This window comes from Hydrogenophaga atypica, from assembly GCF_042665215.1.
Lineage (GTDB): Bacteria > Pseudomonadota > Gammaproteobacteria > Burkholderiales > Burkholderiaceae_C > Hydrogenophaga > Hydrogenophaga defluvii_A.
The window spans coordinates 1-54560 of the sequence record NZ_JBHTCA010000006.1 but is presented as its reverse complement, the minus strand read 5'-3'; the positions used below and the strand labels follow the sequence as shown (position 1 = coordinate 54560).

At 66.1% G+C, this 54560-nt stretch carries 54 protein-coding genes and 2 tRNA genes (1 of these 56 running past the window's edge); 30 read left to right on the top strand and 26 right to left on the bottom strand.

Features of this window, described 5'->3' with window-relative positions; genetic code table 11:
* Together ACFQPB_RS10775 and ACFQPB_RS10770 are read right to left on the bottom strand one after the other, a co-directional pair.
* Positions 1 to 33 carry the 5' end (the start) of a DesA family fatty acid desaturase gene (locus ACFQPB_RS10775; protein WP_382222918.1) on the bottom strand. The gene continues 1179 nt to the left of window position 1, outside the view, so the window shows 33 of its 1212 coding nt (coding positions 1-33); its start codon is at positions 31 to 33; its stop codon lies off the left edge, out of view.
* Positions 34 to 198: 165 nt separating this feature from the next.
* Complete coding sequence (locus ACFQPB_RS10770; RefSeq protein ID WP_382222915.1) at positions 199 to 1458, bottom strand: RsmB/NOP family class I SAM-dependent RNA methyltransferase; 1260 nt, start codon at positions 1456 to 1458, stop codon at positions 199 to 201.
* Between the two features lie 81 nt (positions 1459 to 1539).
* On the opposite strand from ACFQPB_RS10770, the gene ACFQPB_RS10765 reads away from it, so the two are divergent.
* The 4 genes from ACFQPB_RS10765 to ACFQPB_RS10750 all read left to right on the top strand — a co-directional run bounded on the left by ACFQPB_RS10765 (position 1540) and on the right by ACFQPB_RS10750 (position 5400).
* On the top strand, positions 1540 to 2097 hold the full coding sequence (locus ACFQPB_RS10765; RefSeq protein ID WP_382222912.1) for a DUF2239 family protein: 558 nt from the start codon (positions 1540 to 1542) through the stop codon (positions 2095 to 2097).
* Between the two features lie 19 nt (positions 2098 to 2116).
* Positions 2117 to 3481 (top strand): MATE family efflux transporter, encoded by a 1365-nt coding sequence (locus tag ACFQPB_RS10760; protein ID WP_382222909.1) that lies wholly within the window; start codon positions 2117 to 2119, stop codon positions 3479 to 3481.
* A gap of 63 nt (positions 3482 to 3544) precedes the next feature.
* Positions 3545 to 5170 (top strand): peptide chain release factor 3, encoded by a 1626-nt coding sequence (locus tag ACFQPB_RS10755; protein WP_382222906.1) that lies wholly within the window; start codon positions 3545 to 3547, stop codon positions 5168 to 5170.
* An 8-nt stretch (positions 5171 to 5178) separates the two neighbouring features.
* The gene (locus tag ACFQPB_RS10750) at positions 5179 to 5400 is read left to right on the top strand and encodes a DUF3820 family protein (protein WP_382222903.1); all 222 of its coding nucleotides are present in this window, start codon (positions 5179 to 5181) and stop codon (positions 5398 to 5400) included.
* Between the two features lie 4 nt (positions 5401 to 5404).
* Here the strand turns inward: ACFQPB_RS10750 and purN are convergent, their stop codons facing one another.
* A complete protein-coding gene (gene purN / locus ACFQPB_RS10745) occupies positions 5405 to 5995 on the bottom strand; it encodes a phosphoribosylglycinamide formyltransferase (RefSeq protein WP_382222900.1) in 591 nt (196 codons plus the stop codon).
* Between the two features lie 16 nt (positions 5996 to 6011).
* On the opposite strand from purN, the gene ACFQPB_RS10740 reads away from it, so the two are divergent.
* From ACFQPB_RS10740 to ACFQPB_RS10730, 3 genes are all read left to right on the top strand, one after another.
* The gene (locus tag ACFQPB_RS10740; RefSeq protein WP_382222897.1) at positions 6012 to 6680 is read left to right on the top strand and encodes a YceH family protein; all 669 of its coding nucleotides are present in this window, start codon (positions 6012 to 6014) and stop codon (positions 6678 to 6680) included.
* Positions 6681 to 6750: 70 nt separating this feature from the next.
* Entirely contained in the window at positions 6751 to 7932 is a 1182-nt protein-coding gene (locus ACFQPB_RS10735; RefSeq protein WP_382222894.1) for an acyl-CoA dehydrogenase family protein, read from the top strand.
* A 14-nt stretch (positions 7933 to 7946) separates the two neighbouring features.
* Positions 7947 to 9062, top strand: a complete 1116-nt coding sequence (locus ACFQPB_RS10730; protein ID WP_382222891.1) for an acyl-CoA dehydrogenase family protein — start codon at positions 7947 to 7949, stop codon at positions 9060 to 9062.
* 63 nt (positions 9063 to 9125) lie between these two features.
* Here ACFQPB_RS10730 and hemL read toward each other — a convergent pair whose 3' ends face one another.
* Positions 9126 to 10418, bottom strand: a complete 1293-nt coding sequence (gene hemL / locus ACFQPB_RS10725) for a glutamate-1-semialdehyde 2,1-aminomutase (protein ID WP_382222888.1) — start codon at positions 10416 to 10418, stop codon at positions 9126 to 9128.
* Between the two features lie 16 nt (positions 10419 to 10434).
* On the bottom strand, positions 10435 to 11355 hold the full coding sequence (gene thiD, locus ACFQPB_RS10720; RefSeq protein ID WP_382203439.1) for a bifunctional hydroxymethylpyrimidine kinase/phosphomethylpyrimidine kinase: 921 nt from the start codon (positions 11353 to 11355) through the stop codon (positions 10435 to 10437).
* A gap of 117 nt (positions 11356 to 11472) precedes the next feature.
* Here thiD and ACFQPB_RS10715 point away from each other — a divergent pair, with 117 nt between their 5' ends.
* From ACFQPB_RS10715 to ACFQPB_RS10685, 7 genes are read left to right on the top strand one after another with little or no spacing between them, the layout of a single operon-like run.
* Entirely contained in the window at positions 11473 to 11646 is a 174-nt protein-coding gene (locus tag ACFQPB_RS10715; protein WP_382203441.1) for a rubredoxin, read from the top strand.
* 57 nt (positions 11647 to 11703) lie between these two features.
* On the top strand, positions 11704 to 12114 hold the full coding sequence (locus ACFQPB_RS10710; RefSeq protein ID WP_382222885.1) for a response regulator: 411 nt from the start codon (positions 11704 to 11706) through the stop codon (positions 12112 to 12114).
* A complete protein-coding gene (locus ACFQPB_RS10705; protein WP_382203445.1) occupies positions 12114 to 12497 on the top strand; it encodes a response regulator in 384 nt (127 codons plus the stop codon). The genes ACFQPB_RS10710 and ACFQPB_RS10705 overlap by 1 nt, the downstream gene beginning before the upstream one ends.
* A gap of 18 nt (positions 12498 to 12515) precedes the next feature.
* Complete coding sequence (locus tag ACFQPB_RS10700) at positions 12516 to 13022, top strand: chemotaxis protein CheW (protein ID WP_382222882.1); 507 nt, start codon at positions 12516 to 12518, stop codon at positions 13020 to 13022.
* 14 nt (positions 13023 to 13036) lie between these two features.
* Complete coding sequence (locus ACFQPB_RS10695; protein ID WP_417453389.1) at positions 13037 to 15256, top strand: methyl-accepting chemotaxis protein; 2220 nt, start codon at positions 13037 to 13039, stop codon at positions 15254 to 15256.
* Complete coding sequence (locus tag ACFQPB_RS10690) at positions 15256 to 20496, top strand: hybrid sensor histidine kinase/response regulator (protein WP_382222877.1); 5241 nt, start codon at positions 15256 to 15258, stop codon at positions 20494 to 20496. The genes ACFQPB_RS10695 and ACFQPB_RS10690 overlap by 1 nt, the downstream gene beginning before the upstream one ends.
* A 1-nt stretch (position 20497) precedes the next feature.
* Positions 20498 to 20647 (top strand): hypothetical protein, encoded by a 150-nt coding sequence (locus tag ACFQPB_RS10685; protein WP_382222874.1) that lies wholly within the window; start codon positions 20498 to 20500, stop codon positions 20645 to 20647.
* Positions 20648 to 20657: 10 nt separating this feature from the next.
* Here the strand turns inward: ACFQPB_RS10685 and ACFQPB_RS10680 are convergent, their stop codons facing one another.
* Genes ACFQPB_RS10680 through ACFQPB_RS10665 form a run of 4 tightly spaced genes read right to left on the bottom strand, consistent with a single transcriptional unit; the run spans position 20658 to position 24064 of the window.
* Positions 20658 to 21590 (bottom strand): class I SAM-dependent methyltransferase, encoded by a 933-nt coding sequence (locus ACFQPB_RS10680; protein WP_382222871.1) that lies wholly within the window; start codon positions 21588 to 21590, stop codon positions 20658 to 20660.
* Positions 21590 to 21901, bottom strand: coding sequence for a YkgJ family cysteine cluster protein (locus ACFQPB_RS10675; RefSeq protein WP_382222868.1), 312 nt, complete (start codon positions 21899 to 21901; stop codon positions 21590 to 21592). Before ACFQPB_RS10675 ends, ACFQPB_RS10680 begins: the two co-directional genes overlap by 1 nt.
* A gap of 4 nt (positions 21902 to 21905) precedes the next feature.
* The gene (argF, locus tag ACFQPB_RS10670; RefSeq protein ID WP_382222865.1) at positions 21906 to 22862 is read right to left on the bottom strand and encodes an ornithine carbamoyltransferase; all 957 of its coding nucleotides are present in this window, start codon (positions 22860 to 22862) and stop codon (positions 21906 to 21908) included.
* Positions 22859 to 24064, bottom strand: a complete 1206-nt coding sequence (locus tag ACFQPB_RS10665; RefSeq protein WP_382222862.1) for an aspartate aminotransferase family protein — start codon at positions 24062 to 24064, stop codon at positions 22859 to 22861. The genes argF and ACFQPB_RS10665 overlap by 4 nt, the downstream gene beginning before the upstream one ends.
* Before the next feature lie 256 nt (positions 24065 to 24320).
* Between ACFQPB_RS10665 and ACFQPB_RS10660 the strand changes: the two genes are divergently transcribed.
* Entirely contained in the window at positions 24321 to 24638 is a 318-nt protein-coding gene (locus tag ACFQPB_RS10660) for a DUF3579 domain-containing protein (protein ID WP_382222859.1), read from the top strand.
* Between the two features lie 136 nt (positions 24639 to 24774).
* Here the strand turns inward: ACFQPB_RS10660 and rpsT are convergent, their stop codons facing one another.
* Positions 24775 to 25077 carry a 30S ribosomal protein S20 gene (gene rpsT / locus ACFQPB_RS10655; RefSeq protein ID WP_382203468.1) on the bottom strand — a complete coding sequence of 101 codons (303 nt, stop codon included), beginning with the start codon at positions 25075 to 25077 and terminating at the stop codon, positions 24775 to 24777.
* A gap of 94 nt (positions 25078 to 25171) precedes the next feature.
* Between rpsT and ypfJ the strand changes: the two genes are divergently transcribed.
* On the top strand, positions 25172 to 26062 hold the full coding sequence (ypfJ, locus tag ACFQPB_RS10650) for a KPN_02809 family neutral zinc metallopeptidase (protein ID WP_382222857.1): 891 nt from the start codon (positions 25172 to 25174) through the stop codon (positions 26060 to 26062).
* A 57-nt stretch (positions 26063 to 26119) separates the two neighbouring features.
* Positions 26120 to 27550 (top strand): DEAD/DEAH box helicase, encoded by a 1431-nt coding sequence (locus ACFQPB_RS10645; RefSeq protein WP_382203472.1) that lies wholly within the window; start codon positions 26120 to 26122, stop codon positions 27548 to 27550.
* Between the two features lie 22 nt (positions 27551 to 27572).
* On the opposite strand, the gene ACFQPB_RS10640 is transcribed toward ACFQPB_RS10645, so the two are convergent.
* Positions 27573 to 28415, bottom strand: a complete 843-nt coding sequence (locus tag ACFQPB_RS10640; protein ID WP_382222854.1) for a symmetrical bis(5'-nucleosyl)-tetraphosphatase — start codon at positions 28413 to 28415, stop codon at positions 27573 to 27575.
* 9 nt (positions 28416 to 28424) lie between these two features.
* Between ACFQPB_RS10640 and ACFQPB_RS10635 the strand changes: the two genes are divergently transcribed.
* Positions 28425 to 29750 (top strand): hemolysin family protein, encoded by a 1326-nt coding sequence (locus tag ACFQPB_RS10635; RefSeq protein ID WP_382222851.1) that lies wholly within the window; start codon positions 28425 to 28427, stop codon positions 29748 to 29750.
* 4 nt (positions 29751 to 29754) lie between these two features.
* Here ACFQPB_RS10635 and ACFQPB_RS10630 read toward each other — a convergent pair whose 3' ends face one another.
* The 5 genes from ACFQPB_RS10630 to ftsY all read right to left on the bottom strand — a co-directional run bounded on the left by ACFQPB_RS10630 (position 29755) and on the right by ftsY (position 34289).
* Complete coding sequence (locus ACFQPB_RS10630) at positions 29755 to 30357, bottom strand: c-type cytochrome (RefSeq protein ID WP_382203478.1); 603 nt, start codon at positions 30355 to 30357, stop codon at positions 29755 to 29757.
* Between the two features lie 61 nt (positions 30358 to 30418).
* Positions 30419 to 31699 (bottom strand): FCSD flavin-binding domain-containing protein, encoded by a 1281-nt coding sequence (locus ACFQPB_RS10625; protein ID WP_382223328.1) that lies wholly within the window; start codon positions 31697 to 31699, stop codon positions 30419 to 30421.
* A gap of 13 nt (positions 31700 to 31712) precedes the next feature.
* On the bottom strand, positions 31713 to 32015 hold the full coding sequence (locus ACFQPB_RS10620; protein WP_382203480.1) for a c-type cytochrome: 303 nt from the start codon (positions 32013 to 32015) through the stop codon (positions 31713 to 31715).
* Between the two features lie 200 nt (positions 32016 to 32215).
* Positions 32216 to 33076: an aldose 1-epimerase gene (locus ACFQPB_RS10615; protein ID WP_382222848.1), complete on the bottom strand. Its 861-nt coding sequence runs from the start codon at positions 33074 to 33076 to the stop codon at positions 32216 to 32218.
* A gap of 7 nt (positions 33077 to 33083) precedes the next feature.
* On the bottom strand, positions 33084 to 34289 hold the full coding sequence (gene ftsY / locus ACFQPB_RS10610; RefSeq protein ID WP_382222845.1) for a signal recognition particle-docking protein FtsY: 1206 nt from the start codon (positions 34287 to 34289) through the stop codon (positions 33084 to 33086).
* Positions 34290 to 34318: 29 nt separating this feature from the next.
* On the opposite strand from ftsY, the gene ACFQPB_RS10605 reads away from it, so the two are divergent.
* From ACFQPB_RS10605 to ACFQPB_RS10585, 5 genes are read left to right on the top strand one after another with little or no spacing between them, the layout of a single operon-like run.
* Positions 34319 to 35668 carry a M16 family metallopeptidase gene (locus tag ACFQPB_RS10605; RefSeq protein ID WP_382222842.1) on the top strand — a complete coding sequence of 450 codons (1350 nt, stop codon included), beginning with the start codon at positions 34319 to 34321 and terminating at the stop codon, positions 35666 to 35668.
* A complete protein-coding gene (locus tag ACFQPB_RS10600; RefSeq protein WP_382222840.1) occupies positions 35665 to 36996 on the top strand; it encodes a M16 family metallopeptidase in 1332 nt (443 codons plus the stop codon). The genes ACFQPB_RS10605 and ACFQPB_RS10600 overlap by 4 nt, the downstream gene beginning before the upstream one ends.
* Positions 36993 to 37616 carry a 16S rRNA (guanine(966)-N(2))-methyltransferase RsmD gene (gene rsmD / locus ACFQPB_RS10595; RefSeq protein WP_382222837.1) on the top strand — a complete coding sequence of 208 codons (624 nt, stop codon included), beginning with the start codon at positions 36993 to 36995 and terminating at the stop codon, positions 37614 to 37616. Before ACFQPB_RS10600 ends, rsmD begins: the two co-directional genes overlap by 4 nt.
* An 8-nt stretch (positions 37617 to 37624) precedes the next feature.
* Positions 37625 to 38140 carry a pantetheine-phosphate adenylyltransferase gene (coaD, locus tag ACFQPB_RS10590; RefSeq protein ID WP_382222833.1) on the top strand — a complete coding sequence of 172 codons (516 nt, stop codon included), beginning with the start codon at positions 37625 to 37627 and terminating at the stop codon, positions 38138 to 38140.
* Positions 38141 to 38153: 13 nt separating this feature from the next.
* Positions 38154 to 38447: a YfhL family 4Fe-4S dicluster ferredoxin gene (locus tag ACFQPB_RS10585; protein WP_382222830.1), complete on the top strand. Its 294-nt coding sequence runs from the start codon at positions 38154 to 38156 to the stop codon at positions 38445 to 38447.
* Here ACFQPB_RS10585 and pth read toward each other — a convergent pair.
* The 7 genes from pth to ACFQPB_RS10550 form a co-directional block, all read right to left on the bottom strand.
* Positions 38402 to 39055, bottom strand: a complete 654-nt coding sequence (gene pth, locus ACFQPB_RS10580; protein ID WP_382222827.1) for an aminoacyl-tRNA hydrolase — start codon at positions 39053 to 39055, stop codon at positions 38402 to 38404. The genes ACFQPB_RS10585 and pth overlap by 46 nt on opposite strands.
* Before the next feature lie 88 nt (positions 39056 to 39143).
* Positions 39144 to 39767 (bottom strand): 50S ribosomal protein L25/general stress protein Ctc, encoded by a 624-nt coding sequence (locus tag ACFQPB_RS10575; RefSeq protein ID WP_382222824.1) that lies wholly within the window; start codon positions 39765 to 39767, stop codon positions 39144 to 39146.
* 94 nt (positions 39768 to 39861) lie between these two features.
* Positions 39862 to 40836: a ribose-phosphate pyrophosphokinase gene (locus tag ACFQPB_RS10570; protein ID WP_382203500.1), complete on the bottom strand. Its 975-nt coding sequence runs from the start codon at positions 40834 to 40836 to the stop codon at positions 39862 to 39864.
* A gap of 137 nt (positions 40837 to 40973) precedes the next feature.
* Positions 40974 to 41050: transfer RNA gene (locus ACFQPB_RS10565), tRNA-Gln, on the bottom strand.
* A 78-nt stretch (positions 41051 to 41128) separates the two neighbouring features.
* On the bottom strand, positions 41129 to 42019 hold the full coding sequence (ispE, locus tag ACFQPB_RS10560) for a 4-(cytidine 5'-diphospho)-2-C-methyl-D-erythritol kinase (protein WP_382222821.1): 891 nt from the start codon (positions 42017 to 42019) through the stop codon (positions 41129 to 41131).
* The gene (locus ACFQPB_RS10555) at positions 42016 to 42507 is read right to left on the bottom strand and encodes an outer membrane lipoprotein LolB (protein WP_382222818.1); all 492 of its coding nucleotides are present in this window, start codon (positions 42505 to 42507) and stop codon (positions 42016 to 42018) included. Before ACFQPB_RS10555 ends, ispE begins: the two co-directional genes overlap by 4 nt.
* Positions 42504 to 44258: a tetratricopeptide repeat protein gene (locus ACFQPB_RS10550; RefSeq protein ID WP_382222815.1), complete on the bottom strand. Its 1755-nt coding sequence runs from the start codon at positions 44256 to 44258 to the stop codon at positions 42504 to 42506. The genes ACFQPB_RS10555 and ACFQPB_RS10550 overlap by 4 nt, the downstream gene beginning before the upstream one ends.
* An 82-nt stretch (positions 44259 to 44340) precedes the next feature.
* Here ACFQPB_RS10550 and mutM point away from each other — a divergent pair, with 82 nt between their 5' ends.
* The 3 genes from mutM (at position 44341) to mutY (ending at position 48273) form a co-directional block, all read left to right on the top strand.
* Positions 44341 to 45156, top strand: coding sequence for a bifunctional DNA-formamidopyrimidine glycosylase/DNA-(apurinic or apyrimidinic site) lyase (gene mutM / locus ACFQPB_RS10545; protein ID WP_382222812.1), 816 nt, complete (start codon positions 44341 to 44343; stop codon positions 45154 to 45156).
* A 61-nt stretch (positions 45157 to 45217) separates the two neighbouring features.
* Positions 45218 to 47191, top strand: coding sequence for a dynamin family protein (locus ACFQPB_RS10540; RefSeq protein WP_382222809.1), 1974 nt, complete (start codon positions 45218 to 45220; stop codon positions 47189 to 47191).
* Positions 47191 to 48273 (top strand): A/G-specific adenine glycosylase, encoded by a 1083-nt coding sequence (mutY, locus tag ACFQPB_RS10535; RefSeq protein WP_382222806.1) that lies wholly within the window; start codon positions 47191 to 47193, stop codon positions 48271 to 48273. Before ACFQPB_RS10540 ends, mutY begins: the two co-directional genes overlap by 1 nt.
* Here the strand turns inward: mutY and rapZ are convergent, their stop codons facing one another.
* From rapZ to ACFQPB_RS10520, 3 genes are read right to left on the bottom strand one after another with little or no spacing between them, the layout of a single operon-like run.
* On the bottom strand, positions 48274 to 49125 hold the full coding sequence (gene rapZ / locus ACFQPB_RS10530) for an RNase adapter RapZ (RefSeq protein ID WP_382203563.1): 852 nt from the start codon (positions 49123 to 49125) through the stop codon (positions 48274 to 48276).
* Positions 49126 to 49147: 22 nt separating this feature from the next.
* Positions 49148 to 50803, bottom strand: coding sequence for a DNA repair protein RecN (gene recN, locus ACFQPB_RS10525; protein WP_382222803.1), 1656 nt, complete (start codon positions 50801 to 50803; stop codon positions 49148 to 49150).
* 2 nt (positions 50804 to 50805) lie between these two features.
* Positions 50806 to 51726 carry an NAD kinase gene (locus ACFQPB_RS10520; protein WP_382203516.1) on the bottom strand — a complete coding sequence of 307 codons (921 nt, stop codon included), beginning with the start codon at positions 51724 to 51726 and terminating at the stop codon, positions 50806 to 50808.
* Between the two features lie 35 nt (positions 51727 to 51761).
* On the opposite strand from ACFQPB_RS10520, the gene hrcA reads away from it, so the two are divergent.
* The 4 genes from hrcA to ACFQPB_RS10500 form a co-directional block, all read left to right on the top strand.
* A complete protein-coding gene (gene hrcA, locus ACFQPB_RS10515; RefSeq protein ID WP_382203518.1) occupies positions 51762 to 52781 on the top strand; it encodes a heat-inducible transcriptional repressor HrcA in 1020 nt (339 codons plus the stop codon).
* 37 nt (positions 52782 to 52818) lie between these two features.
* Positions 52819 to 52895: transfer RNA gene (locus ACFQPB_RS10510), tRNA-Ile, on the top strand.
* Positions 52896 to 53165: 270 nt separating this feature from the next.
* Positions 53166 to 54239: a tyrosine-type recombinase/integrase gene (locus ACFQPB_RS10505; RefSeq protein WP_382222800.1), complete on the top strand. Its 1074-nt coding sequence runs from the start codon at positions 53166 to 53168 to the stop codon at positions 54237 to 54239.
* Between the two features lie 116 nt (positions 54240 to 54355).
* Positions 54356 to 54560, top strand: a 205-nt coding sequence (locus tag ACFQPB_RS10500; protein ID WP_382222797.1) for a transposase, incomplete at its 3' end; no start/stop codon positions are given.

Here is a 54560-nt window from a genome sequence, read left to right as displayed (position 1 = left end):
CAGCATGTCCAGGCCGGTATCGAAAACGGTCATCGTGTTCCTTTGAGAACGGGGGTCAGGGGGCCCGGTTCGCAGAATCCGGACAGCCCCCGATTTTAGGTTGTGCAGCGCTTTTCACCAAGTGCTGCGCTGCAGCATGGTGCAATTGCACCCAATGTTTGTCAGAAATGCGTCCATATTGACGCCAATCAAGGCCGATCAGGCCTTTTTCTCCCACACAGCGGCAAAAAAGCCGTCGCTGCCGTGCCGGTGGGGCCACAGGCGGAGTTGGCCGTTGTGGCACAGGTTGTCGGCGTCCGTCACCTGGGCGCGGGCCAGGCATTCGGCCGCGTCCACCGGCATGAACTCGGGGTGGGCCTGCCCAAACGCCGCAGCCACGGCCTCGTTTTCGTCGGGCAACAGGCTGCAGGTGGCGTACACCAGCCGGCCGCCGGGCTTGAGCAGGCGCGCCGCGCTGGCCAGGATGGCGCTTTGCAACAGCACCAGTTCGGCCACCGTGGCGGGGGTTTGGCGCCACTTCAGGTCGGGGTGGCGGCGCAGCGTGCCCAGGCCGGAGCAGGGCGCGTCCACCAGCACGCGGTCGATTTTGCCGGCCAGGCGTTTGATGCGCTCGTCGCGCTCGTGGGCAATGGCCACGGGGTGCACGTTGCTCAGGCCGCTGCGCGCCAGGCGGGGTTTGATGGCGTCGAGTCGGTGGGCCGAGGTGTCAAAGGCGTAGAGGCGGCCGCTGTTGCGCATGGCCGCGCCGATGGCCAGGGTTTTGCCGCCGGCACCGGCACAGAAGTCCACCACCATTTCGCCGCGCTTGGGCTCCAGCAGCAGGGTCAGCAGTTGCGAGCCTTCGTCCTGCACCTCCACATCGCCCTGGGTGAACAGCGGCAGTTTGGACAGCGAGGGTTTGCCCTCCACCCGGATACCGAGCGGCGAGTGGGGTGTGGCCTGGGCTTTGATGCCCGCTTTCGCCAGTGCTTCCAGCACCGACGGGCGTTTGGCTTTGAGGGCATTTACCCGCAAATCGAGAGGCGCCACCTCGTTCAGGCTGCGCACCAGGGCATCAAATTCGCCGCCCAGTTGCGCTTGCAGCGCTGTGGCCAGCCATTCCGGCAGGTTGTGGCGGTGCGGCGCCATCAGGTCGGCGTCTTTCACCGCCAAGCAGTGGTCCAGCCAGGTTTTCTCCTGCTCGGTGAGGGCGCTTTTCAGAAAGTCGCGGTCGCCAGGGAAGCCCAGAATGGCCAGGCGCCGCCACTTGGAGCCACTGCCTGATCGGGCAAGCCATTCGAGCCGCAAGCGCTCGCGCAACACGGCGAACACCGTGTCGGACAGGGTGGCGCGCTCGCGTGGCCCCAACGATTTGTTCTCGCGGAAATGACGGGCCACCACCGCGTCGGCGGGGTGGTCGAACTTGAAGATTTTTTCGATCAGGCTGGCGCTCTCGTCCAGCAAAGCTTTTGGGTGCATGGGCGCTATTGTCCCATTGGAGGACAGGCATCGGACTTGATTTGACCCGGGTAAAAAATAAAACCCGGGTATAATTTCAGCATGACCCCACCCAAGCCGCTATCCGACCCGCCCACCTGTACCGCCTTCCTAGGGGATAGACGCGTGGCCGCCGGCACCTATGCCGAAGTGACCCGCCTGCTCGATGCCTTGCCGGCATCGAACGAAGGGCTGCTGGTGTTTGACGACAGCACCGGCGCCGTGTTGGACCGGCCTTTGCCCGTGGTGCCCGAAGCCGCACCAACGGTGGGCCGACCCCGCCTGGGCGTGGTGGCGCGCGAGGTCACCTTGTTGCCCCGGCATTGGGCGTGGCTGGCCCAGCAACGCGGGGGTGCATCTGCGGCCTTGCGGCGGCTGGTGGACGAGGCGCGGCGCCAACATGCCGACGCGGACGCGCAGCGCCTGGCGCGCGAGCGGGCCTACCGTTGTATGAGCACGCTGGCCGCAGATCTGCCGGGTTTTGAGGAAGCCTCGCGGGCGCTGTTCGCAGGTGATGCGGGCGCGTTTGAACAACACACCGCTCACTGGCCGCAGGACGTTCGGCAACACATTGGCCGCCTCGCCAGTGGCGGATTCGACGCCGCCCAGCCCGCCACTTGATTCTTTTTCACTCAGTTGTATGACGACCACTGTTCCCACCGCACCACCGCCCCTGTGGCGCACCTACCTGATGCTGCTGGTGCCCATGATCCTGGCCAACATCCTGCAGGGCCTCTCCGGCACGCTCAACGGCATTTTTATAGGCCAGATGCTGGGCACCCACGCACTGGCCTCGGTGGCTGGCATGTTCCCCATCGTTTTCTTTTTTGTGTCACTGATCATTGGCCTGGGGGCCGGTGCCTCGGTGCTGGTGGGGCAGGCCTGGGGTGCCCGCGAGCCGGCCAAGGTGCGGGCCATCGCGGGCGCTGCGCTCACGTTGGGGGCACTGGTGGGCGTGACGGCGGCGGTGTTGGGCGCCTTGTTTGCCCGCCCGGCCATGGAGGCCCTGGGCACGCCGGCGGACGTGCTGGAAGATGCCCTGGCCTATGCCCGCGTGATGATGCTGAGCATGCCGGTGCTCTTGGTGTTCATCTTGTCCACCCAACTGCTGCGCGGGGTGAGCGACACCGTCTCGCCCCTGTTGGCGTTGTTGTTGTCCACCGTGCTGGGCCTGATCCTCACGCCGGCGCTCATTCAGGGCTGGCTGGGGCTGCCGCGCCTGGGCACGGTGAGCGCGGCGGTGGCCAGTTTCCTGTCCACGCTGGCGGCCCTGGGTTTCCTGGCCGTGCGGCTGCGCCGCATCGGGCATGTGATGGCGCCCAACCGCAAGTTGTTGGCCGCCCTCCGGTTTGACCGTGTCATCTTGGGCAAGGTGTTGCGTATCGGCCTGCCCACCGGGGTGCAGATGGTGGTGATCTCTTTGTCGGAGCTGGTCATTCTCTCGTTGGTGAACCAGCACGGATCGCAGGCCACGGCGGCCTACGGTGCGGTGACGCAGGTGGTCAACTATGTGCAGTTCCCGGCGCTCTCTATCGCCATCACCGCGTCGATCCTGGCCTCACAGGCCATTGGTGCGGGTGCGACCGAGCGGCTGGGGCTCATTCTGCGGACTGGTCTGTGGATGAACACCGCGCTCACCGGCAGTTTTGTGCTGCTGGGCTATGCGCTGTCGCACGCGCTGCTGGGCCTGTTCCTGACGCAGCACGAGGTGCTGGCGCAGGCCGAGCACCTGCTGCACATCATGCTCTGGAGCCTGCTGGTGTTCGGTTTCCAGGCGGTGGTGGGCGCCATCATGCGCGCCAGTGGTGTGGTGCTGGTGCCCACGCTGATCAGCATCGCCTGCATCCTGGTGGTGCAGGTGGGCGTGGCCTGGGGCCTCAATGCGCGCCTGGGCCTGGAAGGCATCTGGATCGCGTTTCCGGTGGCTTACCTGGCCATGCTGGCGCTGCAGACGGCGTACTTCCGGGGCGTCTGGCGCCACCGCAAGATCCACCGCCTGATCTGAAGCCCCGCCGGCATCCGATAATCACAGGTTCGCCGCAGCACGCGGCGCCGCACAAGCACAGCCATGGACAGCAGCAGAATTCCCAGCGAAACCCGGCGCCGCCGCACTTTCGCCATCATCTCCCACCCCGACGCCGGTAAAACCACGCTGACCGAGAAGCTGCTGCTGTTCTCGGGCGCGATCAACATCGCGGGCTCGGTCAAGGCGCGCAAGGCCGCACGCCACGCCACGTCCGACTGGATGGAGATTGAAAAGCAGCGTGGCATTTCGGTGGCTTCGTCGGTGATGCAGATGGAGTACCGCGACTGCGTCATCAACCTGCTGGACACCCCGGGCCACCAAGACTTCTCTGAAGACACCTACCGCGTGCTCACCGCCGTGGACGCGGCACTCATGGTCATCGACGCCGGCAACGGCGTGGAACCCCAGACGCGGCGCCTGCTGCAGGTTTGCCGCGCCCGCAACACCCCCATCCTTACCTTTGTGAACAAGATGGACCGTGAGGTGCAGCAGCCGTTGGACCTGATGGATGAGATCGAGCGCGAGCTGGGCATGACCGTGGTGCCTTTCACCTGGCCGGTGGGCATGGGCAAGACCTTCCGTGGCGTGTACGACCGCCGCACCGACCAGATGCGCGTGTTTGCCGCAGGCGAAGACAAACGTGGTGGCGACGAGGAAGTGCTGGCCGGACTGGACAACCCCGAAAGCCTCAAGCGTTTTGGCAGCGAATTCGAGCAGGCCCGCGATGAGCTGGAGCTGGTGGCCGGTGCCTCCCCCGCTTTTGAAGAGGCCGAATTCCTGGCCGGCAAACAAACGCCCATGCTGTTCGGCTCGGCCGTCAACAACTTTGGGGTGCGCGAGGTGCTGGACGCCCTGGTCGATCTGGCGCCCCCACCGTCGGAGCGCCCCGCCATCCAGCGGGTGGTGCACCCGGACGAGCCCAAGTTCAGTGGCGTGGTGTTCAAGATCCAGGCCAACATGGACCCGGCGCATCGCGACCGCATCGCCTTTGTGCGCGTGGCCTCTGGCCACTTCGAGCGCGGCATGCGCCTGAAGGTGGTGCGCAGCGGCAAAGAGTTGCGGCCCAACACCGTGGTGTCCTTCTTGTCACAGCGCCGCGAACTGCTCGACGAGGCCTTTGCCGGCGACATCATCGGTATTCCCAACCACGGGGTGCTGCAACTGGGCGACACGCTGACCGAAGGCGAAGCGCTGCAGTTCACCGGCCTGCCGTTTTTCGCGCCCGAAATCATCCGCAGCGTGGAAGTGGCCGACCCGTTGCGCACCAAACAGCTCAAGGCCGGCCTCACCCAGTTGGGCGAAGAGGGCGCGATTCAGGTGTTCCGCCCGGTGGCGGGTTCGGTGTTGCTGCTGGGCGCCGTGGGTCAACTGCAGTTTGAGGTGGTGGCGCACCGGCTGGAGCACGAGTACGGTGTCAAGGCCCGCATCATGGGCAGCCCCTACCAGGTGGCGCGCTGGGTGACCTGTGCGCCCGAGGACGGCGGCGAGGTCGAACTCAAACGTTTCATCGACGCCAACAGCCACCGCGTGGCGCTGGACGCGGTGGATGCCCCCACGCTGCTGGTGGACCACGCGGCCACCCTGCGCGCGGTGGAGGCCAACTGGCCCAAGATCAAGTTCCACGCCATGCGCGAGCACGCTGGCCTGGTGTTCCACAAAGGCGTCTGAGGTTTGGCATGAGACCCGAGGATCTGGAGCGCCTGCTCACCGTCCAGATGCCCTATGGCAAGTACAAGGGGCGGGTCATCGCCGATCTGCCGGGCAACTACCTCAACTGGTTTGCCCGCGAAGGTTTTCCGCCCGGTGACATTGGCCGCTTGCTGGCGCTGATGCACGAGGTCGACCACAACGGGCTGGGTGATCTCCTGTTGCCGCTGCGCCAGCGGCACAGCCGTTGAAGCGTCAGTCCGCGATCAACCGCTCCACAGCGCGTGGGTAGATCAGGTGCTCCTGGGTAAGCACGCGAGCGGCCAGCGTCGCGGCCGTGTCGTTGGGCAACACCGGCACCACCGCCTGGTCCAGGATGTCGCCGTGGTCCAGCTCAGCGGTCACGCGGTGCACGGTGGCGCCGGCAAAACGACAACCCATGTCGATGGCGCGCTGGTGCGTGTTCAGCCCGGTGAAGGCGGGCAGCAGGCTGGGGTGGATGTTGATCAGCCGGCCCGCGTAGTGCGCCACAAACCCCGGCGTGAGGATGCGCATGAAGCCCGACAGCACCACCAGCGTGGGCTGGTGGCGGTCGATTTCGGCCGCCAGAGCGGTGTCGAATGCTTCCCTGGTGTCAAACGCTTTGTGGTCGACCACGGCGGTGGCAATGCCGTGTTCTTTGGCAAACCCCAAACCAGCCGCATCGGCCTTGTTGCTGATGACGGCGGCCACCTGCGCGTGGTGGCGCCGCGCCCACTGGCCCCGCTCGGCGGCGCGCACAATGGCGGCCATGTTCGAGCCCGTGCCCGAGATCAGAATGACGATGTTTTTGGCTTGAACCGACATAGAACCGAGGAGTGTAATGACCCCACCCACCGCCATCCGCCCCTTGTCGCCCGTGGAGGCACGCGTGTTGTCCACCCTGATGGAAAAAGCGCGCACCGTGCCCGACACCTACCCCATGACGCTGAACGCCTTGCTCAGCGGCTGTAACCAGAAAACCAGCCGCGAGCCCGTGATGAACCTGGCGGAATCGGAGGCGGTGGCCGCGCTGGAAGAGCTGCGCGAACTGGGCCTGGTCACCGAAACCAGTGGCGGGCGCGCCGCCCGTTTTGGCCACCAGTTCCAGAAAGCCTACGGCGTGCCCGAACAAAGTGCCGTGCTGCTCGGCCTGCTCATGCTGCGTGGGCCTCAGACGGCGGGCGAGTTGCGCTTGAACGCCGAGCGCTGGTACCGCTTTGCCGACATCTCGTCGGTGGAGGGTTTTCTGGACGAACTGCAGGAACGCGCGGAAGAAAAGGGCGGGGCTTTGGTTGTCAAACTGCCACGGGCGCCTGGCGCGCGCGAGCAGCGCTGGGCGCACCTGCTGTGTGGCCCGGTGGACGTGGACGCGCTCGGGGCACCTGCACCCAGTGCGGGTGGCGCGGCCACACACGACCGCATCGCGGCGCTGGAGGCCGAGGTGGCGGCGCTGCGGGCCACACTGGAGCGCGTGTGCAGCGAGCTGGGCTTGTCGCCCTCTGGACAATAAAAACGAACGACCGTGCTAATAATCGCGCATTGCCTGCCAGGCTGGCCGGCAAGTTTCACCGGAGACATCCATGGATTTGGCATTCACCCCTGAGGAGCAGGCTTTCCGCGAGGAAATCCGCGCCTGGGTCAAAAACAACCTGCCCGCCGACATTGCGCACAAGGTGCACAACGCGCTGCGATTGAGCCGCGACGACATGCAGCGATGGGCCAAGATTTTGGGCAAAAAAGGCTGGCTGGGTTACGGCTGGCCCAAGCAATTTGGTGGCCCGGGCTGGAACGCGGTGCAAAAACACCTGTTCGAAGAAGAGTGTGCCCTGGCTGGCGCGCCGCGTATCGTGCCCTTCGGGCCTGTGATGGTGGCGCCTGTGATCATGGCGTTTGGCAACAAGGAGCAGCAAGAGCGTTTCCTGCCCGGCATCGCCAGCGGCGAGGTGTGGTGGAGCCAGGGTTACAGCGAGCCGGGCTCGGGTTCCGACCTGGCCTCCGTCAAGACCCGCGCCGAGCGCCAGGGCAACACCTACCTGGTCAACGGCCAAAAAACCTGGACCACCCTGGGCCAGTACGGCGAGTGGATTTTTTGCCTGGTGCGCACCAGCACCGAGGGCAAGCCGCAGACCGGCATCAGCTTCCTGCTGATCGACATGAAATCGCCGGGCGTCACCGTGCGCCCCATCAAGCTGCTGGATGGTGAGTGCGAGGTCAATGAGGTCTTCTTCGACAACGTGGTGGTGCCGGCCGAAAACCTGATTGGCGAGGAGAACAAGGGCTGGACCTACGCCAAACACCTGCTGAGCCACGAGCGCACCAACATCGCCGACGTCAACCGCGCCAAACGCGAGCTGGAGCGCTTGAAGCGCATCGCCAAGACCGAAGGCGTGTGGGACGACACACGTTTCCGCGACGAGATCGCCAAGCTCGAGGTGGACGTGGTGGCCCTGGAGATGCTGGTGTTGCGGGTGCTCTCGGCCGAAAAATCGGGCAAGAACTCGCTCGACATCGCGGGCCTGCTCAAGATCAAGGGCAGCGAAATCCAGCAGCGCTACAGCGAACTCATGATGCTGGCTGCTGGCCCTTACAGCCTGCCCTTCATCGAAGAGGCCATGGAAGCCGGCTGGCAGGGCGACTTCCCTGGTGGCAGCTGGGCCAACGCGCCGCTGGCGTCCACCTACTTCAACATGCGCAAGACCACCATCTACGGTGGTTCAAATGAAGTGCAGCGCAACATCGTTGCTCAAACCGTTTTGGGCTGATCAGGAGACACCACATGGATTTCGATTTTTCCGACGATCAGCAACAACTGCGCGACGCCGTCGCCAAGTGGGTGGAAAAAGGCTACGGCTTCGAACGCCGCCGTGCCATCACCGCTGCCGGTGGTTTCTCGCGCGAGGCCTACAACGAACTGGCCGAGCTGGGCTTGGCCGGGCTCTACGTGTCCGAAGACGACGGGGGCTTGAACATGGGCCCGGTGGAAGCCATGGTGGTCATGGAGCAACTCGGCCGGGGCATGGTGCTGGAGCCCTTGGCGCAAACGCTGGTGTGCAGCGGTGTCATCAGCGCGTATGGCAACGCCGATGTGAAGGCTGCCTGGCTGCCCGGCATCGCCAGCGGTGAAAAACTGGTCGTGCTGGCCCACCAGGAGCGCCGCGCCCGGTACCGCAGCGATGTCTGCGACACCGTGGCAACGGCCGCCGGCGCTGGCTGGACGCTCAGTGGCACCAAAAACGTGGTGCCCGCCGGTGACCAGGCGGACGCCTTTGTGGTGCCGGCCATGGCGAACGGCCAACTGGCGCTGTTTGTGGTGGAGCGCGCTGCGGCGGGCGAGGCCACACGCGGCTACCTCACGCAGGATGGCGGCCGCGCCGCCGATGTGACGCTGGCCAACAGCCCGGCCACCCTCATCACCACCGACGGCCAGACCGCCCTGGAGCACGGCATCGACATCGGCATCGCCGCCTTGTGCGCTGAAGCCGTGGGCGTGATGGACCAGACCCTGGCCATCACCGTCGACTACATGAACACGCGCAAGCAGTTTGGCGTGGCCATTGCCACCTTCCAGGCCCTGCGCCACCGCGTCGCCGACATGAAGATGCAGCTCGAACTGGCCCGCTCCATGAGCTACTACGCCAGCCTCAAGCTCAACGCTTCGGCCGACGAGCGCCGCCGCGCCATGGCGCGCGCCAAGTACCAGTTGGGCACCAGCATGCGTTTTGTGGGGCAGCAGGCGGTGCAGCTGCACGGCGGCATCGGCGTGACCGACGAGTACATCGTCAGCCACTGCTTCAAGAAGTTGACCCAGCTCGAAATCACCTGGGGCGACACGCTGCACCAGCTGGGTGAGGTGTCGGCCCGGATGCAGGACACGGCGGGGGTGTTTGCCTGACCACAGGCAACGCCACCAACAACAAGGGGCGCCATGGCGCCCCTTGTGTTTTTTGGCAATCGCTCAGAGCGAAGCAAACACCTCTTTGGCCGCCGCCACCGTCTCGGCCACATCGGCCTCGGTGTGGGCGGCGCTGACAAAGCCGGCCTCGTACAGCGCGGGCGCGAAGTAGACGCCGCGATCCAGCATGCCGTGGAAGAAGCGGTTGAAGCGCGGGCCGTCGGTTTTCATCACGGCGGCGTAGTTCTGCGGCAGGTGGTCGAGCAGGAAGAAGCCGAACATGCCGCCCTGGCTGTCGCCACGGAAGGGCACGCCGGCCTCGTTGGCGGCGGCGGCAAGGCCGGCCACCAGCGACTGGGTGCGGGCCGACAAGGCCTCGAAGAAGCCGGGCTTGCGGATTTCCTTGAGGGTGGCCAGACCACACGCGGTGGCGACCGGGTTGCCGCTCAGGGTGCCGGCCTGGTAGACGCCGCCCAGCGGGGCCAGGTGTTCCATCACCGCGCGCTTGGCGCCGAAGGCGGCCAGTGGCATGCCTCCGCCGATCACCTTGCCCATCACAGTCATGTCGGGCTCGAAGCCAGGAATTAACTGCGCGTAGACGCTTTGCGCGCTGCCGAGCGCGACGCGGAAGCCGGTCATCACCTCGTCAAACGCCAGCAGGGCGCCGTGTTGGGTGCACAGCTCGCGGCAGCGCTTCATGAAAGGCACGCTGGCGCGCACAAAGTTCATGTTGCCGGCGATGGGTTCGATCATCAGGCAGGCGATGTCGGCACCGTGTTGGGCGAAGGCGGCTTCGAGCTGCTCGACGTTGTTGTATTCGAGCACCAGGGTGTGCTGCACCACCTCGGGCGGCACACCGGCGCTGGTGGGGTTGCCGAAGGTGGCCAGGCCCGAACCGGCCTTGACCAGCAGCGCATCGGCGTGGCCGTGGTAGCAGCCTTCGAACTTGATGATGGTCTTGCGGCCGGTGGCGCCGCGCGCCAGGCGGATGGTGCTCATGCCGGCTTCGGTGCCGGAGCTGACCAGCCGCACCATGTCGATGCTGGGCACCAGTTCGAGAATGGCCTCGGCCAACTCCACCTCGCGTTCGGTGGGGGCGCCAAAGCTGAAGCCATCCAGTGCGGCTTTCTGCACCGCTTCGAGCACGGCGGGGTGGCCGTGGCCCAGGATCATGGGCCCCCAGGAGCCGATGTAGTCGATGTGTTTATTGCCGTTGGCGTCCCAAAAATAAGCGCCTTGCGCACGTTGCACGAAGCGCGGGGTGCCTCCCACCGCGCGGAAGGCGCGCACGGGCGAGTTGACGCCACCGGGGATGACTTTCTGGGCGCGTTCGAAAAGCTGTTGGTTGTGGTCCATGGTGGGGGAGGGTGGTTCAGTGTTTGGTGTCGCCAACCGGAAAATCGTCGGTCGCCGCGCCGCCGTCTTCGGCGTCTTCCTCGCTCTCGTCGCCGTCGTGGGCCCAGAAGAGGCGGTCGGGCATGGCGTGGCCCATGCCGGGCTGGAAGCCCGCGTCCAGGCATTGGTCGAGGTAGGTCAGGGCCTCGCCACAGGCGGTCTGCAGGTCGGCACCCACGGCAATCAGGGCGGCGAGCGCGGCCGACAAGGTGTCGCCCGCGCCGGTGAAGGTGGCTTCAAAGCGTTCGTAGCGTGCGGTGGCCAGCACCGTTTCGGGTGTGGCCAGGTGGCTTTCCAGGTACTGGTCGGCGGCGTTGATGCCGGTCACCAGGGTGTAGGGCACCCCGTGTTCGGCGGCGGCGCGCGCCACATCGCGTGGGCCGGGGGCTTTGTCGTCGGCCCAGTCGGGCAGCAGCCAGCGGCACAGGGTGCTGTGGTTGCCCACCAGCACGGTGGTCTGGGGCAGCAGCAGCTCGGCGAAGGCGTCGAGGTAGTTCTCCATGTCCACCTCGTTCCACCAGGCCAGGCTGGGCATGTAGGCCACCAGCGGCAGGTCGGGGTAGTCGGAGGCGATTTCGGCGATGGCGCTGAGGTTTTCGGGCGAACCCACGAAGCCGACCTTGATCGCCTGCACGGCCATGTCTTCCAGTGCGCAGCGGGCCTGGTCGTCCACCGCCTCCTCATCGAAGGCGATGTGGCCGTGGATGTCGCTGCTGTCGCGCACATAAGCGCCGGTGACCACCGGCAACACATGGGCCGAGGCGCTGGACATGGCGGCCACGTCGGCGCCCAGGCCACCGGCACCGCTGGGGTCGTTGGCGTTGAAGGCCATCACACAGGGCAGCGAGACGGACTCGCCCGAACTGGACGTGGCGTTGGTATCAAGGGGGGAGGGCATTCGGAAGACGCTGGGCGTGGTGAGTGGGACGGTCTGGCGATGCCGGCCGTGCCCACGGGCGCTGCCTAGGGGCTGGCTACAATGAAACCATTTTAAGACAATGATTTTTCCTGCATCATGACCGAACCCCAGACTTGGATGTGCCTGATTTGTGGCTGGATTTACGACGAGGCCGCAGGCGCGCCCGACCATGGCATCGCTGCCGGCACCAAGTGGGCCGACGTGCCCATGAACTGGACCTGCCCGGAATGCGGCGCCCGCAAGGAAGATTTCGAGATGGTGGCGATCTGATGCCCACCCCCGCGCCCGACGCCGTCTGAGCGAATTCAAGACCGGAAGCAGTTGTTCATGACCGACATCACTTCTTCTGGACTCAAGGTGTTGGTGGTCGATGACAGCCAGACCATCCGGCGCAGCGCGGAGATGTTTCTCAAGCAGGGCGGCCACCGTGTGGTGCTGGCCGAGGACGGCTTCGATGCCTTGTCCAAGATCAACGACTTCCAGCCCGACCTTGTTTTCTGCGACATCCTGATGCCGCGCCTGGACGGCTACCAGACCTGCGCCATCATCAAACGCAACGGGCGGTTTGCACGCATTCCCGTGGTCATGTTGTCCTCGCGCGATGGCGTGTTCGACAAGGCGCGCGGGCGCATGGTGGGGGCCGAAGAGCACCTCACCAAACCCTTCACCCGAGACCAGTTGCTGCAGGCTGTGGCCGCACACGCGGCCTTGGCCACACAAAAGACAGGAGCCCATTGATGGCGGTCCATGACATCCTGGTGGTGGACGATTCCCGAACCGAGCTGATGTACCTGCGCGACCTGTTGGCGCGCCACGGCTTTTCCGTGCGAACCGCCGAGAGCGCCGACGAGGCCTACCGCCAGATGGGCGAGGCTTTGCCCGATCTGATCCTGCTGGACGTGGTCATGCCCGGGCAGAACGGTTTCCAGCTCACCCGCCACCTGAGCCGCCACCCGCAGTACGGCAAGGTGCCCGTGTTCCTGTGCACCAGCAAGAGCCAGGAGACCGACCGTGTCTGGGGCCTGCGCCAGGGCGCGCGCGACTACATCACCAAACCGGTCAACGCCGATCTGCTGCTGGCCAAGATCGCCGCGGTCGATCAATCGGGGGCCAGCCTCTGATGCTGTGACAGCGCACCCATGACGACCCAGGAGACACCCCCAACCCCACCCGCCGGCCGCACCGCCGCCCACTGGCTGGGTGTGGCCTGTGGTGGCCACCGTTTCTTGGTGCCGTTGGCGCAGTCGGGTGAAATTGCCGCGCCCTCCGCCGTGCAGCCGTTGCCCCATGCCAAGGCCTGGGTGCGGGGCGTCACCACCCTGCGTGGCGAGCTGTACACCGTGGTCGATCTTCTGGCGTGGCTGGGTTGGCCGGCGCTGGCGGACGACACACCCGGCCAGGCCCGTTTTGTGAGTGGCAGCGGTCTGCTGGGCGTCAATGTGTTGTGGCCGGTGGACCAGCTGCTGGGCTTGCGCAGCGCCGACAGCTTTCGCCCCGCGCCCGAGCCCGTGCCCTCGCCCGTTGTGCGCCAGGTGCTGGCCGACGCGCAGGACAACGTCTGGTACGACCTGGACCTGCTGGCCTTGTGCGAGCGGGCCGATTTTCTTGACATCCACCAGCGCCCGGCCAGCACCGGGAGCCCCTGAGCACCATGGCGTTGATGAGCACATTGCGAGGCCTCTTCGGCCGCCGGGACCCGCTGGACGACGTTCCGCTGAACGCGCCCAGCGCGTCGGAAATCATGGACCCCGCGTCGGGTCTGAGCTCGTCCACCTTCGGCTCCGATTCCATCCTCTCGGTGCCCGCTCACGGCGCGCAGGGCGCAGGCCCGGCCACCCGCCCGGCGGCGCTGGAGCAGGCGATGGACGACCGCGTGGCCCTGCCTTTGTTGGGCAGCCGCAGCGCTGACAGCCACCAACGCTTGCTGGTGGGCGGCTTGACCACCATGCTCGTGTTGACCGGCGTGTTGGTGGCCTACCAGTGGTACCGCAACACATCGGCGGCGCCCGGGCCGGCCGCGCCAGCCCAGGCCGCATTGCTGGGGGCGCAGCAAGTGGTGCGGCTGAGCACAGCGGCGGTGTCGGGTGAGCGGGCGGCCTTTGATGCCTTGAAACAAGCCGATCAGGGCTTGCGGCGCGACCTGCAGACGCTGGCCGAGGTGGACAGCAGCCTGGCCGCATCCGCCCAAGCCCTGGAGGGCACGGTGGGTGTGGTGCTGGCTCAGCAAAACGCCTTGTTGCGTCTGCCCGATCAACTGGCCCAGGTGCGCCAGCTCAGCGCGGCGCAGGTGGACGTGGCCGATGGCCTGCTGGCCCAGCTGCTCCAGAACGGCGCGTCCACCAACGACGTGGCTGCCGCTGCCCAGCTCGCGCGTCTGCTGCACCGCGTGCGGCTGGCGGCGGTCACCTTTGCCACACCCGCTGGGGCTTCTGCGCCTGCGCTGGTGGCCTTGGGGCAAGACGTGAACGACATGCTGGAGCGCATCGAGGTCCTCGTTGCCAGCGCGCGCCGCAGTCCGCCGCGCGACCTGCGCCAGCGCGACTTGCTGGAGCAGTTGCAGCGCAACCACCCTGCGTTGCTGAACGCCACCAACGCCTTGCTGACGACCTTGCAGGACGTGGGACCACCGCGTGAGGCGCAGCGCCAGTTGCAGCGCGACGTTGAGCCCCTGTTGCAGCGCCTGCAGGGGTTGTCCGGGCGCGGCGCCGACAGCGACACAGGTGCGGGTGTGGCCTTGTTTGCGGCGGCGGCCACGGCGGTGCTGGCCTTGTTGTGCATCTGGGGCCTGGTGCAACTGCAGTTGCGCACCAGCCAGCGCCGCCAGGGCGCGGCTGAAAAGCTGCAAAGCCTGGCCACCGCGCAAGAGCGCGACGCACGGCGCATCAACGACGCCACCCAGGCCGCCATCCTGCGCTTGATGAACGAACTGCAGGACGTGGCCGACGGCGACCTGACCAAACAGGCCACGGTGAGCGAAGACATCACCGGCGCCATCGCCGACTCCATCAACTACACGGTGGAGGAGCTGCGCAACCTGGTGGGCCAGGTGCAGACCAGTGCCGAGCGTGTGGCCCAGACCACCGCCACGGTGGAGAACACCTCCATCGAACTGCTGGCCACCTCCACCGAGCAGTTGCGCGAGATCCGTGAAACCGGCCAGTCGGTGCTGGACATGGCGCAGCGCATCCAGCAGGTGTCGGTGCAGGCCCAAACCTCGTCCGACGTGGCGCGCCAATCGGCCCAGGCGGCTGAGTCGGGCCTGCAGGCCGTGCAGGCCAGCATGGGGGGCATGAACCACATCCGCGACCAGATCCAGGACACCGCCAAACGCATCAAGCGCTTGGGCGAGTCGTCGCAGGAAATTGGCGAGATCACCGAGCTGATCTCCAGCATCACCGAACAGACCAATGTGTTGGCCCTGAACGCCGCCATCCAGGCCGCCTCTGCCGGCGAGGCCGGCCGGGGCTTCTCGGTGGTGGCGGAAGAGGTGCAGCGCCTGGCCGAACGCTCGGCCAACGCCACCCGCCAGATCGCCGATCTGGTGAAGGCCATCCAGACCGACACCCAGGACGCCGTGCTGGCCATGGAGTCGTCCACCCAAGGGGTGGTCGAGGGTGCGCGTCTGTCGGACAACGCCGGCGCGGCCCTGGCCGAGATCGACCGCTACTCGCGCCAGGTGGCCGAGCTGGTGGGCCAGATCGCGCTCTCCACCTCGCGCGAGGCCGAGCTGGCCAGCGGCACGGCCGAGAACATTCAGCACATCTTTGCCGTGACCGAGCAGACCGGCGAGGGCACCAAGTCCACCGTGCAGCAGGTGCGTGAGCTCACCCGGATTGCAGATGAATTGCGCCAGTCGGTGTCGCGCTTCCGGATTGCCTGATGGACAGCCCCCACGCTCCACCGCTGCGCGGGTCGCTGCCCCCCGAGGGGGCTGATCCGTCTTGGGGCGGCCCGGCGACGGATCGTTCGGAGGCGGACGACCTCAGCCCCCTGGCCTGGGTGCACGAAGAGGTGTTGCGCAGTCTGACCGATGCGGTCGCGGCGCTGCAGCGCTTTGCGCAAGCCCACCAACTGGCGCGCCAGACCGATTTGTCCAGCGTGGACGACGCCGACCTGCGCATGGCCCGCCAGCAATTGCACCAGGCCGTGGGCGCGCTGGAGATGGTGGGCATGGTGGCCGCCGCCCAGGTGTTGCGCGCGCTGGAGGCCGCCGTGCAGCGCTTCGTGCAAAAGCCCGATGCCTGTGACGACTCGGCGCTGGTGACGTTGGCGCGTGTGAGCGCCGCCCTGAGCGACTACCTGCAGCGGCGCGTGCGCCAGCGCCCGGTGTCCGACCTGCACCTGTTCCCCGCCTACCGCGACGCGCAAACCCTGGCTGGCGCCGACCGCATCCACCCGGCTGACCTGTGGGCTTTCGAGCACCACGGTGTGTTGCTGCCCGGCAGCCTGCCACCCGATGGGGCGGCCCCTGCCTACGGCGCCACCTTGCGCGCCCAGCTGGACCGCCACATCCTGCCCGTGGTCAAGTCGCTCGACCCCACGGCCGCTGGTGCTTTGGCTGGTTTGTGTGACGCGCTGTCGGCTGCCGTGCCCCCAGGGCAGAGCGATGTGCCCGACACCGTGGCCACCTTCTGGCGCGTGGCGGCCGGTTATTTTGACGCCGTGGCCCAGAGCGGCTTGCCGCCCGACGTGCACACCAAACGCGCGGCCTCGCGCGTGTTGCTCCAATACGCCGCGCTGGCTCAGGGTCGTTGTGACGTCTCCGACCAGCTGGTGCACGACTTGTTGTTTTTGTGCGCCCAGGCCCAGCCGACTGACCCCGCGCAAGCCGCACATTGGCAGGCGGTGCGGTCTGCCTTTGGCCTGACCGACCACACGCCGGTGGACGTGGAGCAAGTCCGCCTGGGGCAACTCGATCCCGAACTGCTGGCTGAAGCGCAGACCGTGCTCAAACGTTGCAGCGAGCGCTGGGCCCAGGCCAGCGACGACGGGCCCTTGGCCGCGACCGCCTGGGCCGACCTGCCTGAGGCCATGCGGGCCTTGCACCACAGCGTCAGCCGTGTGTGCCCGCCGGCGGCACCCTTGGCGCAGGCCTTTGCCGACGCCATGGACCACCTCGGCGGGCAAGCCGACCGGCTGGGCCCACAGCTCGCCCTGGAAGTCGCCACCGGCCTGCTGTTTCTCGATGCGACGTTGCAGGACTTCGACCCTCTCGATGACAGCCTGGGCGAGCGCGCCACCCAGTTGGCACAGCGGGTGACCGCTGCGGCCAAGGGCGAGCCCTTGCCCGACCTCGCGCCCTGGATGGAGCAGCTCTACCGCCAATGGAGCGAACGCCAGACCCTGGGTAGCGTCGTGGAGGAGGTGCGTCGCACCTTAACCGAGGCCGAGGCCCACCTTGACCGCTTGGCGCGCGACCCCACTCAACGCCAAGGTCTCGATGCCTTGCCCGCGCGTTTCGCGCAAATGCAGGGCGTGTTGTCGGTGCTGGGCTTGCAGGATGCCGCGCGCACCGCGCAGGCCATGGAGGCCACCGCCAGTGACCTGCTGGCCGGGCGTGCCGATCTGGGTTCGCCCGCTTGGCGCAGCCTGGTGCACAACCTGGGCGCCTTGGGTTTTTTGGTTGACGTGCTGGGCTTGCACGCGGCATCGGCCCAGCGGGGCTTTCGTTTTGATGCCGAGGCGGGCGAACTGCGCCCGCTGGTGGCAGTGGGTGGCCGTGCGCCAGCGGCGGTGCCCGAGGTCACCACGGTGGCGGTCGAACCTGTGGCCGTTGCGCCGGCGGAGGCGCCACCCGCAGAGACGACCCCGGACGACGAAGAGGCCGAGCTGCTGGCCATCTTCATCGACGAAGCGCGCGAGGTGCTGGCCAGTGGCCAGCAGTCGGTGCTGACCTTGGCGCGCGAAAGCACGCAGCTGGGGGCCATGACCACCTTGCGCCGTGCCTTCCACACGCTCAAGGGCAGTGCCCGCATGGTGGGCTTGTCCGACTTCGGCGAGGCCGCCTGGGCCATGGAGCAGGTGCTCAACGCCCGTTTGGCTGAGCAGGCGCCAGCCGATGCGCCCCTGCTCGACCTGGCCCGCGAGGCGCTGGCCGCCATGGCCGAGTGGGTCGATGCCCTGGCGCAGGGTCAGCCCACGGTTTGGACCGCCGAGGCCTTTCAGCGCAGCGGCCAGGCCCTGCGCGATCAAGGGGTGTACCTGCCCCTGGCTGCGGCCGCACCTGCGCCCGAGCCCGCTCTGGTGCCGGTGCCCGAGCCAGTGCCCGAACCCGAACCCGAACCCGAACCGGCTTTCGAAGCCTTCGACGAGCAGGTCAAGGTCATCGGCCCGCTGCGCATCGGCCTCAACCTGTTCAATGTCTACCTCAACGAGGCCGATGAATGGTCGCGTTGCCTGTGCAACGCGTTGGCCGAATGGGCCTTGGGGCCAGAGCGTTTGCCGCCCGACACCACCGTCGCCTGGGCCCACTCTTTGGCGGGCAGTTCCTTCACCGTCGGCTTTGAACGGCTGGGCCAGGCCGCCCGCTCGCTGGAGCACGCCATCGAACGCCTGCGGCAGGTGCCGGTCCCAGCGGGCCGGCGCCTGAGCGACGAAGCGCGCCAGTTGCCCGTGGCGGTGGCCGAGTCCCTGCGCCACCTGCTGCACCAGTTTGCGGCCGGTTTCCTCAAAGAGCCCGACGGCCCCACGCTGGAGCGCCTGAGCCGTTGGCCCGAAACCGGCGACTGGGTGGCCTTGCTGGTGCCTCAGCCTGCACCCGCGCCCGCGCCGTTGTTATTGCCTGAGCCCGCACCGACGGACAGCCCCTCGGCCGACATCCCTGACGCCGACCTCTTTCACGTGTTCGAAGAAGAGGCGGCCGACCTGCTGCCGCGCTTGGGCGGCGCCCTGCGCCAGTGGGTGGCCCGGCCCGACAACAGCAGCGCACGCGCCGAGGTCTTGCGCAACCTGCACACCCTCAAGGGCAGCGCGCGGCTGGCCGGGGCCATGGGCCTGGGCGACATGGCGCACCAGATGGAAAGCGCCGCCGAAGCGGTGGTGCCCGGCGCTGGCGAGGCCGATGCCTTGCGCGATTTGCAGGCGCGTTTTGATGCCTTGAGCCTACGGCTGGACAGCTTGCGCACCGGGGCCCCCGAAGCCGATGCGAGCGCTCCTGACGCGCCGGAACCCACCACCGAGCCGGTGCCGCTCACATCGCCGGATGCCCCGGTGCCCGAGGCGGAGCCGGCCAATGCCCATGGTGTGCTGGCGCCGCGTGTGCCCACGCCCCGCGTGAGCAGTGCCGCCGCCAGCACGGTGCGCGTGCGCCCCGATCTGCTCGACCGGCTCATGAACCAGGTCGGTGACGTGATGCTCACCCGCTCGCGCATGGAAGACGAGTTGCACACGCTGCGCGCCTCGCTGCAAGACCTCACCGGCAACCTGGCCCGCTTGCGCGAGCAACTGCGTGATCTGGAGCTGCAGACCGAATCGCAACTGCAGTCGCGCCAGGCCCACCAGTTGCAGGCCGGCCGCGTGGTCGATGCGTCTTTCGACCCGTTGGAGTTTGACCGCTACACCCGCGTGCAGGAGCTGACCCGCATCATGGCCGAGTCGGTCAACGACGTGGCCACGGTGCAGCGCAACCTGCAACGTGCGGTGGACGTGACCGAAGATGGCCTGGTGGCCCAGGGTCGCCAGAGCCGCGAGCTGCAACGCGACCTGCTGCGTACCCGCATGGTGGACTTTGACACCGTGGCCGAACGCCTGCACCGCGTGGTGCGCCAGGCCGCGCAGGAAAGTGGCAAACAGGCGCGGCTGGTGGTGAGCGGCGCACAAATTGAAATGGACCGCAGCGTGCTCGATCGCATGGTGCCGGCCTTCGAACACCTGCTGCGCAACGCCGTGGTGCACGGCATCGAAACGCCGGCACAGCGTGTGGCTGCCGGCAAGCCCGCAGAGGGGCAGATCGATGTCGCCCTGAGCCAGGAAGGCAACGACGTCGCGCTGGTGTTCTGCGACGACGGTGCCGGCCTGGATTTGCAACGGGTGCGCGACAAGGCCGTGGCCTTGGGCCGCCTACCCGAAGGTGCGCCGATGGACAACGCCATGTTGACCCAGTTGGTGTTTGAGGCCGGGCTGAGCACCGTGGCCGAAGTGTCGGAGCTGGCCGGGCGGGGCATTGGCCTGGACGTGGTGCGCAACGAGGTCTTGTCGCTCGGTGGCCGCATCGAGGTGGCCACCGAGGCCGGGCGCGGCGCGCGCTTCACCCTCGTGTTGCCGCTGACCACCGTCGTCACCCAGGTGCTGCTCTTGCGTGCGGGTGATTTCACCTTTGGTGTGCCCGCTGCCCTGGTGGAGCAGGTGCATCGCGTGGATGTCGCCATCGTGCGCGCGTCCGGTCCGGTGGGCGAGCTCGCGCCGCAAGGCACGGCGCTGCCGCTGTACTGGGCCGGCGCCTTGCTGGAACAGTCGGTGGGCAGCCGCGAGTCGGGCAAGCTCGCGCCGGTCTTGCAGCTGCGCAGCGCCACCCAGCGTGTGCTGTTGCACGTGGACGAGGTGCTGGGCAACCAGGAGGTGGTGGTCAAACACCTGGGGCCACAGCTGTCGCGTCTGCCCGGCGTGGCCGGCATGACGGTGTTGGCCTCGGGCGCGGTGGCGCTGATCTACAACCCCGTTGCGCTGGCCGCCGTTTACGGCGCCAGCACGCAGGTGTGGCTGCGCCAGGCCGGCGAACGCGCGTCCCGCCAGCCGGCGCCGACCACACCTCTGGTGCTGGTGGTGGACGATTCCATCACCGTGCGCCGCGTCACCCAGCGCCTGCTGCAGCGCGAGGGCTACCGTGTGGCGCTGGCCATCGATGGCGCACAGGCACTGGAACGATTGCGCGAAGAACTTCCGGTGGTGGTGCTCAGCGACATTGAAATGCCCGGCATGGACGGTTTTGAACTGGTGCAGCAGATGCGCGCAGATCCCGAGCTCAAGCGCCTGCCGGTGATCATGATCACCTCGCGCATCGCCGACAAACACCGCGAGCATGCCCGGCAGCTGGGGGTGGACCACTACCTGGGCAAGCCGTACGCCGAGGACACCTTGTTGGCCCTGGTGGCTGGGTATTCGCGCCTGGGCGTGCCGCACTGAAATGGCAGCAGAATCGTCTGCGGCACAGGCCCTGGCACCACATACCCCGGCGCTCATGGCCTTTCCAGGTGTGGAAGCCCTGTTGGCCGCCAGCGACCAGGCCCTGTACAAGGCCAAACACCAGGGGCGCAACCGGGCGGTGCTCGCTTGAAATTGCGCCTTCAGCCCGCTGTGGGTGTGGCCAGGGGCGGCTCGCGGTAGATCAACACCTTGAGGGCGCGCTCGGGGTCGGTGTCGGCGAACGCCGCCGGGTTGGGCAGGCGTTGTTCGAAGGTCAGCCCGGGCGCGTGGTCACGCACCAAGCCATGCAAAAAATCGCTGCCCAGTTCGGGCGCGTTCAAACACAACATGGCGCGGCCGTCGGGGGCCAGCAGGTCGGGCAGGCGACGCAGCAGGCGAGCGTAGTCCTTGGTCGCCACAAAGCTGCCCTTCTGGTAGCTGGGCGGGTCTACCACCACGATGTCGTAGGGGCCACCGCGCGTGAGCTTGCCCCAGCTTTTGAAGATGTCATGGGGCAGAAAACGGGCACGGCCGGTCAGGCCGTTGAGCGCATGGTTCTGTTGCCCGGTGGCCAGCGCGCCCGAGGCCATGTCCACATTGAGCACGCTGCGCGCACCGCCTTGCAGCGCCGCCACCGAAAACGCGCAGGTGTAGGCGAACAGGTTGAGCACCTTGGCGCCTTGCGCATGCCCGCGCAGCCAGCGCCGGCCCTCAGCCATGTCCAGAAAGAGCCCGTGGTTCTGGCCGCGCAGCAGGTGCGCCCGGTAGCGCACGCCGGCTTCGCTCACCTCATGCGGTTCGGGCACGGCGCCACACAGCAGCCGGGTTTCGCTGTGGTTGGGCTGGCGCAACTGCAGCACCAGGTTCAGCGGCTCGCCCGGCGCAATGGCCTGCCAGCGCGCGGCCAGCGCCGCCTGCAGCGTCGCAACGGTGGGCTCGTCGGTGTCGCCAAAACAGGTGAGCAGCCAGACCGGCGGGTAGGCGTCCAGTGTCCAGCGTTCGCAGCCGGGATGTTGGCCGCCCCGGCCGTGGAACACGCGCTGGGCATCGGTGGAGCGCGTCAACTGCGCCATGGTGTCGAGCAGGGCTTGCATCAGCGTGTGGGCAGGGGAGGCAGTCCGTGGCGGCGGCGCGCCTGTTCGCAGGCGGCGCTGCCTTCTTCAAACTCGCGACAGGGGTTGGGCCGCCACTCGTAGATGCCGCAACCCACCCGCTCGCCGATGCGGCCCGACAACGCCGCGCAGCGCGGCCGTGCGTGGTCGGTGCCACGCATGCGCCGCAGGCTGTCGGTCACGGGCACACACAGGCCGGTCGGTACGCTGCCGCCTTCTTCTTCGGATTCGTACACCGAAAAATCGACGCGGAAGCTGGCGCAGCAGGCGCCGCAGGATTGGCAGTGGTTCACGTGCTCAAGCCAAGCGTCCCAGCAGCAGGTACTCCATCAACGCCTTCTGCGCGTGCATGCGGTTCTCGGCCTCATCCCAGACCACACTTTGGGGGCCGTCGATGACTTCGGCTGCCACCTCTTCGCCCCGGTGAGCGGGCAGGCAATGCATGAAGATAGCGTCGGGCTGGGCCACGGCCATCATGGCTTCGTCCACGCACCACTGCGCGAAGGCTTGGCGACGCACTTCGTTTTCGGCTTCAAAGCCCATGCTGGTCCAGACGTCGGTGGTCACCAGATCCGCACCGCGGCAGGCCTCGCGCGGGTCGGCGAAGACTTTGTAGCAGGCCGGGTTGCTGATGCCGGCCAGTTCAGCATTGACCTCGTAGCCGCTGGGCGTGCTCACGTGCACGGTGAAGCCCAGCAGCTCGGCCGCCTGCAACCAGGTGTTGGCCATGTTGTTGCCATCGCCCACCCAGGCCACGACCTTGCCCTTGATGGCGTCCAGCGGGTTGCCGCTGGTGGCGGGCCGGTGTTCGACCAGTGTGAACAGGTCGGCCAGGATTTGGCAGGGGTGGAACTCGTTGGTCAGGCCGTTGATGACCGGCACCCGCGAGTGGGCCGCAAAGCGCTCAATCTTGGTTTGCTCGAAGGTGCGGATCATCACGATGTCGACCATGCGGCTGATGACCTTGGCACTGTCCTCAATCGGCTCGGCGCGGCCCAGCTGGCTGTCGCCGGTGGTCAGGTGGACCACGCTGCCACCGAGCTGGTACATGCCGGCCTCGAAGCTCACGCGGGTGCGCGTGCTGGCCTTCTCGAAGATCATGGCCAGGGTGCGGTCGGGGTCGGCGAAGGGGTGGTGCTTCTCAAAGGCCTTGAACTTGGCCTTGATGAAGGCCGCGCGCTGCAGCAGGTAGGCGTACTCGTCGGCCGTGAAGTCCTTGAACTGCAGGTAGTGCTTGATGGGGGTGGCGATCATGCTTGCGCCTCGCTCAGGAACTGTTTGATCTGCGGCACCAGGATGGCCACGATTTCGTCCGCCTCGGCAGCGCTCAGGATGAGCGGCGGCACCAGGCGGATCACGCTGTCGGCGGTGACCGAGAGCAGCAGGCCGGCGTCAGCGCAGCGCTGCAGCAACACGCCGCAGGGGCGGTCGAGTTCGATGCCCAGCATCAGGCCCTGGCCGCGCACTTCTTTCACGCCCTTGACGTTCATGAGCTGCGTCACCAGCGCGGTCTGCAGGTGGGTGCCCACCTTGGCCGCATGGGCCAGCAGGCCGTCTTCTTCCATGATGCGCAGGGTTTCGATGCCGGCGCGCATGGCCAGCGGGTTGCCACCGAAGGTGGTGCCGTGGTTGCCGGGTTGGAAGATGTTGGCGGCTTTTGCGCTGGTCACCACCGCACCCACGGGCACGCCCGAGCCCAGGCCCTTGGCCAGGGGCATCACGTCGGGCTGGATGCCGGCCCACTGGTGGGCAAACCATTTGCCGGTGCGGCCAATCCCACACTGCACCTCGTCGATCATCAGCAGCCAGTCGCGGTCATCGCACAACACGCGCAGCTCGCGCATGAAGTCCACCGTCATGGGGTGGATGCCACCTTCACCCTGGATGGCCTCGAAAAACACCGCAGTGATGTTCTTGTTGCCTTCCGTGGCCTTGCGCAGCGCTTCGATGTTGTTGCGTGGCACGCGGACGAAACCTTCCACCAGCGGGCCGAAGCCGGCGTGGATTTTGGGGTTGGCGGTGGCGCTCAGCGTGGCAATGCTGCGGCCGTGGAAGGCGCCTTCGAACACCACCACCTCGGGGCGGGTGATGCCCTTGTCGTGGCCAAACTTGCGCGCCAGCTTGAGCGCGGCCTCGTTGGCTTCCAGGCCAGTCGAGCAGAAGAACACGTTGGCCATGCCCGTCAGCTCCACCAGCTTGGCCGCCAGTTTCTCCTGGCCGGGCACGTGGTAGTAGTTGCTGCAGTGGATCATCTGGCCGATCTGCTCTTGCAGCGCCTTCACCAGCTTGGGATGGGCGTGGCCCAGGGTGTTGACGGCGATGCCGCCCAGGCCGTCCAGGTAGGCTTTGCCATTCACGTCCCAGACTCGGCAGCCCTTGCCATGCGACATCGCGATCGGGAGTCGACCGTAGGTGTTCATTACATGGGGCGAGGCGGCTTCGATGTGAGCGGTCATCCGAAAATCTCCGTGGTGGCGTGGCCTGAAAAAACAGTCGGCCCAACGTGGGTGGGCCGTTGAAAGCCGATTTTAGGCCCAGAGTTTGCTTGTGTTCTGTGACGATTCGACATGGCTGTGATGCCTTCAGTGAGGGGCGCCCAGCCGACGGTTGCCATCCTCAAGTCTTATATAAGATAGAATACTTGCTGCACCGCAACACCCGGCGATCCCGGTACGCTTGCACCTTCTCCATTTTTCTCCAGGGCCGTCACCCATGGTCGCTCCTTCCGCCAAAGAAGTCTTCATTCAGGGGGTCACCCTCAGTGGCAAGACCTTTCGGCCCAGTGACTGGGCCGAGCGGCTGGCGGGTGTCATGAGTTCCTTCCGTCCCGGCGGTGCCCACCCCGGCAGCCACCTCAGCTACTCGCCCTGGTGCATTCCCACCACGTTGGGCGGTGTGAAGTGTGTGGTGGTCCACCGCGATCTGCGCGAAGCCGAACCCATGGCCTGGGACTTCTGCATGAACTTCGCGCGCGACAACGAGTTGCAGGTGGTTGAGGCTTGCCTGATGCCGGACGAGCGGCCCCGCTGACCGACCCTTTTTGCATCGACAGGCAACAAAAAACCGCCCGAAGGCGGTTTTTGCTTTTTCTTTGCTGGCAGCGCACCCGATTCAAACGGCGGGCGGGTTCATCAGAGCCCGGCCCGGGCGGTTGACCTGAGGCAGGTCAGGCGGCTGCGGTGGCCAGGGTCTTGACCTTGGCCGACAGGCGGCTCTTGTCGCGAGCGGCCTTGTTCTTGTGGAAGATGCCCTTGTCGGCCACGATGTCCACGACTTGCTGCATCTTGGCAAACAGTTCGGTGGCCTTGGTTTTGTCGCCAGCCAGAACAGCCTTTTCGACGTTCTTGACAGCGGTGCGGTATTTGGAGCGCAGCGAGGTGTTCGCGGCGTTCAGTTTGACGTCCTGGCGGGCGCGTTTGCGGCCAGAAGCCAGACGGGGGTTTTTCTTTTTGGGTTTGGCGGTTGCCATATGAGTGTCCTTAAGGGTTTGTGGATGTTGCCAGCAAAGCCCTACATTATAGCCTTGGGCCAGAAAACGGCCAAACAATGAGAGGGAGCATCACATGAAGTGGGAAAACAACCGCCAGTCCGACCAGGTCGAAGACCGCCGCAACAACCCCGGTGGCGGTGTGCCCGGCGGGCGGCGCCTGGGCGGCCGGGGCGTGGGCCTGGGCACCGTTGTGATCGCGCTGGTGGCCGGCTGGGCGCTCGGCATCAACCCCCTGACCGTATTGAGTGTGCTCAGCGGTGGCGACTTGGCGCCTTCCGCACAGGTGGAAAGCGCCCCCGCTGGCCCTGCCAGCGCGCCCTCGGACGAGATGGGCCGCTTTGTCGCCTCGGTGCTGGGCGGCACCGAGGACGTGTGGGGCCAGATCTTTCAAGCCAACGGTGCGCAATACGCCAAGCCGCGCCTGGTGCTGTTCCGTGGCGCCACACCCACGGCATGTGGCACCGGCCAGGCCGCCATGGGTCCTTTCTACTGCCCGGGCGATCAGAAGGTCTACATCGACCTGAGCTTTTACGACACCTTGAAGCGCCAGTTGGGGGCGCCTGGCGATTTTGCCCAGGCCTATGTGATCGCCCACGAAGTGGGCCACCACGTGCAGAACCTCATGGGCATCACCGGCAAGATGGACCAGATGCGCGGGCGCGTGAGCGAGCGCGAATACAACCAGATGAGTGTGCGGGTGGAGTTGCAGGCCGACTGTTTTGCCGGCATCTGGGCCCACCACAACCAGAAGAGCGGCGCCATTCTGGAGCCTGGCGATGTGGAAGAGGCGCTCAACGCGGCCGCTGCCATCGGCGACGACGCATTGCAGCGCAAGTCGCAAGGGCAGGTGGTGCCCGACAGCTTCACCCACGGCAGCAGCGAGCAGCGCCAGCGCTGGTTTCACACCGGCCTCAAGACCGGCAACGTGCAGGCCTGCGACACCTTTGCCAGCCGCACGCTGTGACGCGGGCTTTGCGGCATTTCGGCCTTCTGAAGGCAAAGTGAGACAATACGGGCCGAAATGACACAATCTTTTTCCGAACTGTCTCTCGCGCCCACACTGGCGCGCGCCGTGGCCGAAATGGGCTACGAGAACATGACGCCCATCCAGGCGCAGGCCATTCCTGTGGTGCTGCAGGGGCATGACGTGATGGGCGCTGCCCAGACCGGCACCGGCAAAACCGCCGCTTTCTCGCTGCCGCTGTTGCAGCGCCTGCTCAAGCACGAGAACGCCTCCACCTCGCCCGCGCGCCACCCGGTGCGCGCCCTGGTGCTGTTGCCCACGCGCGAGCTGGCTGACCAGGTGGCCGAGCAGATCAAGCTCTACGCCAAGTACACCCAGATGCGCAGCACCGTGGTGTTTGGCGGCATGGACATGAAGCCGCAGACGCTGGAACTGAAAAAGGGCGTTGAAATCTTGGTGGCCACGCCGGGCCGCCTGCTGGACCACATCGAGGCCAAAAACTGTGTGCTCAACCAGGTCGAGTACGTGGTGCTCGACGAGGCCGACCGCATGCTGGACATCGGCTTTCTGCCCGATCTGCAGCGCATCCTCAGCTACCTGCCCAAACAGCGCACCACGCTCTTGTTCAGTGCCACCTTCTCGCCCGAGATCAAACGCCTGGCGTCGAGCTACCTGCAAGACCCGGTCACCATCGAGGTGGCGCGCTCCAACGCCACCGCGTCCACGGTGGAGCAATGTTTCTACCGGGTGGAAGACGAAGACAAGCGCCGCGTGATGCAGCAAATCCTGCGCGAGCGGGGTGTCAAGCAGGCGTTTGTGTTCGTCAACAGCAAACTTGGTTGTGCGCGCTTGGCGCGTTCGTTGGAGCGCGACGGCCTCAACACCACCGCCCTGCACGGCGACAAGAGCCAGGACGAACGCCTGAAGGCGCTTGATGCCTTCAAAACCGGCGCGGTGGACCTGCTGGTGTGCACCGACGTGGCCGCGCGTGGCCTGGACATCAAGGACGTGCCGGCGGTGTTCAACTTCGACATCCCGTTCAACGCCGAGGACTACGTGCACCGCATCGGCCGCACGGGCCGCGCGGGCGCATCGGGTCTGGCGGTGTCCTTCGTCACCGGTCGCGACGCACGCAACCTGGGCGACATCGAAAAGCTGATCGGCAAAAAGGCCGAGTTCGTGCCGGTGGAGCCTGAACCCGAGCGCCGCCCCGGTGGCCGCTACAACGACGGCCAGCGGGTGTGGCAGCAGCCACAGCGCGACGAGGGTTCGGCGCGCCCGATGGCCCGTGCGCCGCGCGCACCGCGCCCGGCCAGCGACCCCTTCTTCGACAAACCCTACGAGCCCACCGCAGCGCCCGAAGCCAAACCCTCATGGGAGGTGGCCGACAAACCCGCTGCGCGCAGCGTCTCGCCCAACATCAAGCCCAAGAAAAAAGTGGCCGCCCTGTTCAAGGCGACCGAACGGACCCCCGAGACCGAATCCTGAATGAGCCCGCCTTCGGGTGGTGTCATGTGGTGATCAGGCCCGGTTTCTGGGCTTGCTCGCAGCGCACCTGCAGCACCTCCACCTGGCCTGGTGTGTCCAGCAGGCGCGCCGCGCTCAGGCACCCGCCCCACACACAGCCGGTGTCCAGCGCCAGCACATCGGGGCGCTGCAACAGCCCCAGCGTGGACCAGTGCCCAAACGCCACAGGCGTGCCGGCGCTGCGGCGCCCTGGCACCTCGAACCAAGGCACAAATCCCGTTGGGGCCGCATCGGCGCTGTCCTTGGTGTCGAAATCCATCACCCCGTCGGTGCGGCAAAAGCGCAGCCGCGTGAGCGCGTTCACCACCACCCGCAGGCGTTCGGCGCCTTGCAGGCCGTCGTGCCAGTGGTTGGGTTGGTTGCCGTACATCTGGTGCAAAAAATCCGCCCAGTGTGGGCCGGCCAGCACCGATTGCACCTCGCCTGCCAGGGCCAGCGTCTGCGCCGCCGTCCACTGGGGCAACACCCCCGCATGCACCATCAGCCAGCCGTGGGCTTCCAAGGCCAGCGGTTGTGCGCGCAGCCAGTCTATGAGCTGGCTGCGGTCGGGCGCGCTCAGCACCGCCTGCAAGGTGTCGCTTTTGTGGGGCTTGCGCACACCTTGTGTGAGCGCCAGCAGGTGCAGGTCGTGGTTGCCGAGCACACATCTTGCTGAACCGTCGAGCGCGATCACGCGCCGCAACACCGCCAGCGACTGCGGGCCGCGGTTGACCAGATCGCCCAGCAGGTACAGCGTGTCGCGGCTGGGCGAAAAAGTAATGTGGGCCAGCAGCCGCCCCAGGGCGTCGTCGCAGCCTTGCACATCCCCAATCATGTAAAGTGCCATGCACAAATTATGGACATCCTGCTGATCGTTTTCCTCACTGTGCTCAACGGCGCCTTCGCCATGTCGGAATTGGCGCTGGCTTCCAGCCGCAAGGCGCGTCTGCTGGCCATGGCCGAAAGTGGCGACAAAGGCGCGCAGACGGCGCTCAAGTTGCTCGAAAACCCGACCCAGTTCCTGTCCTCGGTGCAGGTGGGCATCACCTCCATCGGCATGCTCAACGGCATCGTGGGCGAAGCCGCCTTCAGCGGTGGCCTGGCGACCAGCCTGTCGGGCTGGGGCATGCCCGAGGCGGCGGCCGAGGTCACGGCCACCACGGTGGTGGTGGTGGTCATCACCTTCATCACCATCGTTTTTGGCGAGCTGGTGCCCAAGCGCATCGGGCAGCTCTATCCCGAAACGGTGTCGCGTTGGGTATCGCGTCCGATGGCGTGGGTGGCGCGCATTGCGCGGCCGTTTGTGAGCCTGTTGTCGGCCACCACCTCGGGTGTGCTGGCGCTGCTGCGTGTGAATGTGAACGCACAGCAGACCGTGACCGAAGACGAAATCAACGCCAGCCTGGAGGAGGGTGTGGGCGCGGGCATCATCGAGGCGCACGAGCACCAGATGGTGCGCAACGTGTTTCTTTTGGACGACCGGCAGTTGGGCTCCATCATGATCCCGCGTGCCGACATCGAATGGCTGGATGCCAGCGAAAGCCTGGACGCGGCGGTGCGCCGCGCCTGGGCCACCGGCCACTCCTGGTACCCGGTGTGCCGGGGCGGGCTGGACGACGTGGTGGGCGTGATCCACCTGCCGCGTTTGCTGGCGCTGCTGGAGCAGGGCGTGACCGAGACCCTGCAAACCCTGGCGGAGCCGGCGGTGTTTGTGCCTGAGACTCTCAGCGGCATGGAGCTGTTGGAGCAGTTCCGCGCCCGTGCCACGCGCATGGTGTTTGTGGTGGACGAGTACGGCGTTGTTCAAGGCCTGCTCACACCGCTGGACATGCTGGAAGCCATCACCGGCGAGCTGTCGCCACAGACGCCGGTGGACGCCTGGGCGACCGAACAAAGCGATGGCTCGTGGTTGCTGGACGGTGCCATGCCGGTGCCCGAGCTGCGCGCGAGGCTGGACATCAAGGACGAACTGCCCGACGAGGACAAGGGCCGCTACAACACCGTGGCCGGCCTGATGCAGACGGTGGCCGGCGAGCTGTTGGCCGTGGGCGAAGCGGTGGAATGTGTGGGCTGGCGCTTCGAGGTGCTGGCGCTGGACGGGCGGCGCATCGACAAGGTGCGCATCACACCCGCGCCCGATGAAGGCAGTGGCTCAGACACCGGGCCGGCCTCTACCCACTGACCACTCACTGTCCGCTGAGGTACTCGGCCACGGCGGCCATTTCCAGCTCGGTCATTTTTTCGGCCACCGCATGCATCACCGCGTTGTCGTTGGTGCGTTCGCGTTTGTTGAACTGCTTGAGCTGGGTGTGCAGGTAGCCCGAAAACTGGTGGGCCAGCCGGGGCAGGTGGGCTGCGCCTTCGCCCTTGGCGCCGTGGCAGGCCACACAGGCCGGCACGCCACTGAACTTGTTGCCGTTGGCGTAGATGTACTCGCCCATCTTGGCCAGGCCCGGGTCTTTGGGGGCCTCCTTGGGTGGCGTGAACTTGGCGTAGTAGTGGCCGAGTGCCAGCATCTCCTCGGGCGTGAGCTTGGCCACCATGTCGGCCATGGCCGTGCTTTTGCGCTGGCCCGACTTGAAGGCCGCCAACTGCTTGGCCACGTACTCGGCGTGTTGGCCGGCGAGGCGCGGGAAAATTTCGCTGGTCGATTCGCCCTGGGCACCGTGGCACAGGAAACACGAGCCGCCCGCGATCTTCTTGGCGCGGGCCTCGTCCACCTGGGCCCAGGCGCCGCCGCTGGCCTGCCAGGCTGCCACTGCGGCGATGGCGATCAGGTACTTCTTCATTGCATAACCTCAGACTGATATTTGCTGGAAAAAAACGCCCCGGTTCCCCGGGGCGTTGGCCTTACGCCAGCGTGTCGGCCCAGATGTTGCGCGCCCAGGCCAGGGCGTAACGGCCTTCGAGTTCGCTGGCAGCTGATGAGACGCCGCCCGAACCCGGCACGGTGAGCATGGTTTTTTTCTCGGCGTCGTAGCGGTGCACGCTGGCCACATGCACCACGTCTTCGTCAGTGACAAAGCTGTAGCAGGTGTTGGCGTAGATGGGCAGCTGCGGCGGGGCCTTGCCCGCCAGCAGCGACACCACGGCGGCCGCACAGGTTTTGCCGTGCTGGTTGGCCATGTGGCCCGACTTGGGCATGCCCGGTGCGATCTGGATCGAATCGCCCAGCACATGCACGTTTTTGGCGGCTTTGGATTCGAATGTCAGGAAATCGACCTCGCACCAGCGCTTATTGGCGGTGGCCAGCCCGGTCTTGACGGCGATGTCACCCGCCCGCATGTCGGGGATGACGTTGGCCACGCCGGCCTTGAAGTCCTCGTTGAATTCGAACTTGAGCGTGTTGGTGGCGGCGTCCACGTCGGTCACCTTGTGTTTGGGCCGGTACTCGATCATGCCCTTGTAGTGCTCGTCCCAGGCCTTCATGAACAGGCCCTTCTTCGACTGGATGTCGTCGTTGGCGTCGAAGATGACGACCTTGCTCTTGGGCTTGGCCTTCTTGAAGTAGTTGGCCACCATGCAGGCGCGCTCATAGGGGCCGGGCGGGCAACGGTAGGGCGCCAGCGGGATGGACATGGCGTACACACCGCCATCGGGCAGGGCTTCGAGCTGCTTGCGCAAGGCCACGGTTTGTGCGCCCGCTTTCCAGGCGTGCAGCACCTTGTCTTTGGCGGCCTGGCTGGCCATGCCGGGCAGGCTGTCCCACATGAAGTCGACGCCGGGCGAGACGATCACGCGGTCGTAGGGCAGTTCGCCGCCACTGGCGAGTTTGACCACACGTTTCTCGACATCGATGCTGGCCACCATGTCGCGCACCAGCTTCACGCCGTGGCGCTTGGCCAGGTTGTCGTAGGGCGTGGTGACGTCGGCAATGGTCTTGGCGCCATTGATGACCAGGTTGGAAATGGGGCAGGACACAAAGGCGGCGTTGGGCTCGACCAGGGTCACGTTGACCGTGTTGTCTGAGAACAGACGCAGGTATTTGGCGGCGGTGGCGCCGGCGTAGCCACCCCCAATCACCACCACCTTGGGGCCGCTGCCACCCGCGGTGGCACAACCACCCAACACACCCAGGCCCGCGGCGGCTGAACCCACCCCCAGCGTTTGAACAAAATGACGGCGTTGCAACATGGTGGGTTCCTTATTTTTTCTGGGCGGCAAAGTAGGCCGAAATCTGGGCCAGCTGCTCGTCGCTGTAGCCCTTGGAAATCTGGTGCATCAGCGTGGCGGGCTTGCGGCCGCTCTTGAAGTCCATCAGCTTCTGAACCATCTCGTCTTTGTCCTTGCCGGCCAGCGACTCCATGCCGGGCTGGGCGCGGCCGTCGGTGCCGTGGCAGTTGGCGCAGGCGGCGGCCCACACACGGACTTGGTTGACCTGGGCCTGCGCGGGCAGGGCAATGGCGCTGGCAGCAGCCAGCACAAGGGGAAGGGACCAAAAGCGCATCAGCGTCTCCTCGGGGTGGCGCAACCTGAAGGGTTGCTCAAAAGAATGGGGCGCACTGCTTGAATATAAGCAATGACTATTTTGTGTGCGCCCGTGCAATTGTGAAACAGGGGACAAACCCTGTGGCGGGTTGTCAGCTTAGCGCAATCCTGCGGTGCCATGGGTGGCGGGGTTGCGTGTGCAGGACGCCGCGCCGTCCCTCAGCTGCGCGCGCTCACTTCCAGGCGCATCTGCGTGCAGAACGATTCGCCAGGCGCCAGCACCCGCAGGCCCAGCCGCTCGCTGCTGTGCCCTTGCGCGTGCAAGCTCCAGGCGTTGTTCACGTGGCTCACCGGCTCCACGGCCACGAAGTCCCGCGTCGGCTGGGTGTAGACGACCAGGTGCCTGAGCGGCGCACGGATGCGCACATCCAGCGCTTCGTCGCGCAAGTGGGCCACGCCCGCCCAGCCATCGAAGCAGTGGTCCACGTCCAGCGTGGCGCAATCGGTGTCCAGGCCTGGGCTGGGGCGGTGGCCGGTGGGCAGCTTGTCACTGCCCATGTCCCAGCGGCCACTGGCCTCGAACCGCAGGTGGCTGTGAGGCCGCTTGACGAAATAGGGGTGCCACCCCAGCCCCACCGGTGCGGGCACGGAAGACTGGTTGGTGATGGACAGCGTGAGTTCCAAGGCACCGTCCAGCAATTGCAGGGTCTGGGAAGCGTCGTAGGCAAACGGCCAATGCGGTTCGGCCCGGTGCTCATGGGCCAACAGCAGAAAGCGGTCGCTTTGCTCCAGCACCGCCCACGGGCGCATCCAGCCCACCCCGTGGATGGCATGGGCTTCGGTGAGCGCGTGGGTCACGAGCGGGTGGCCTGTGCCCTGCCACAGCAGCGTTGCCTGGCCGATGCGGTTGGAGAACGGCACCAACGGAAAGCTGCCGCATTCACGCACCGAGTGCAGTGTGTCGCCGGGGGTGGAACGCAGCACCGGCAGCCCATCGCACCACAGGCCGGCAATGCAGCCGCCCAGGTCGGGGCGCACGTCGCAGTGCAGCCCACCCTGCCTCAGGGTCACAGTGGCCATGGCGGAATCAGTTCAGCAAGGCCTGGGCGAATTCGCGGGCATTGAAGGTTTCGAGGTCTTCGAGTTTTTCACCCACGCCGATGAAATAGACCGGCACCGGTTTTTCCATCGCTATCGCGGCCAGCACGCCGCCTTTGGCGGTGCCGTCGAGCTTGGTGACCACCAGGCCCGTGAGCTGCAAGGCGTCGTCAAAGGCGCGCACCTGGTTGAGCGCGTTCTGGCCGGTGTTGCCATCGATCACCAGCAGCACTTCGTGGGGCGCTGTGGCGTCGGCCTTCTGCACCACGCGGCGGATTTTTTTCAACTCTTCCATCAGGTGCAGCTGCGTGGGCAGGCGCCCGGCGGTGTCGACCAGCACCACGTCCTTGCCGCGCGCGCGGCCCGCACTCACTGCGTCAAAACTCACTGCGGCGGGGTCGCCACCCTCCTGGCTGACGATGTCCACCAGATTGCGGTCGGCCCACACGCCCAGCTGTTCGCGCGCGGCGGCGCGGAAGGTGTCGGCCGCAGCCAACAGCACCGAGGCGCCCTCGGTGGCCAGGTGTTTGGTGAGCTTGCCGATGGAGGTGGTTTTGCCCGCGCCGTTGACGCCCGCCACCATGATGACCGTGGGGGTGTGTTCGCCAATCACCAGCGGTTTTTCCAGCGGGCGCAGCAGGTCGGCCAGGGCTTCGGCCAGCAGGCCTTTCACGGCGCTGGGCTCGGTGGCTTTGGCTTCTTTCACGCGGCGCTTGAGGTCGTCCAGCAGGAACTGTGTGGCCTTCACACCGGTGTCGGCCATCAGCAGCGCGTCTTCCAGTTCTTCGTACAGCGCGTCGTCGATGCGGGTGCCAGTGAACACCGTGGCGATGCTGGAGCCGGTTTTGCGCAGGCCGGCCTTGAGGCGGTCCAGCCAGCCCGAACGGGCCTCAGCAGGCGAGGCAACCGGCACGGGTGTTGGTGCAGGTACGGGCGTTTGCACAGATGCAGGTGCAGGTTCCGGCGTCACGGCCGGCGCCGGTGCGGGCTCCAAGGTGCGGGCCGGTTCAGCCAAAGGCGCCGGAGCTGGTACCGCCGGCTTGTCCGCGAACGGGTTGCGCAACCACGACAGGCCGCCGGCAGGCGCGGGCGCGATCGGGGCGGCCGGTTCTGACACCACAGGTGTCGCTGGTTGGGTCTCGGGGCTGCCAGCCACGGGGGGTGGCGGGGCTTTTTTCTTGAAAAAACTGAACATTGGCGCGTTTATAGAATCGCTTGCATTCTATGAAACCCACATTCATCCGCTGGGCCGCGTTGCTGCTGGCCGCCTTGCTGTCCCCTCACACGTGGGCACAGACCGAGCGTTTCACCCTGGCCAATGGCCTCACGGTGATCGTCCAACCCGACCGCCGTGCCCCCACCGCCGTGCACATGTTGTGGGTGCGTGTGGGTTCGATGGACGAGGTGGACGGTGCATCGGGCGTGGCGCATGTGCTGGAACACATGATGTTCAAAGGCACGCCCACGGTGGGGCCAGGCGAGTATTCACGCCGCGTGGCCGCGCTGGGGGGCACCCACAACGCCTTCACCAGCCGCGACGCCACGGTCTACCACCAGCAGGTGCCGTCCGATCAGGTGCTGGCGGTGATGGCCTTGGAGGCCGACCGTTTTGCCAACAACCAGTGGAGCGACGACGAGTTCCGGCGCGAGATCGAGGTCATCAAGGAGGAGCGGCGCCAGCGGGTGGAGGAGTCGCCCCGGGCGCGCTTTTTCGAGGCCTACACCGCCCAGGTGTTTCTGGCCAGCCCCTACCGGCGACCCGTCATTGGCTGGATGAGCGACATCGAGTCCCTCACGCCCGACGACGCGCGCGCTTTCCACCGCCAGTGGTACGTGCCCGCCAACGCTGCCGTGGTGGTGGCCGGCGACGTGGACCCGCAGCAGGTGCGCCTTTGGGCCGAACAGACCTACGGTCGCATCCCGGCCAAGGCTGTGCCCGAGCGCAAACCGCGTGTGGAGCCGACCCAGCAAGGCCCCCGCCGATTGGAGTACCGTGCCCGTGCCGAGCAATCGGTGATCACGTTGGGGTGGAAAGTGCCCCAGTTGCGCGACCCCGCCGCCACCGACGCTGAGACGCAGGACGCGTTGGCCCTGACCCTGCTGGCCAGTGTGCTCGACGGCTACAACGGTGCCCGCCTGGGCCGCGCCCTGGTGCAGGGAGAAGGCGGTCAGCGCTTGGCGGACAGCGTGGACGCGGGTTACGGCTTGTTGGGTCGGGGCCCTCAGCTGTTTTCGCTCACAGGGGTGCCAGCGCCTGGTGTGGGCGTGGACCAACTGGCCGATGCGCTGCGAACACAGCTGCGGCGTGTGGCCGAACAGGGTGTGACCGAGGCCGAACTCCAACGCGTCAAAACCCAGTGGCGAGCGAGCGAGGTCTACAAGCTCGACTCGGTGGTCAACCAGGCGCGCGAACTCGGCAGCTATTGGCTCAATGGGTGGGGCTTGGATGCCGGCGAACGCCTGTTGCAACGCCTGATGGCCGTGACGCCTGCGCAGGTGCGGTCGGTCGCGCAGCGCCTGTTTGACGAACGGCAGCTCAGCGTGGGCGTGCTGGTGCCGGAGGCCAAGCCATGAAACAAGTCACTCAGATGTTGGGCGCCGTCGCGCTGGCCCTGGCGGCCCATGGCGCCCAGGCCGCCTTGCCCATCGCGCAGTGGACCCACAGCAGCGGTGCCCGCGTGTACCTGGTCAGCAGCCCGGCCATTCCCATGCTGGACGTGTCGGTGGACGTGGACGCCGGCAGCCGGCGTGACCCCACCACCCAGATCGGCCTGGCACGCGCCACGGCCAGCATGTTGGACAAAGGCGTGCAAGCCGCAGCAGGGCAGCCCGCGCTGGACGAAAACGCCCTGGCCGAGGCCTGGCTGGACATCGGCGCCCAGTTTGGTGCCAGCGCCAGCAGCGACCGCATGTCCTTCTCGCTGCGCACCTTGACCGACCCGGCCTTGCTGGAACGGGCGGTGGCGCTGGCCGCGCGCCAGATGGCCCAGCCGGCCTTTCCTGCCGAGGTGTGGGCGCGCGAACGCGAGCGCAGCCTGGCCGCCTTGCGCGAAGCCGAAACCCGCCCCGGTACCCACGCAGGTCGCGCTTACGCCGCTGCGGTGTACCAGGGGCACCCCTACGGCGCCCAAACCACGGCCCAAACGCTGCAAGCCATCGGTGTGAACGACATGGCCGGCTTCTACCGCCAGCATGTGATGGCCTGTGGTGCGCGCATCAGCATGGTCGGCGCGATCGACCGTGCCACGGCCGACCGCATTGCCGACCGCCTGTTGGCCGCCATCGCACCCAACGGTTGCCGCAGCCTCGCCCCCGTGCCTGAGGTGGTGCCGTTAGCGGCAGCCAAGGACGAGCGCATCCCCTTTGCCGCCGCGCAGGCGCAGGTGCTGTTGGGCCAGCCCGGCGTGCGCCGCGACGACCCGGACTTCCTGACCTTGCTGGTGGGCAACCACATCCTTGGCGCGGGGGGCTTCACTTCGCGCCTCATGGACGAGGTGCGCGAAAAGCGTGGACTGACCTACGGCGTCTACAGCAGCTTTTCGCCGGGGCGCCACGCCGGCCCCTTCACCGTGAGCCTGACCACCCGGCCCGACCAGGCCGAGGCGGCGCTGGCCTTGTCGCGCGAGGTGGTGGCCCGTTTTGTGGCCGAAGGGCCCACTGAGGCCGAGCTGCAGGCCGCCAAGGACGCGCTCATCAAAGGGTTTGCCCTGCGCCTGGACAGCAACCGCAAGCTGCTGGACAACGTGGCCAACATCGCCTGGAACGATTTGCCGCAGGACTACCTGGACACCTGGACCACCAAAGTGGCGGCGGTTTCGGTGGACGACATCCGCCGCGCCTTCCAGCGTGTGCTGGCGCCCCAGCGCATGGTCAGCGTGATCGTGGGGGGAATGGCGCCATGAACATGCGCAGCAAAAGCAGCGGCGGCGCGCGGCCGGCGGCGAGTGCCCCCGGCGTGGTCCGCATCATCGGCGGCACTTGGAAGCGCAGCAAGCTCGCGGTGGCGGCGGCCCCGGGCCTGCGGCCCACGCCCGACCGCGTGCGCGAAACCCTGTTCAACTGGCTGGGCCAGGACCTGAGCGGCCTGCGGTGCCTGGACGCTTTCGCCGGCAGCGGCGCGTTGGGTTTCGAGGCCGCGTCGCGCGGCGCCACCGAGGTGCTGCTGATCGAGCAGGCGCCCGCGTTGGTGGCCAGTTTGCGCGACAACGCCACCCGCCTCCAGGCCAGTCAAATCACCGTGCAACGTGGTGACGCGCTCAGCCTCATGCGCCAGCGCGCCGGCCAGGCCTGGGACGTGGTCTTTCTGGACCCGCCGTTTGGCGACGGCCAGAACGAGGCCCTGTTCCGCGACGCCTTGAAGGCGGCGCGCGATCTGGTGAGCTCGAACGGCTTGCTCTACCTGGAAGCGCCCCGTGTGTGGACGGACGCCGAGCTGGCCGAACTCGGTTGGCGCCTGTTGCGCCAGGGCCGCGCCGGCCAGGTGGCCTTCCATCTGTTGGGGCCACAGGCGCCGGGCGGATAATCGGGGGCATGAGCACGCCTGTTTCTGCCCGCCGCATCGCCGTCTACAGCGGCACCTTCGATCCCCTGACCCTGGGCCATGAGGACGTGGTGCGCCGTGCCGCCGGCCTGTTCGATGAACTGGTGCTGGCCGTGGCCATGGCCCACCACAAGAAGACCTTGTTCAGTCTGGATGAACGCATCGCCATGGCGCGCGCGGCGCTGGCCGGTGTGGCCAATGTGCGGGTCGAACCCTTCGACGGGCTGATCATGGATTTTTGCCGCGAGCAAGGCGCTTGTGCCGTGCTGCGCGGCGTGCGCAACGTCACCGACTTCGACTACGAGGCCCAGATGGCGGCCATGAACCGGAAGCTCTTGCCTACGGTCGAAACGGTGTTCCTGTTGCCGCAGGCCGAGTTGCAGTGCATCTCCAGCACCTTGGTGCGCGAAATCTCCAAGCTGGGCGGCAACGTGGCCGCCATGGTCAGCGTGCCCGTGGCCGCCGAGCTGCAACGGGTGCATGGCCCGGCGCGGGTGCAATGTTGAACGGGAGCACACCATGGCACTGATAATCACCGACGAGTGCATCAACTGCGACGTTTGCGAGCCCGAATGCCCGAACGAGGCCATCTACCTCGGGCCTGAAATCTACGAAATCGACCCGGCCAAATGCACCGAGTGTGTGGGCCATTTCGACGAACCGCAGTGTGTGCAGGTGTGCCCTGTGGCCTGCATCCCGGTCAACCCACAGCACGTGGAAAGCCAGGAGACGCTGTGGCAGAAATTCCAACGCTTGCAGAAGGCGGGTCAGCCCTTGTCGGCTGCCGGTGACGGCTCGGCGCCGGCCGCCTGAGCGGGTGGCACCTGGCGAGGCGGTTTGGGTCGGGGTGGCTTGCTGGTGTGGATGCGCGCCGTGGCCTCGTTCATGCGCCCGGCCAGCAGGTCGGGCAAGGCCAGCAGGCAGCGCGTCAATGAGGCTTCGATGGCGTCGCGCTGGTCGGGCGCGGGTTTCTTGAGCACCCAGTTGGCCACTTCGCTTTTGTCGCCCGGGTGGCCAATGCCGATGCGCAGCCGCCAGTAATCCGGGCTGCCCAGTTGGGCATGGATGTCGCGCAGGCCATTGTGTCCCGCGTGGCCACCGCCCTTTTTGAGCTTGCATTCGCCGGGGGCCAGGTCCAGTTCGTCGTGCACCACCAGCACCTCTTCGGGCGCGATCTTGAAAAAGCGTGCCAGGGCCGCCACCGCTTGACCAGAGCGGTTCATGTAGGTCATGGGCTCGAGCAGCCACACCGGCTGGCCCGCCACGTTGGCACGCGCCACGTTGCCGAAATAACCCTTTTCGGCCACCAGGTGCACCTTGAGTTCGCGCGCCACCGCCTCCACCCACCAGAAGCCGGCGTTGTGGCGGGTCTGTTCGTATTCCGGGCCGGGGTTGCCCAGGCCAACGATGAGTCTGATCATGGGGCGCGATTATCGGTGGCTTGTGGTCCAGCACTGAGAAACAAAAAGGCCCGCGCGGGGCGGGCCTTTTGAAGCGCAAGGCGAAGAATCACTTCTTCTTCTTGCCCTTCTTGTCGTCGGCGGCTGCGGCCACGGGAGCGGCAACCACTTCTTCCACCGGGGCCACCAGGGTGGCGATGGTGACGGCCTTGCGACCGTGGGTGACGATCTTGACGCCAGCGGGCAGCTGGATGTCGGAGGCGTGGATGCTGGCGCCGGTGGTGGCGTTGCTCAGGTCCACCGTGATGTGCTCGGGCAGTTGCACGGCCAGGCACTCGATTTCGATTTCGGTGACCACGTGGTTGACCACACACTTGTCGGTCTTGACGGCCGGCGAGTTTTCAGCGCCCACGAAGTGCAGGGGCACCTTCTTGTGCAGGCGGGTCTTTTCGTCCACGCGCTGGAAGTCGATGTGCAGCACTTGCTGCTTGAAGGGGTGGTACTGCACGTCGCGCAGCAGCACTTTTTCAACCTTGCCGCCCAGTTCCATGTCGAGGATGGAGGCGTGGAAGGCTTCCTTCTTCAGGGCATGCCACAGCGCGTTGTGATCGACTTCGATCGTCACAGGTGCGGTGCTGCCACCAAAAACGATACCAGGCGCGCGGCCGGTGTTGCGCAGACGGCGGCTCGCACCCGTACCCTGCTTGTTGCGCTCAAAAGCGACGAATTGCATAACGTTCTCCAGATGAGGGGTTCCGCGACCAGAACGCCTCTGTTTCAAAAGGCGCCCCACATGGGGCACCGGCTTTTTGTTGCTTTTCAGGCCCTCAGAAGAGGTTCTCCTGATCGGCAAACAAACTCATGACCGACTCGCCGGAAGCGATGCGCTGGATGGTTTCTGCCATCAGCGGCGCCACCGAGAGTTGGCGGATCTTGGCGCAGGCCTGTGCGGCCTGGCTCAGGGGGATGGTGTTGGTCACCACCACTTCGTCCAGGGCGTTGCCCTTGGCGATGCGGTCGATGGCCGGACCCGAGAAGATGGGGTGGGTGCAGTAGGCGTAGACGCTCTTGGCACCGCGCTCCTTGAGCACCTCGGCCGCTTTCACCAGCGTGCCGGCGGTGTCGATCATGTCGTCCATGATCACGCAGTTGCGGCCGTCGATGTCACCGATCACGTGCATCACTTCCGATACGTTGGCTTTGGGGCGGCGCTTGTCGATGATGGCCATGTCGCAACCCAGTTGCTTGGCCAGAGCACGTGCGCGGACCACGCCGCCCACATCGGGCGACACCACCAGCAGGTCGGGGTAGGCTTTCTGGCGCAGGTCACCCAGCAGCACGGGCGAGGCGTAGATGTTGTCGACTGGGATGTCGAAAAACCCCTGGATCTGGTCGGCGTGCAGGTCCATGGTCAACACGCGGTCCACGCCCACGGCTTGCAGCATGTTGGCCACCACTTTGGCCGAGATGGGCACGCGGCTCGAACGCGGGCGGCGGTCCTGGCGGGCGTAACCGAAGTAGGGGATGACGGCCGAGATCTTGGCGGCAGAAGCGCGCTTCAGGGCATCGACCATGATGATGAGTTCCATCAGGTTCTCATTGGTCGGTGCGCAGGTGCTTTGCACAATGAACACGTCGCGGGCACGCACGTTCTGCGTGATTTCCACGGTCACCTCGCCATCCGAGAAGCGGCCGACATTGGCCGAACCCAGGGTGGTGTTGAGGTGCTGCGCGATGTCAGCGGCCAGCACCGGGTTGGCGTTGCCGGTGAAGATCATGAAATCTGGCGGTTGCGGCTGCATGGCGGGCCCCAATGTTGCAACGGTGTTGTGCAACGGTGTTGTGCAACGTTGAAAACAGAACAAGCGACCATCACAAAAGTTTTGGTCGCTTGTCTCGGTGCTGGTGGTCGCTGGACCACCAGGCTTGCTATCAGGTTTGGCAGGGGAGGAAGGACTCGAACCCTCGCATGCCGGAATCAAAATCCGGTGCCTTAACCAACTTGGCGACTCCCCTACGCAGGTTGTTTGTCATAACGACAAACAACCGAAACTGTCGCTGTGCAACGCATTGTCTTGCGAGGCGGGCGTGATTCTAACCTTCACACCAGGCGCGCAATGGATGCTCTGCCCAATTGCTGCAAATTTTTACTTGCCAGCCCGGTGGCGCGTCGGACAAGTCCGTGCTTTCCACCCAGGGCGCAAACACCGCGCTGCCCGATCCGGTCATGCGTGCCTGGAGACCCTTGCGGGACAACCAGGCGATGCAGTCCGAAATCTCGGGGCACACGGCTTGCGCCACGGCCTGCAAGTCATTTGCCCCAAAGTTCCAGATCTGATCCGGATTTTGTTGAGCATCTGCAGCAAAGCCTGAGAGTATAGCAGGCTTTGTGTCTCTTTTCAAAACGGATGAGCCAAAGATCGCGGCCGTGGATGCCCCGGTAGGGGGCTTGACCACCACAAAACGCCCGGGCGGCAGCGCCACCGGGGTCAGTTGCTCGCCAATGCCCTCCACCCACGCGTTGCGTCCGCCAACAAAAAAGGGCACGTCGGCGCCCAGGGTCAAACCGATGTGGGCGAGTTGCTGGCGAGACAGGCGCAGGTCCCACAGGCGGTTGAGGGCCAGCAGCGTGCTGGCCGCATCGCTGGAGCCACCGCCCATGCCAGCCTCGGAAGGCAGGCGTTTTTCCAGCGTGATGTCGGCGCCCAGGGTGCAGCCCGTGGCCGTCTGCAGGGCCTGGGCCGCGCGGACGACCAGGTCGTGTTCGGGCAATGTCGTGCCAGGCAGGGCGTCAATGCGGTGGATGGCACCGTCCGCGCGCAGCTTGAAATGCAGTGTGTCGCACCAGTCGATCAGCATGAAGACCGATTGCAGCAGGTGGTAGCCGTCGGGCCGGCGGCCCACGATGTGCAGAAAGACGTTGAGCTTGGCGGGTGCGGGAACGTTGCGCAGTTCGGTGGGCGTTTCAATGACCGCTGTGTTCATGGCTGCAGGCGGATGCGCAGTTCCGCACGGGGCAAGGGTGTCAGGCGTTGTGCCAGGATGCGGCCATCGCTGTGGCCGCTCAGATCGGCCGACCAGCCGGGCACCTCGCTGGCCAGGCCACGCAACCACTGGAAGAGCGCGGGCAAAGGCAGGGCCGCGCCCGTGAGTTGTTCGGTCAGCTCGTCCATGTGGGCGTAGGCGAGGGTGCGCTCGCCTTGTTGCAGCGTGGCCCCGGCGGGCGACCAGCGTGCCACCGCCACGGTCTGGCCCAGCGGCGAAAGCAGTGCCAGCTCGCCTTCGCGCGCATCACCGTGCAACTCGAAGGCGGCACTCATGGACTGCGGGGGCTCTGCCGCCACGCTCAGTGCCAGGCGGCCACTCCAGAAATGGTCTTGTGGCGCCGACGGTGGGGGCGTGGCACAGCCGATCACCCCGACCAGCAGCGCAGTGATCAGACCCCAGCGACAGGCCCGTCCAAAACGGCTCACGGTTGGGCCTGCAAACGCCGCAGGGTGTCGGTGAGTGTTTCGTTCTCGTTGTTGAGCAGCAGGCCTTCGCGCCACACCTGCAGCGCCCGCTCGCGTTGGCCTGCCACCCACAACACTTCGCCGAGGTGGGCCGCAATTTCGGCATCGGGCCGCTGGGCAAAGGCGCCCTGGAGGATGCGCAATGCCGCGTCGATGTTGCCCATGCGGAACTCCACCCAGCCCAGGCTGTCCTGGATGTAGGCGTCGTCGGGCGCGCGTGCCAGCGCCTGTTCGATCAGCGCCTTGGCTTCGGGCAGGCGCGACTTGCGTTCGGCCAGCGAATAGCCCAGCGCGTTGTAGGCGTGGTGGTAGTCGGGCAGGCGCGACATCAGGCCACGCAGCAGCCGCTCCATGTCGTCAAAACGGCCCGCCTTTTCGGCCACCATGGCCTGTTCGTAGACCAGATCGGGGTCGTCGGGGTACATCGCCACTGCCTTGGCGTACAGCTCGTAAGCCAGGTCAAAACGTTTGTGGTCGCGCAGCAGCTGGGCTTCGGCCAGCAGCTTGGTGCGCGCGTCGGCGGGCAGGCGTTCGGGCGCCTTCTGCAGCAACTCGCGCGCGGCGTCGAGCTGGCCTTGGCGCGCCAGCATCGAGGCGCGGCGCATCTGCACCGCAAACACCTCCTGGGGGTTGTCGATGCGGTCCAGCCAGGCGGTGGCGGCCGCAAAGTCGCGCCGTTTTTCGGCCAGCTGCGCCAGCAACAGAAAGGCCTGCACACGCCCGCGTGCAGCGGCGTCGCCGCCCCCTTCGGTGGTTTGCAGGTAGCGTTCCAGCGCGGTGCTGGCCAAGGCGTCGCGGTTGTCGCGCGCATGCAGCGTGCCCAGCAGCAACCAGGTGTCTGCGGGCGCATCGCTGGTCTCGCTCAGCGCATTCAACACCTTCAGCGCGTCGGCAGAGCGCTGGCTTTCCAGCAGCACGCGGCCGTAGGCCAACTCCACCAGCCGATCGCCATCGCGGCTGGCTCCCAGGTAGCGTTTGACCAGGGCTTCGGCGCCTTCGCGTTGTGAGGCTTCCTCCATCAGGTCCAGAGCCAAGGCGGCCGCTGCGCGGGAACGCACCGAAGCTGTTTGCGCGCGGCGCGCGGCCTCCAGCGCATCGGCCAAGCGGCCAGCGGCCAGTTCCATGCGACCCACCGCCACCCAGGCCGCCGACGCATGTGGACCGTTGGCCAACTCGTCGCGCAGGGCTTCGCGCACCGCCAGCGCGGCCGCCGGTTTGTCGTTCACACGTTGGAGGGTGGGGGGGATGGACAGGATCAACTCATCGCGTGTGTCGGGCTTGCCTTGGGCCACCAGCTGGCGCAAGACCGGCGCCGTGTCGGCCACGCGGTTCAAGGCCAGCAGGATTTGCAGCTTGTAGCGCAAGGCCTCGCTGCTGTCCTTGTTGGCGTCGGCCCAGGCGTTGGCCGCGCTCAAGGCTGCGTCGCCGGACCGGGCCTGCAGCGCGATCTCCACCGCGCGGCGGAACAGCTGGGGGTTGAGCGTGCGCCGCGCCGCGTCCAGCACCAGCGAGTAACCAGCGCCAGGGTCGCCGCCGCGCACCTGCAGTTCGCCCAACAGCAGTTGGTAGAACAGCTCGCCGTCCATGTTGGAGGACGCCGGCACCGGCGCGACGGGGGCTTGTGCCCAGGCCTGCGGCGCAAGCGCGAAGGCGCCCATGGCCAAACCCAGACAGCAGGCCAGTTTGGAGGGAAACAGGGCAGCGGCTTTCATCGGGTCATGATAATGGAAGGGTCATGACCCCCTGCCCGCCCATGGGCTTGTGGCCTCTTGCTTTACCCGGCGCTCACACACCATGCCCGAACTCCCCGAAGTCGAAGTCACGCGCCAGAGTTTCGCCGCCGCCATCGCTGGTGCGCGCATCCAGGGCTTGTACCTGGGCTTGCCCTTGCGCTGGCCTTTGGGTGTGGATGCCAGCGTGCTGCACGATCAGACCGTTCTGGGTGTGCGTCGCCGTGGCAAATACCTGCTGATGGATCTCAGCGATGGGCTGTTGTTGTGGCACCTGGGCATGTCTGGCAGCCTGCGCTTTGACGTTGGTTTGCCACCTCCGGGCAAACACGACCATGCCAACCTGGTGACCGACCGTGGCACGCTGCGGCTGCACGACCCGCGTCGATTTGGTGCCGTGGTGTTTGCGCGCGACGAGGCCGATCCCGTGGCGACCAAGCTGCTCGGTGGGCTGGGTGTGGAGCCGCTTGAGCCTGGTTTTGCGCCGGCGCCATTTCACGCCGCGCTCAAAAAGCGCCGCGCGCCCATCAAGCAGGTGCTGCTCGCTGGCGACGTGGTGGTGGGGGTGGGCAACATCTACGCCTCCGAGGCCTTGTTTGCCGCCCGCATACGGCCCACCAAACGAGCCCACCTGTTGACCGGCCCGCAGGCCACGCGCCTGCACACCGCTGTGCGCGAGGTGTTGTCGCGTGCCTTGGCCCTGGGTGGCAGCACGCTCAAGGACTTCAAGAACGCCCACGGTGAAAGTGGCTACTTCCAGCTCGATGCCATGGTGTACGACCGCGCGGGCCTGCCCTGCCGCGTGTGTGGCACTCCCATCAAGACGCTGCGCCAGGGGCAGCGTTCCACCTTCTTCTGCCCACAGTGTCAGAAAGCCTGAGCGCCGCCAAGGGGGGCGGTGCTATATTGGCCCGATCCTCGATTCGCCCGCCCGACACGCCATGGACTTCAACCAGGAATTCGACCAGCATGGAGCTTGGCGCCGCCAGTTTGCCCAGCGCCTGAAGCAACTGAGCGAATGGCTGACTGAGCACGAGCTGATGGACGCCGGCGTGTTGGCGCGGCTCGACCAGTTGCAGTCACAGGTCAAGGCCGACAAGGTCATGGTGGCCTTTGTGGCCGAGTTCTCGCGCGGCAAGTCCGAACTCATCAACGCCGTGTTTTTTGCCGGTTACGGGCGGCGCATCATGCCGGCCAGCGCCGGGCGCACCACCATGTGTCCAACCGAGCTGGGCTACGACGCCGATGTCGCGCCCTGCCTGCGGCTCCTGCCCATCGAGACGCGGCTGCAGCCGCAGTCGCTTTTGGAATGGCGCAGCGCCCCGCAGGAGTGGGAGCGGATCGATCTCGACGTGAACGACCCCGCCCAACTCGCCCAGGCCATTGAAAAGGTGGCCGAGGTGGTGCGGGTGGACCAGGCGCAGGCGCGTGCCCTGGGTTTCTGGCACGACGAAACCCCCGAGGACAACCCCTTGCCGGGGCCCGATGGTCTGATCGAGGTGCCGCGTTGGCGCCACGCTCTCATCAACATGGCGCATCCCTTGCTCAAGCAAGGGCTGGTCATTCTGGACACCCCCGGCCTCAACGCCATCGGCGCCGAGCCCGAGCTGACCGTGAGCCTGCTGCCCCAGGCCCATGCGGTGGTTTTCATCCTGGCCGCCGACGCGGGCGTGAGCAAATCCGACCTCACCATCTGGCGCGAGCACCTGGCACCGGCGGCCGAACGCATCGATTCGCGCCTGGTGGTGCTCAACAAGATCGACACGCTCTGGGACGACCTCAGCACGCCCGAGTACATCGCCGCACAAATCCAACGCCAGCGCGAGAGCTCGGCGCGGGTCTTGGGCTTGAGCGAAGACCAGGTGATCGCCGTGTCGGCCCAGAAGGGCTTGCTGGCCAAGGTGCAGCAAGACCCCGAACGCCTGGCCGCCAGCCGCCTGCCCGAGCTGGAACAGGCACTGGGCGAGGGCTTGCTGGGCCGGCGCAAACGCATTTTGCAAGGCGTGGTGTCCGACGGTATTCAGGAGTTGCAACGGGAAACCGGGCGCATGCTGCATGCCCAGGAACGCGAGCTGGTCGAACAACTGCAGGAACTCGAAGGCCTGCGCGGCAAGAACGCCACCGTGATCCGGCAGATGCGCTTGCGCATCGAACAGGAGCAGGCCGAGTTCGACAGCAGCGGCGCACGCATTCAGGCGGTGCGTTCGGTGCACCTCAAACTGTTGCGCGAGCTGTTTGGCCTGCTCAGCACCACCACCCTCAAGACCGAAGTGGCCCAACTGGCCGAGGCGCTGAAGAAACCGGGCATCAAGTTCGGCGTGAAAAAAACCTATGGCGAGAGTTTCGACCGTTTGCGCGACGTGTTGCAGCGCTCGCAGAAGATGGGCGAAGACATCCAGACCATGCTGGTCAACAGCTTCAAGAGCCTGAACGTGGAGTTCGGCTTTTCGCTGCAACCGCCGGCCGCACCCGATCTCAAACGCTACCGCGACGACCTGGCGCTGATCGAGCGCAACCATGTGCAGTACCTGGGCCTGACCAATGCCCTCAAGCTGGCCCAGCCCGAATTTGCCGAGCGGCTGGCGCGGGCGCTGATGTCGCGCCTGAAGGCGGTGTTCGATGCCGCGCTGGTCGAGGTCGAGGCCTGGAACAAGTCGGCCGCCGCCCAACTGGACGGGCAGCTGCGCGAACGCCGTCGCAACTTCACCCGCCGCATCGAGGCGGTCACCCGCATCCAGACTGCGGCCAGTGGCCTGGACGACCGCATTGGCGAACTGACGCAGACGTCGGCCGCGCTGAGCGCCACCCAGGTGCGCCTGGCCGAGCTGTGTGCGCAGCTGTTGGACGATACCGTGCCCGAGGCCACATCGACCACACCGGCCGCCGAGGCCGAAGCGCCCGAGCAACCGGCCTGATGCGCCCGCACGTTCCGGCTTCTGCCACTGCGCAGGGGCTGCCCCCTGCCTTGTTTGCCCGCCTGGTGGCCTGGCAGCGCACCCACGGCCGCAGCCACCTGCCCTGGCAACACACGCGCGACCCGTACCGCGTGTGGTTGTCCGAAATCATGCTGCAGCAGACGCAGGTGGTCACCGTGTTGGGCTATTACCAGCGTTTTCTGGCGCGCTGCCCCACCGTGTCCGACTTGGCGGCCGCGCCAGCGGACGAGGTGATGGCTTTGTGGAGCGGCCTCGGCTACTACAGCCGCGCGCGCAACCTGCACGCCTGCGCGCAACAGGTGGTGGCGCGTTTTGGTGGCGTGTTCCCCCGCACTTCGGCCGAGCTGCAAACCTTGCCCGGCATCGGTCCGTCCACCGCGGCGGCCATCGCCGCCTTCTGTTTTGGTGAACGCATTTCCATCATGGACGGCAACGTCAAACGGGTGTTGTCGCGCGCCCTGGGATTTGATGGCGATCTGGCGCAGGCCGCCAACGAGCGTGCCCTGTCGACACTGGCCCAGGCCCTGGTGCCAGCCGGCGCCAGCCACGACGACATGATTGCCTACACCCAGGGCCTGATGGACCTGGGCGCCAGCCTGTGCGCGCGCAGCCAGCCGCAATGTCTGTTGTGCCCGCTCTCAGCCGACTGCCGCGCGCTGGCGGGTGGTACGCCCGACGCCTACCCGGTGAAAACACGCAAGCTGGTGCGCCGGCACGAGAGCTGGTGGCTGCTGGCCTTGCGGCGCAGCGACGGCGCCGTGTGGCTGGAGCGGCGCCCGCCCCGTGGCATTTGGGCGGGCTTGTACTGCACACCGGTGTTTGGCGACGAAGCCGGCCTGCTGGCCGCACTGGCTGGCTGGGGCCTGGACGCGGCTGCGGTGCACTGGCAGGCCGCCCGCAAACACAGCCTCACCCACCGCGAATTGCGGTTGCTGCCCGCCGTGCTGGACGTGGCTGATGCCTGGGATGTTGGTCTCACTGAAGGCCGCTGGGCCACAGGCGCCGAATGGGCCGATCTGGGCATTCCAGCGCCGGTTCGAACCTGGCTGACCGAGGGCTGATCAGTCCAGCTCGCGGTGCCGCAGGCGCACCGCCCAGTGCGGCGCGAACTCGGCGGCCAGCGTTTCGACCATGTAGACCGAGCGGTGCTGCCCGCCGGTGCAACCCACGGCCACGGTGACGTAGCTGCGGTGGTCGTGCTGCATGGCTGGCAACCAGCGTTGCAGAAAACCTGAAATGTGTTCGCGCATGGCCAGCACCTCGGTTTGTTCGCGCAAAAAGTCGGCCACCGGGGCGTCGCGCCCGGTGAGCGGGCGCAGTTCGGGCTCGTAGTGCGGGTTGGGCAACATGCGCACGTCGAACACAAAGTCGGCGTCCATGGGGATACCCCGCTTGAATGCAAAGGACTCGAAGACCAGCGTGAGCTGCGACGGCCGCACGTCGATCAATGCCTTGATCTGGCTGCGCAGCGCGGCCGACTTGAGCAGGCTGGTGTCCAGCACCAGGGCGCGGTCACGCAGGTCGGCCAGCAGGTCGCGTTCGAGCTCGATGGCGTCCATCAGGGCGCGTTGCTGGTCGGCCGCGTCGGCCAGCGACAGCGGGTGCATGCGCCGGGTTTCTGAAAACCGGCGCAACAGCGTGTCGGTGGTGGCGTCCAGGAAGACCGTGGTGAGCTGCACACCACTCTGACGCAAGTTGTGCAGGCGCTTGGGCAGGCCGGGCAGAGAGGACGCACTGCGCACGTCCATGGCCACGGCCACGCGTTCGGCCTGGAAGCCGTTTTCCAGTGCCACAAAGGCTTCCAGCAGTTCCGGCGGCAGGTTGTCCACGCAGTAAAAGCCAGCGTCTTCCAGCGCGTGCAAGGCCACCGATTTGCCCGAGCCGGACATGCCGGTGATGAGCACCAGTTGCATGGTCTTGTTGGTGGGGGGGACGTCAGACACTGGCAGCGGCCTCCAGCATTTCGCGTGCGTGCGCCAGCGAGGTGCCCGAGCTGGCGTTGCCGCCCAGCATGCGTGCCAATTCCTGCACACGCTCGGTGGTGTCCAGCGCCTGCACCTGACTCACAGCGCCCTGGCCACCGCTGCGTTTGGCCACCAACAGGTGCTGATCGGCGCAAGCGGCCACCTGGGGCAGGTGGGTCACGGCCAGCACCTGGCGGTCGCGGCCCAGGCGCTGCATGAGTTGGCCCACGGTTTGCGCCACGGCACCGCCCACGCCCGAATCCACTTCGTCGAAGATCAGCGTGGGCGCTTCGCCCAGCTCGCTGGTGGTGACGGAAATGGCCAGCGCGATGCGCGAGAGTTCCCCACCCGAGGCCACCTTGCCCACCGGGCGCGGCGTGCTGCCGGCGTGGCCTGCCACCAGAAATTCCACCTGCTCCAGCCCATGGGCCTGCGGCTCTTCAAGCGGCAGCAGGCGCACCTCAAAACGGCCACCCTGCATGCCCAGGCCTTGCATGGCCGAAGTGATGCCTTCGGACAAGCGGGCCGCACCTTGCTGGCGCAGCTTGGACAGGCGCTTGGCCTCTTTCATGAAAGCCGCTTCGCGCGCCGTGGCTTCTTTCTGCAAACCGTCCAGGTCGCTGGCGCGGTCGATGTCGGCCAGCTGGGTTTTCCAGTCGGCCAGGCGTTGGGGCAGTTCCTCCGGTGTGCAGCGGTAGCGCCGCGACAGCGACAGCCAGCTGGTCAGGCGTTCGTCCAGGGCCTGCAAGGCTGCGGGGTCGATCTCGGTGTGGCGGCTGTAGTGCTGCAGGCTGTGCACGCTGTCCTGCAGCTGGGCCTGGGCGTCTTCCAGGGCCTTGAGCACGTCTGCGAAGCGGGATTCGATGCCCACGTGTGATTCGAGCAGCGCACTGGCGCGGGCGATGAGCGACAAGGCGCTGCTGTCCTCGTCGTCCAGTGCGGCCAGGGCGCCTTGGGCGGCGCCGATCAGGTCTTGTGCGTGGGCCAACCGGCCGTGTTGTGTGTTGAGATCGTCCCACTCGTCCGCGCCTGGTGCGAGTTTGGCCACTTCACCGATCTGCCAGCTCAGGCGCTCGCTTTCTTGCTGGCGTGTGGCCAGTTGGCTGCGTGCGGTTTCAAGCGCCTTGAGGGCGCCGCGCCAGTCGGCCCACAACCCAGGCAGGGCGTGGGTGGCGATGCCGGCGTACGCGTCGAGCAGTTGGCGCACGGCGTCGGGCCGGGTCAGGCTTTGCCAGGCGTGTTGCCCGTGGATGTCCACCAGGCTGTCGGCCAGGGCCTTGAGCTGCCCGGCGGTGGCAGCACCTCCGTTGATCCACGCCTTGCTGCGCCCCTGGGTGTCCACCGTGCGGCGCAGCAGCAGGCTGTCTTCGGCGTCGAAACCGTTGTCGGCCAGCCAGGTGGCGATGGGTGGGGTGATGTCGAACTCGGCCGACACCTCGCAGCGCGCCGCGCCTTCGCGCACCACGCCGCTGTCGGCGCGGGTGCCCAGCACCAGTTGCAGGGCATCGATGAGGATGGACTTGCCGGCGCCCGTCTCCCCCGTCAACACGGTGAAGCCGGCGCGCAAATCCAGTTCCAGGCGCTGGACGATCACAAAATCCGACAAAACAATGCGCAACAAGGCCATGTTCAGGCCACTCCTTCGTTCCAGTGCAGCTTCTTGCGAAGCGTGTCGAAATAGCTCCAGCCCGTGGGGTGCAACAGCCGCAGCTGGTGGGGCGAGCGTTTGACGATGATGCGGTCGCCGTGCGTCAACTCGGTGAAGGTCTGCATGTCGAAGTTGGCACTGGCGTCTTTGCCGGCCACCAGCTCGACGCTGATTTCGCCGTCGGACGGCAACACGATGGGGCGGTTGGACAGCGTGTGGGGTGCGATAGGCGCCATCACCCAGCCCGCAATGGCGGGGTGCAGCATGGGGCCGCCGGCCGACAGCGCGTAAGCGGTGGACCCGGTGGGCGAGGCGATGATCAGGCCGTCGGCACGCTGGTTGGCCACAAAACGCCCATCCACCGCCACACGCAACTCGATCATGCTGGCGGCCGGGCCACGGTTGACGACCACGTCGTTGAGTGCGGTGGCCTTGAACACGCAGCGTTCGTCGCGCCACACGCTGGCTTCAATCAGTGCGCGCCGGTCTTCATCAAAGGTGCCGCGCAGCATGGGGCGCAGCTTGTCGGCGTATTCGCCATAGGGCACGTCGGTGATGAAGCCCAGCCGGCCCTGGTTGATGCCCACCAGCGGGGTGCCGAAGCGGGCCAATTGGCGCGCAATGCCCAGCATGGTGCCATCGCCACCCACCACCAGCGCCAGGTCGCAGCGGGCGCCAATTTCTTCCACGCCCAGCGCGCCGTATTGCATGAGACCGGTGTTGTGGGCGGTGTCGCGCTCCATGGCCACATCGCATCCCTCGTCGTGCAGGAAGTGGGCAATGCCATCGAGCGCGTCGCGCGAACCCAGGGCCTGGTATTTGCCCACAATGGCCACGTGCTTGAAGCGCAACGGGGCGGCTGGGGCGCTGGTTGCGGGGTGTGGCGGCGTGTGCGGGATCATGCGCAAATTACAACACAGGCTCTTAGAATGGTTCCATGCTAGATGACCGTTCCAAGTTGTTGCTCAAGGCGCTGGTCGAGCGCTATATCGCCGATGGGCAACCGGTGGGTTCGCGCACGTTGGCCAAGGCCACCGGGCTGGAACTGTCACCGGCCACCATACGCAACGTGATGAGCGATCTGGAGGAACTGGGCCTGATCGCCAGCCCACACACGTCGGCGGGGCGCATCCCCACCGCGCGCGGCTACCGGCTGTTTGTGGACACCATGCTCACCGTCAACCGCGACCAGCTGGCCGCACAAGACGGCATGGCGACCGCGAGCCTGCAGGCCGATCAGCCGCACAAGGTCATCAACCACGCCGCGCAGCTGCTGTCCAACATGTCGCAGTTTGTGGGCGTGGTCATGGCGCCCCGGCGCAGCACGGTGTTCCGCCACATCGAATTCCTGAGCCTGTCCGAACACCGGGTGCTGGTCATCATCGTGTCGCCCGACGGCGAGGTGCAGAACCGCGTCATCCACACGCAGACGGTGTACACCCAGTCGCAACTGCAAGAGGCCGCCAATTTCCTCAACGCCCACTACGCGGGCTTGACCATGGAGGCGGTGCGCGAACGCCTGCGCCACGAGGTTGACGCGCTGCGCACCGAAATCGCCCAGCTCATGGTCACCGCTGTGGAAGACGACCCCAGCAGCAACCAGACGGCCGATGAGGTGGTGGTGGCCGGTGAGCGCAACCTGTTGTCGGTGACCGAGTTTTCCAGCGACATGGGCAACCTGCGCCGCATGTTCGACCTGTTCGAGCAGAAGGCCCAGCTCATGCGCCTGCTGGACGTGTCCACGCAGGCCGAAGGCGTGCGCATCTTCATCGGCGGCGAAAGTCAGGTGGTGCCCTACCAAGACCTGTCGGTGGTGACCGCGCCCTACGAAGTGGATGGCCAGGTGGTGGGCACGCTGGGTGTGATCGGCCCACAACGCATGGCCTATGACCGCATGATCCAGATCGTGGACATCACCTCCAAGCTGGTCAGCAACGCACTGAGCCACAACAAATAGCGGCCCAACCGCTGCGCTTACAATCCCGCGCTTGGGCGGGCCGTTAGCTCAGTTGGTTAGAGCAGAGGACTCATAATCCTTTGGTCGTAGGTTCAAGTCCTACACGGCCTACCATATGTGACAAGGACTTACCTCTGAAAAGAGGTGTCTTTTTCACCGTTGTGAGCCACCATGGGACACTGGTGGGACAGTTGGCGGCAAGCGCCATCAACTGCGGGCTACACACCACAACAAAAGCTGGCTATCATGCCTGCCGTGCACAGCGCACATGCGATGAAACCTTGACTCGGTAGAGGCTGGGCGGAGCGAAGCGCTGACCTGTCGTTGCGTCTATCACGCTTCCAGGTCAGGGGTTTTGAAGCCGCTTTTCAAGGTGATCGCATCATGGCATCCATCGAACGCCGTGTCGCCCAAGACGGAACCGTTTCGTTCAGGGTAAAAATCCGGGTAAAGGGCCACGCGCCCATCTCAGCAAGCTTCCGCCGCAAGACAGACGCGCTCAAGCACGCGACGCGCGTCGAGGCCGACATCTTGGCTGGACGCTATAAGGTGGTGGCGGAAGCAAGACGCCACACGTTTGCAGATCTCTGCGACGAATACATCAAACAGGTCTTGCCACTTCAGCCCAAGAGCGAGGATAAGAAGCGCCTGCATCTCGCCTACTGGCGCTCCAAGTTCGGGCCTATGTGGCTCGCTGACATCACGTCCGCAGCTATCGTTCAGTGCCGTAACGAGCTGCTGGCGGGTTTCACCAAGCGCAAACGCCTGCGTACCCCCGCCACGGTAGTCCGCTATCTCGCCACGCTCTCACACGTATTCAGCATCGCCATGCGTGACTGGCAGTGGGTCGAAGACAATCCGGTCCGCAAAATTACTAAGCCCAGGGAGCCTCGTGGGCGCGAACGGTTTCTTTCGGACGCTGAGCGAGAAAAGCTGCTTGTAGCTTGCCGTCAGTCAAAAAGTCCGGTGCTCTATGCCGTCGTCGTGCTAGCGATTTCGACTGGTATGCGACGCGGGGAGATCATGAATCTCAAGTGGACCGATGTCGACCTTCAACGCGGCACCATCCTGCTGCGCGAGACCAAAAATGACACGTCGCGCTGTGTGCCTCTGATCGGGCACGCCAAACAGTTGCTTGAGGATCTGTCGAAGGTGCGTCGCATCGACACGGCGCTGATCTTTCCCAACTTGCGTGGAAAAGGGCCGGTCGAACTCAAGCGCCCGTGGGACGCGGCCATCGACGCGGCCGGTCTGGAGGACTTCCGCTTTCATGATCTGCGCCACACCGCAGCCTCCTACTTGGCCATGAACGGTGCTACCACCGTTGAGATTGCGGCAGTGTTGGGTCATAAGACACTGGACATGGTCCGCCGTTACAGCCACCTCACGAACAGCCACACCGCAAAAGTCGTCGGAGCGATGAACGACAAAATCTTTGGGGGTGCGCATCATGGCTAAAGCAGACACAAGAACAGTTGACAGAGACGGCTCTTGCGGTGTCTTGGCGGATCTGAGGTTGCCCCCGAAAAGTGGAGCTCTTAGCCTTGTTGAAAATATCGACAAGGAGCCGAGAGATGACACACAAGCAGTTGCGTGCGCAGTACACGCAAGAGTTCAAAATGGAGGCGGTGCGCCAGGTGCGGGCGGGTCAGGCCATTGCCGTGGTGGCCAAGGTCTTGGGCATACCCAAAGCCAGCCTGGGCAATTGGGTTCGCCAGTCGGCCAAGGGCGATTTGAGCGGGGCGGGTGCTGATGACAAGGTTGCCAGGGTGTCCCCAG

Bases quoted from the DNA above. Each gene is read 5' to 3' on its own strand.
- ACFQPB_RS10770 (WP_382222915.1), bottom strand. From the start codon at position 1,458: ATGCACCCAAAAGCTTTGCTGGACGAGAGCGCCAGCCTGATCGAAAAA.
- ACFQPB_RS10765 (WP_382222912.1), top strand. From the start codon at position 1,540: ATGACCCCACCCAAGCCGCTATCCGACCCGCCCACCTGTACCGCCTTC.
- ACFQPB_RS10760 (WP_382222909.1), top strand. From the start codon at position 2,117: ATGACGACCACTGTTCCCACCGCACCACCGCCCCTGTGGCGCACCTAC.
- ACFQPB_RS10755 (WP_382222906.1), top strand. From the start codon at position 3,545: ATGGACAGCAGCAGAATTCCCAGCGAAACCCGGCGCCGCCGCACTTTC.
- ACFQPB_RS10750 (WP_382222903.1), top strand. From the start codon at position 5,179: ATGAGACCCGAGGATCTGGAGCGCCTGCTCACCGTCCAGATGCCCTAT.
- purN (WP_382222900.1), bottom strand. From the start codon at position 5,995: ATGTCGGTTCAAGCCAAAAACATCGTCATTCTGATCTCGGGCACGGGC.
- ACFQPB_RS10740 (WP_382222897.1), top strand. From the start codon at position 6,012: ATGACCCCACCCACCGCCATCCGCCCCTTGTCGCCCGTGGAGGCACGC.
- ACFQPB_RS10735 (WP_382222894.1), top strand. From the start codon at position 6,751: ATGGATTTGGCATTCACCCCTGAGGAGCAGGCTTTCCGCGAGGAAATC.
- ACFQPB_RS10730 (WP_382222891.1), top strand. From the start codon at position 7,947: ATGGATTTCGATTTTTCCGACGATCAGCAACAACTGCGCGACGCCGTC.
- hemL (WP_382222888.1), bottom strand. From the start codon at position 10,418: ATGGACCACAACCAACAGCTTTTCGAACGCGCCCAGAAAGTCATCCCC.
- thiD (WP_382203439.1), bottom strand. From the start codon at position 11,355: ATGCCCTCCCCCCTTGATACCAACGCCACGTCCAGTTCGGGCGAGTCC.
- ACFQPB_RS10715 (WP_382203441.1), top strand. From the start codon at position 11,473: ATGACCGAACCCCAGACTTGGATGTGCCTGATTTGTGGCTGGATTTAC.
- ACFQPB_RS10710 (WP_382222885.1), top strand. From the start codon at position 11,704: ATGACCGACATCACTTCTTCTGGACTCAAGGTGTTGGTGGTCGATGAC.
- ACFQPB_RS10705 (WP_382203445.1), top strand. From the start codon at position 12,114: ATGGCGGTCCATGACATCCTGGTGGTGGACGATTCCCGAACCGAGCTG.
- ACFQPB_RS10700 (WP_382222882.1), top strand. From the start codon at position 12,516: ATGACGACCCAGGAGACACCCCCAACCCCACCCGCCGGCCGCACCGCC.
- ACFQPB_RS10695 (WP_417453389.1), top strand. From the start codon at position 13,037: ATGAGCACATTGCGAGGCCTCTTCGGCCGCCGGGACCCGCTGGACGAC.
- ACFQPB_RS10690 (WP_382222877.1), top strand. From the start codon at position 15,256: ATGGACAGCCCCCACGCTCCACCGCTGCGCGGGTCGCTGCCCCCCGAG.
- ACFQPB_RS10685 (WP_382222874.1), top strand. From the start codon at position 20,498: ATGGCAGCAGAATCGTCTGCGGCACAGGCCCTGGCACCACATACCCCG.
- ACFQPB_RS10680 (WP_382222871.1), bottom strand. From the start codon at position 21,590: ATGCAAGCCCTGCTCGACACCATGGCGCAGTTGACGCGCTCCACCGAT.
- argF (WP_382222865.1), bottom strand. From the start codon at position 22,862: ATGATCGCCACCCCCATCAAGCACTACCTGCAGTTCAAGGACTTCACG.
- ACFQPB_RS10665 (WP_382222862.1), bottom strand. From the start codon at position 24,064: ATGACCGCTCACATCGAAGCCGCCTCGCCCCATGTAATGAACACCTAC.
- ACFQPB_RS10660 (WP_382222859.1), top strand. From the start codon at position 24,321: ATGGTCGCTCCTTCCGCCAAAGAAGTCTTCATTCAGGGGGTCACCCTC.
- rpsT (WP_382203468.1), bottom strand. From the start codon at position 25,077: ATGGCAACCGCCAAACCCAAAAAGAAAAACCCCCGTCTGGCTTCTGGC.
- ypfJ (WP_382222857.1), top strand. From the start codon at position 25,172: ATGAAGTGGGAAAACAACCGCCAGTCCGACCAGGTCGAAGACCGCCGC.
- ACFQPB_RS10645 (WP_382203472.1), top strand. From the start codon at position 26,120: ATGACACAATCTTTTTCCGAACTGTCTCTCGCGCCCACACTGGCGCGC.
- ACFQPB_RS10640 (WP_382222854.1), bottom strand. From the start codon at position 28,415: ATGGCACTTTACATGATTGGGGATGTGCAAGGCTGCGACGACGCCCTG.
- ACFQPB_RS10635 (WP_382222851.1), top strand. From the start codon at position 28,425: ATGGACATCCTGCTGATCGTTTTCCTCACTGTGCTCAACGGCGCCTTC.
- ACFQPB_RS10630 (WP_382203478.1), bottom strand. From the start codon at position 30,357: ATGAAGAAGTACCTGATCGCCATCGCCGCAGTGGCAGCCTGGCAGGCC.
- ACFQPB_RS10620 (WP_382203480.1), bottom strand. From the start codon at position 32,015: ATGCGCTTTTGGTCCCTTCCCCTTGTGCTGGCTGCTGCCAGCGCCATT.
- ACFQPB_RS10615 (WP_382222848.1), bottom strand. From the start codon at position 33,076: ATGGCCACTGTGACCCTGAGGCAGGGTGGGCTGCACTGCGACGTGCGC.
- ftsY (WP_382222845.1), bottom strand. From the start codon at position 34,289: ATGTTCAGTTTTTTCAAGAAAAAAGCCCCGCCACCCCCCGTGGCTGGC.
- ACFQPB_RS10605 (WP_382222842.1), top strand. From the start codon at position 34,319: ATGAAACCCACATTCATCCGCTGGGCCGCGTTGCTGCTGGCCGCCTTG.
- ACFQPB_RS10600 (WP_382222840.1), top strand. From the start codon at position 35,665: ATGAAACAAGTCACTCAGATGTTGGGCGCCGTCGCGCTGGCCCTGGCG.
- rsmD (WP_382222837.1), top strand. From the start codon at position 36,993: ATGAACATGCGCAGCAAAAGCAGCGGCGGCGCGCGGCCGGCGGCGAGT.
- coaD (WP_382222833.1), top strand. From the start codon at position 37,625: ATGAGCACGCCTGTTTCTGCCCGCCGCATCGCCGTCTACAGCGGCACC.
- ACFQPB_RS10585 (WP_382222830.1), top strand. From the start codon at position 38,154: ATGGCACTGATAATCACCGACGAGTGCATCAACTGCGACGTTTGCGAG.
- pth (WP_382222827.1), bottom strand. From the start codon at position 39,055: ATGATCAGACTCATCGTTGGCCTGGGCAACCCCGGCCCGGAATACGAA.
- ACFQPB_RS10575 (WP_382222824.1), bottom strand. From the start codon at position 39,767: ATGCAATTCGTCGCTTTTGAGCGCAACAAGCAGGGTACGGGTGCGAGC.
- ACFQPB_RS10570 (WP_382203500.1), bottom strand. From the start codon at position 40,836: ATGCAGCCGCAACCGCCAGATTTCATGATCTTCACCGGCAACGCCAAC.
- ispE (WP_382222821.1), bottom strand. From the start codon at position 42,019: ATGAACACAGCGGTCATTGAAACGCCCACCGAACTGCGCAACGTTCCC.
- ACFQPB_RS10550 (WP_382222815.1), bottom strand. From the start codon at position 44,258: ATGAAAGCCGCTGCCCTGTTTCCCTCCAAACTGGCCTGCTGTCTGGGT.
- mutM (WP_382222812.1), top strand. From the start codon at position 44,341: ATGCCCGAACTCCCCGAAGTCGAAGTCACGCGCCAGAGTTTCGCCGCC.
- ACFQPB_RS10540 (WP_382222809.1), top strand. From the start codon at position 45,218: ATGGACTTCAACCAGGAATTCGACCAGCATGGAGCTTGGCGCCGCCAG.
- mutY (WP_382222806.1), top strand. From the start codon at position 47,191: ATGCGCCCGCACGTTCCGGCTTCTGCCACTGCGCAGGGGCTGCCCCCT.
- rapZ (WP_382203563.1), bottom strand. From the start codon at position 49,125: ATGCAACTGGTGCTCATCACCGGCATGTCCGGCTCGGGCAAATCGGTG.
- recN (WP_382222803.1), bottom strand. From the start codon at position 50,803: ATGGCCTTGTTGCGCATTGTTTTGTCGGATTTTGTGATCGTCCAGCGC.
- ACFQPB_RS10520 (WP_382203516.1), bottom strand. From the start codon at position 51,726: ATGATCCCGCACACGCCGCCACACCCCGCAACCAGCGCCCCAGCCGCC.
- hrcA (WP_382203518.1), top strand. From the start codon at position 51,762: ATGCTAGATGACCGTTCCAAGTTGTTGCTCAAGGCGCTGGTCGAGCGC.
- ACFQPB_RS10505 (WP_382222800.1), top strand. From the start codon at position 53,166: ATGGCATCCATCGAACGCCGTGTCGCCCAAGACGGAACCGTTTCGTTC.